Source organism: Aquimarina longa SW024 (genome assembly GCF_001401755.1).
Classification (GTDB): Bacteria; Bacteroidota; Bacteroidia; order Flavobacteriales; family Flavobacteriaceae; genus Aquimarina; species Aquimarina longa.
Genome location: NZ_KQ474101.1, coordinates 1 through 57671, shown reverse-complemented (window position 1 = coordinate 57671; position 57671 = coordinate 1). Strand labels below are relative to the sequence as shown.

The window sequence follows — 57671 nt, the reverse complement described above, 5'->3', positions numbered from 1 at the left end:
CTACATTGAATTATTCTCCAAAGGCTATAGTTATGCCTAATACTAAACAAGCACACGATTTTAGTAATCCTGTAATATATACTGTAACGGCAGAAGATAAAACTAAGCTAACTTATACGGTTATTATTAACAGAACTGAACCTTCTAGTGATAGAGAGGTTTTAATTGCTTTATTTAATGCTAATCCTGATAATACTCTGAGTTGGAATCTAAATGATGATACGATGAACTCTTGGGAGGGTGTTGTATATAAAGAAGGGCGTGTAACGAGCTTAAATTTATCAAACAAAAATATAAGTACTATACCTGCTTCTTTTGGATATCTAGAGGGGTTGACTTTTATAAACCTAAATCATAATAACCTTATAAGTATCCCAATAGAAATTGGTAAACTTACTAAGCTTACTGTTCTTAATTTATCAGAGAATGACTTAATTAACTTACCTAAGGAAATAGGTAAGTTAACAAAATTGACTGCTTTAAATCTTTATAGTAATGGGTTGACTAGTATCCCTATAGAAATAGGGAATTTAGTAAATCTAAAAATGCTGTATTTAAAGCTAAATCGCTTGACTAGTATTCCTGTAGAAATTGGGAATCTTACTCAATTAACAGCTCTAAATCTGAGTAGTACTAGCTTGACTGATATTCCTGTAGAAATAGGTAATCTGACGAATTTGACTACACTTTCTATTGGTTATAATAGAGGTTTAACGAGTATTCCTAAGGAAATAGGTAATCTTACTCAATTAATCATGATAAATGCATACGGTAGTGGTTTAACTACTATTCCTAAAGAAATTGGTGGCTTAACACATCTTACTAGTCTTTCTTTAGGTAGTAATGCCTTAACTAGTATTCCTGTAGAAATTGGTGATCTAACGAATTTAGATTATCTGGCTCTTACTGATAATAGATTGACCAATATTCCAAAATCAGTATGTAATCTCGAAACTAAGCATGGTACTACTATAGTAAAGGATAAAGGGGTAAACTGTATATGATGCCAGTCGTTTAGCTAACATACCTAGAATTGATATAGAATAGCCTCTCAATATAAAAATTTTGAGAGGCTATTTAGTAGTGTATAGATCAAAAAAGTATATCGTACTTTTTATGGTATCATACGCGATCTACAGTATTATTATTTTTGTTTTTAAAGGGTCTTACAATCAATCTTGCTGCTTTATCATAATTAATATAATTGTATACCCAATTAAAGAAGGTTACAAATCGATTTCTAAAACCTACTAGAAACCATAGGTGAATAAACATCCATATAAACCAAGCAAAGAATCCTCCAAATTTAAATTTTCCGATATCTACTACTGCTTTATTACGACCTATAGTTGCCATAGAACCTTTATCAAAATATTTAAAAGGAGTCATTGCTTTGCCTTTTAGATGTCGTTTTAGATTTTTGGCTAGATGGCTACCTTGTTGTATGGCTGGTTGTGCTACCATAGGATGCCCTTTTGGATATATTTTGGTTTCCATTACAGAAATGTCTCCAATAGCAAAAATATTCTCATATCCTTCTACCTGATTAAATTCGTTTACTTTATAACGATTGGCTCTGGGGATTAAGGCATTAGCATTGATACCCGATACAGGTGCTCCTGTTACTCCAGCAGACCATATAAATGTTGCTGTTTTAAGCGATAAGTCTGTATTGGTGGTCACAAGATTATCACTATAGTTTTTTACTTGGGTATTTGTATGAATTTGTACTCCTAAATTTTGTAAGAATTGTGTGGCTTTTTTTGAGGCATGTTCACTCATAGGAGGTAGTACACGAGAAGCACCTTCTATTAAATGAATTTCCATATCATCAAAATCCATATCCGGATAATCTCTAGGGAGTACATTTAGTTTTAACTCAGCAATTCCTCCTGCTAGTTCAACTCCTGTAGGACCAGCTCCTGCTAATACAAACCGTAGTAACTCTTTTCTTTCTTCAGGATCCGAAGTAATCACTGCTTGCTCTAGGTTTTCTAACATTAAACTACGTAGATTTAATGCCTGCGGTAAGTTTTTCATTCGCATAGCATTACTTTTTATAGAAGCATTACCAAAAAAGTTCGTTCGTGCTCCAGTAGCAATCACAAGATAGTCATAAGAAATATTACCAATAGTAGTGTGTACTTGTTTAGTATCAGGGTCTATAGATTCTACTTCTGCCATCCTAAAAAAAGTATTCTTACCTCTTTTTACTATTTTCCTGAGAGGATATGCTATAGAATCGGGTTCTAATGATGATGTAGACACTTGATAAAGAAGTGGTTGAAATGTGTGGTAGTTATGCCTGTCTAATAAGATTAATTGTACATCTTCTTTGACCATTTTTCTGGCTAATGCAACTCCTGCAAAACCCCCGCCAATTACAACTAATCTCGATAAATTAGTGTGTGGAATATTCATAAAATATGTGTTGTTTTACAAAGATAAAATGATATGATTAGATACCCTATTAAATACCTGTTTTTGTAACCTAAATTATCATAGTATTTATTTTTATTTGTAACATTAATGTTTCTTTTACTACATATATATTGTAACTACGAAAAGTGAATAAGGAATTAGAACATAGTTTTGTAACCAATCTTGAGCAAAATCAGAATATTGTGCATAAGGTGTGTAGGATTTATACCAGTGACTCCGACTCACATAATGATTTGTTTCAGGAAATAACCATACAACTCTGGAAAGCATATCCTAAGTTTAGAGGAGATGCAAAATTTAGTACATGGATGTATAGAGTAGCACTAAATACAGCAATTACTTTATATAGAAGATCTAAAAGAAGTATTAAGACTTCTGATCTTGATGCTATTAATTTTAGAATAAAAGCAGAGGAATATGATGATCAAGTAGAGCAACAATTAAAATTAATGTATGCAGCGGTAAAACAACTTAATGATATTGAAAAGGCTTTAGTGTTTCTATATCTAGAAGATAAGTCGTATAAAGAAATAGCTGATACTATGGGGATTAGTGAAGTAAATGCCCGGGTAAAGATGAATAGAGTAAAAACGAAATTGAAAAAAATATTAAATCCGTAAGACCCCATGGATGAATTAGAATTATTAAAAAAAGATTGGAAAAAGCAGGAAGATGTACTTCCTAAGCTATCCTATAATCAAATTTATCAAATGATATTAAAAAAATCTTCCTCGATAGTGAGATGGATTTTTATTATCAGTATTTTAGAATTTGTATTATGGGCATCTATAGATATCATTTTTAGATTAAATGAAATGCAAGCTGAGGTAGAGAAAATGGATATGGGAAGTTTTTCTATGATTACTTCAATAATTTCATATAGTATTTTAGTATTTTTTATTACTCGATTTTATATCAATTATAGAAAAATTAAAGCTACAGATTCTACAAAAGTTTTAATGGAAAATATTCTTAAAACCAGAAGAACAGTAAAACGATATATCTGGGCGAATATTAGTCTTTTTACATTTATAATGATCACTACAACAGGCTATCTACTGTTTTTTACAGAAGAGTACCAAAGTCGTTCTGTAGAAGATCAAGTGCCAGTATGGGTCATTGTAGTAACAACATTACTAGTTACTTCTGCTTTTATTGGATTTATTATATTATTTTATAGACTCATTTACGGAATTTTAACCCGAAGACTTAAAAAGAATTATAAAGAGCTTGAAAAATTAGAACTATAACTGGTCGATAGAAAGGAATTATATACAGTAGAGATTATGTATTTTCATTAAAGGCAGAAGGTAATAGCTTAGGAATAAACTTAACTAATAATGGTAATAAAAGACTCCCTCCCGGAAGAATAAAAATTGCTAACGATGGAATAGTTTTACAAATATCGAGCAATTGCTTTTTTACTTGTTGTTTTTCTTCTTTGGATAATTCTCGTACAGTAGATTGCCCTAGTAAAATCATTAAATCTTTACTTTCTGTAATTTCTTTAATCAATCGCTTTTTATTTCGTAATACTAATACACTAACTGTTCTAGAAGTTTGCTGATAGAAATGTAAAGCAGGGCTCGAATACTTAAAGAAAGAAATGTTTTCTTTATGATCAGCAATGAATTTTTGTACTAAATCAATAGACTCCTTTACGATAGCGTCTGATAATTTAAGTTCTGCTCCAAGAGCATACATAAAACTTTGTTGACCATTATTTAATTCTTCTGGATTCCATACAGATAAGCTAGTCAAATTAAGGATATATGTTTTTTCAATTTCATCGGTATATGGATCTAAATTTATATGATCAAAACTAGAGTTGTCTCCATCAGAAATAGTAGTATATCGTACGGAAGAAGAAAACAGCTTTACTAATAATTCATCATACTCATCTTTCTCTTCTTTAGAATTTAAAGCTAGGAAAAAAATAGTAGTAAGGGACTCTTCTAATTTTGCTGCATAATGAAAAGGATTGGTATCATGTACTAAAAAATATTCAAAAGCTAACACATCAATGAATAATAATGCATTAGTTAAAAGATGACTAAAATTTTTTCTAAATACAGATTCATTAGTCTGTATACGGGTGTGTATAATTTTTTCTAACTTTTCATTATTATTAGTAACAAGCACATTAGAAAAGGAGAAGAAAGATTTTTTTGTGTCCAAAAAATTATAAAACTGTATCAACGATTTAATGCAATCTTCTTTATTGGAGTTTTCTATAGTATCAAAATATGTAACGAGCAGAGCAGTAAATAAATTGATTTTTGTTTTTTCTTCTTCAGAATAAATAATATCAGAATTATCAGGAATAATAATATCTATAGAAGCTCCATAAATAAATCCTACACGCTTTAGATTGAAGTATAATTCATCTAGTGAGTATTTAAATAAATCAGGAGTCTTATCTATGTCCCGTAAGAATTTATCTATCCAGCCCGTAGTTGAAGGGTTCATTGATTAATAATTTAGTGCAAAGTTAATTTTATTTGAATAAAAATCTATTCATGAAAGTTATTAAAATGTATTTAAAAAAAGAATTCTATTGATTATCCTTAGCGTATTAGATATTTATTTATGTGACATGATTTAAACTTAAAACAATACTATTCAGTACATTAAAAATAAAAAAAGAGGTTGTCTAAAACAACCTCTTTTTTTATTTTGTAAGGCGTACATTTATTGTATAATCCCTCCACAAATTACTATACTCTCCGAAGTACCAAATGGTTGAGATGTATAATCATCAATACCTTGATATATAATAATAGCTTTTCCAACAATATTCTTTTTGTCATCATCACAACCAATACACCAATCATTAGTAGCAAAAGTTATATGTCCATTACCATTAGAATCTGCTTTAAAGTTTCCGATATCTCCTTTATGATATCTTTCTTTTACCTTCCATTTTGCATCAGACTCCATAGTTGGATTCCGATGACTTCCTATAAATTTACCATCAAAAGAAGTGCAATCAGATTTCTCATTAATATGAATAGCATGTACTCCTTCTGTCAGTCCTATTAAATTAGCCTCCATACTAACCATTCCTTCTTCTTCAATAAAAACTATTGTCCCAGATACATTACTTTTATTTTTAGGCGCTATATTAATTTCTATTTTGGTAATAGTATCTATTACTTTTTTATGATTAAAATCTTTAGCTTCTTTCTTTTGATTTACACATCCCAAAACACTAATCGCTATAATGACCCCAATCAACTTTATTATTTCCATACTTCAAGTACTCTGTTAGTTCGTATTTATAGAATGCAATTTAGTTAATTTTGAATACTTATTAATAATTAAGAAAAAAATAGACTTTTTACCTCATTTTTTAAAAACTTATCATAGCTTTTTATATTTGGCAGAAAACAATATTATTTTATAACATTTTGTTTTCGACTTTTTCCCAATTAATAATTGACATAATATTATTTAGATACTCTCCTCTTTTATTTTGATATTTTAGGTAATAAGCATGTTCCCACACATCAATTCCAAGAATAGGGTGCCCTTGACGATCAGCTACAGTCATTAATGGGTTATCTTGATTAGGAGTAGAGGTTATAAATAATTTTTTATCCATATCCTGACATAACCAAGCCCATCCAGAACCAAACCTCTTTTTTCCTGCGCTAGCTAACTCATTTTTAAAAGCTTCTACAGAGTTAAAATTTTCGACAATACTATTTTTAAAACGATCAGACATCTTACTTTCGTTTGGAGTTAGAATATCCCAATATAAGGAGTGATTAAAATGTCCACCTCCATTATTACGAACTCCAGTAGGTAAATTATTATTTTTAAGTAACTCTACTAAAGTTTTACCTGGTACTGGATTTTCTTTGAGTGCTTTATTTAATTTATTCACATATCCCTGATGATGTTTTGAATAATGAATTTCCATTGTCATCGCATCAATAGTATCAGTAAATGCATTATACGCATAATTTAACTTAGGTAAAGTAAATATAGTAGCGTCAATAGTATTAGATGTATTTTTTACTTCAGTATCCATTGATTTTTTCTCTTCTTTTTTATTAGAGTTACATGAAGATAAAATTACTGATGGAGCTATAGTTAATCCTGTAGTAGCAATTACAGCAGATTTTAGAAATTTACGTTTATTCATTATGTGGTAGATTTATTTTATTTAATAAGGGTTGTTTATATGGATTTAATAATATGCTCTAAAAGAGTATATCTAGTTTTTTTAACTTTTAAAAGACAAGAAAGGTTTGAGGATATTTATTTTTTAAAAACCAGAACCTTTATTTTTGATACTAAAACAAATATATTAAGAGAATTAGAGATTATACTAATTATCACTCTGTATTTATGATAATAAATAATATTTTAACAATCCTGATTAGAGTAAATAAGATTTCAAGAATATTTTGTTTATACTTTATTAAAAATGATTAATCAAAAACTTGTTTTTCTTCAAAAAAAACTAATGTTAGTTATAAAAAAACAGAATAAATTCGATGTCTTTACCGTAATTTTTAAAAGGTTAATTTTTAGTTTTTGCTTGAAGTAGTATAACACACTCAAAATTCATTTAGATATAACGACAGTATTTATAATAGCTGAGTAAGTTATTATTCAAATACATACAGTTTTAATATTTTATACATAAAAAACCCAAATAAATTATTGATTTGATAAGTATTACTTTGTTTTCTAATGAATATTATAATTTTTGTAGTTTTACAAAACACAAACTCAAATTTTATTTTTATGAAAAAAAGTTACCTGTTTGTCTTTCTATTATCAATAATAGGGCAAACAATTTCTGCACAGAATTCGAGCGCGCTTGTTCGAAATCATTTTGAAGATATTAGCAATAGTAATATCTCTAAAAGTTCTTCTTCTCTCACTGATTTTTCAGAATGGAGAATAACAGATGAAGTTCCTTCATTAAAACCCGGAATTACTCATGTATATGTTAATCAACTATATAATGGGGTTCCTATTGTAGATGGAACTTATAAGATGACGGTTAAAAATAACCAAATTACTTATGAAATTGATCAATTTATAAGAGAGGTAAAATCTAAAGTAGTTTCGGCTAAATCCTCTTCTTCAGAAATCTCTGCAATAAATGCAGTGATAAGAGCACACAATCTACCTGCTGCAAATGGCATGTCTAAAACAGTCAGTAAATCAAGTAATAGTAAATCGGTAGAATATAGAAATTCTGGTATTACAGCAGATAATGAACCGATTAAGGTTAAACAAGTTTATAAGCTGTATAATGGTAAATTACATCTTTGTTGGAACGTAAACCTTTATGAACAAGGAGGAGAAAACTGGTGGGATAGTTATGTAGATATCACTACAGGTAAAATTATATATGAAAACAACTGGGTTGTTAAATGTAATTTTGATAATTCTGATCATAAGTCGCATAACCACGAATCTGTACTTTTTGATACCAAAAAAATGGTAACAGTAGCAGAAGCACCAACAGCAGCAGTGGCTCCAGATTCTTATAATGTATATCCAATGCCAGAAGAAAGCCCAATACATGGTAGTCGTTCTATAGTTACAAATCCAGCAAACACTACAGCTTCTCCTTATGGATGGCACGATACTAATGGAAGTAACGGTGCAGAATATACAATTACCAGAGGTAATAATGTTTTAGCACAAGATGATATTAATGGTGATAATGGTAGCGGATCTTCTCCAAATGGGGGATCAAGCCTTGATTTTAATTTCCCATTAAACCTTAATCAAGATCCTAGTAATTATAGAGATGCAGCAATAACCAATTTATTTTATTGGAATAATATTATGCACGATGTATGGTATCTATATGGTTTTAATGAAGCTAGTGGTAATTTCCAACAAAATAATTATGGAAAAGGAGGACGAGGTAATGATTTTGTATATGCAGATGCACAAGATGGTGGAGGAATTAATAACGCTAATTTTGCCACTCCTACAGATGGTAGAAATCCAAGAATGCAAATGTTTCTTTGGGATAAAACAAACCCTAAAAGAGATGGTGATTTAGATAATGGAATTATAGCTCACGAATATGGGCACGGTATTTCTACACGATTAGTAGGAGGACCTTCATCTAATTCATTAGGAGGATCTGAGCAAATGGGCGAGGGTTGGTCTGACTGGTTTGGTTTAATGCTAACTATGAAAGCTGGTGATGTGGGTACAAATGGAAGAGGTATTGGTACATACGCATTAGGACAGCCAACTAGTGGAGCAGGAATTAGACCAACTAAGTACTCTACAGACAGATCGATTAATGATACAGATTATGCAGATATTAATAATCTTCGTGTACCACATGGTGTAGGATATGCTTTTGCTACTATTCTATGGGATATGACTTGGTTATTAGTAGATCAAGAAGGATTTGATCCAGATTTTTATAATGGTACTGGAGGTAATAATATTGCAATGGCTCTTGTTATCGAAGGATTAAAAAATACAGCGAATAATCCTGGATTTGTATCTGGTAGAGATGGAATTCTTCAGGCAGATAAAGATTTATATAACGAAAAATATAAGTGCTTAATATGGAAAGCATTTGCTGCTCGTGGTGTAGGAAAAGATGCTAATGAGAATACTAATGGTGGTTCTAATACTAACACAGATCAAAAAGTTTCTTTTGTAAATCCTTGTGACGGTACAAACCCTCCAGATGGAGATAAGTGTTCTGGTGATGTTACTTCATTCCCATTCTCAGAAAGTTTTGAAGCTAATTTAGGACAGTGGAAACAAGCAACTTCTGGTGATGATATCGACTGGACTAGACAATCAAATGGAACTCCTTCTAACGGAACAGGACCAGCAGGAGCAGTAGACGGTACGTATTACCTATATGTAGAAGCTTCTACACAAGGACAAGGATATCCTAGTAAAAAAGCAATTTTAAACTCTCCTTGTTTAAACTTTAGTAATGTAACCTCTCCTAGCCTAACATTCCAATATCATATGATAGGGGATTCAGTAGGAACATTAACTGTAGAAGCTAGAATGGATAATACAGGAAACTGGACTAGTGTATTTACTAAAACAGGTGCTCAGGGTACAGGATGGAATGCTGCAGATGTAGATCTGTCTGCATACGCAGGAAAAGCAAGTGTGCAATTACGATTTAATGTAGTAACAGGTACTAGCTGGCAAGGAGATATTAGTATTGATAAGGTTTCTATCCAAAACGGTACTACAACCCCTCCTAATGGTTGTACAGCATTAGATTTTAATGATTACCAAATTACCGCATTTGCAACTCAGGATCGTGCAGGTGATTTTTCAATCCAAAATGCAGGAGCTGGATTATCGTTACAAAACAATACATGGAAGTATATCAGCCTTAATTATACTGTAACTACAAATACTGTAATAGAGTTTGAGTTTAGTAGTACTTCTGAAGGTGAAATTCATGGTGTTGGTTTTGAAAATGATAATGCATTAACGTCATCTAGATATTTTAAAGTTCATGGTACTCAGAATTATGGAGTAACAAACTTTGATAACTACACTAGCGGAACTAAGAAATATGTTATCCCTGTAGGTGATTTCTATACAGGTAGTATGGATCGTCTGGTATTTATTAATGATAACGATGCAGGTAGTGGAAATACTTCTATTTTCTCTAATGTAAAAATTTATGAAGGATCTTGTAATGGAGTAGCACCTTCAGAAATAGCAGCAAGATTTGGAAAAATGACACCTACTTTAGGAAACGAAGATGAGAATGGATTATCATCAATTCGAATCTCTCCAAACCCATTAGATAAAGGAAACTTATTGAAAGTAACTATTCCTAATGGAAAATTATTAGATACTTCGTATTCCATAACTAATATTATGGGACAAGTAGTTGGAAAAGGAACATTAAATACTAATGGTAATATAGATGTTAATCGTCTTGAAACAGGTATGTATATGCTTACTATCCAAAATTCTGAAACGAAAACCGTAAAACGTTTTATTGTTAAATAATTCATCAATGTAAAAAAGATGTAATTAGAGATCTAAGAAAGACCATTTTTTCAAATGGTCTTTCTCTTTTTATATATCAAAATTGTCATGCAATATATCAATGTTAAAAAGAATATAACTCATAGTTATCTTTTGTGTACATTTTGGTGATCATATTTAATTCTTGTTTAAGATTTAGAAGAAATTAATTTATTGTTTTTTAATGCTATAACTTTATAGCTATTAACCAAATCTTACACAATCATGAAAGAATTATATATTCTTGTAGCTCTTTTTATAGGGATACAAACTCAGGCTTCTAATGATAAATATCGATTAACACTGCGTGATAACCCAGCGACTTCTATTGTCATTGGATGGAATCAAGTTTCGGGAACTAACCCAATAGTACATTATGGTACAATAGATCAAGGAAAAAATTATAAAGAGTATACCTATTCAAAATCTCCTGATCGTATCGTTTCTTATCGAGGTATGAATAATCATTTTGTACGCTTATCAGGATTAACACCAGATACAGCATACTATTTTTTGATAAAGGATAACGAAGGAGTGAGTAAGCGATTTTGGTTTAAAACAGCACCTTTAGAAAATGGTAAATTTTCTTTCATAGCAGGAGGAGATTCTAGGAATAATAGAGTTCCAAGACAAAAAGCAAATCGTTTAGTAGCCAAACTAAAACCACATGCAGTACTGTTTGGAGGAGATATGACAGCCGATGATAATGATTCTCAATGGAGAACATGGTTTGATGACTGGCAATTAACTATTGCTAAAGATGGTAGAATGTTTCCTATTCTTGCCGCTCGTGGTAATCATGAAGATAGTGATGATACTATAACAAACTTATTTGATGTACCATCTACAGAAGCATATTATGCAATCACTTTTGGGCAAGATCTTGTCAGAACATATACCTTAAACTCTCTAAAAGCTATTTCTGGAGAACAAGATGATTGGTTAAGAGGTGATCTGAATAAAAATCAAAATGTTATCTGGAAAATGGCACAATATCATTTTCCGATGTTTCCACATGTATCCTCAAAAATTGATAACTATATAGAATATGAAAATTGGGCTAAACTATTTTATGACAATGGAGTAAAACTTGTCATAGAATGTGATGCGCATACCGTAAAAAGTACTTGGCCTATCCGCCCTTTTACAGAATCAGGAAGTGAAGATGGGTTTATAAGAGATGATAAAAATGGAACAGTTTATATAGGAGAAGGAGGCTGGGGAGCACCGCTTCGGACTAATGATGCAATTAAAGGATGGACTCGAGACTCAGGAAAATTCAATCAATTTAAATGGATTTTTGTTGACAAAAACAAGATCGAAGCAAGAACCATAAAAGTAGATAATGAACCACAAGTAGGCGAGGTATCTAATGATAATGTATTTAAAACACCTACTAATCTTGATATCTGGACCCCATCAAATGGAAGTGTTATTAAAATCATCAACAAAAATTTAAGCGCTCCGCAAGTATCTTTTGAAACATTGAAAGAAGGACAACAAATTCCTGCAGGAGATACCTCTATAAAAGTAAAGGCTACAGATAGCGATGGACAAATAGAAAGAGTAGAATTTTATATCGATGGTAGTATCGCTGGTACAGATACAACCTATCCATACAGTATTATAAAAAATCTATCTAATGGGATGCATACCATAAAAATAATTGCATTTGACAACCATGATATATGTACCGAAAAAATAATAACAGTTAGTGTAGGGAACTACACAAGAAAACTCATCATTCCTGTAGCTCATGGAAACGATGATGTAGAAGAAGATTTTCTAGGAGGATTATATACTGATAGTAGTGATTTAGAATTAGTATATGATACCTCTAATATATTTAGTTTTCAAAAAGTAGGAATTCGTTTTCAGAATATAAAAATACCTCAGGGAGCAACTATTACTAGTGCACATATCCAATTTACAGCAGATGAAAGCCATCATAAACGAGCCGAATTAGAGTTCTCTCTTCATAATAGTGATAACTCACCACCATTTTCGGATGAGAATAATGTGTCTGGAAGAAATGTGGTATCTCCCAAAATCGTATGGAAACCAGAACCATGGAATGCAGGAGAAAATACCGAAAAACAAAAAACTCCTAATCTAAAAAAAATGATACAACAAATAATTAATAGAGCAGGATGGAATCTAGGCAATAGCATGAGTTTTATCATCCGTGGAAAAGGAGAAAGTCTAGAAAGGAGTAGCTATAAACGAGTAGCAGTTTCTTATGATAATAATGCGAGTAAGGCAGCCAAATTGATCGTAAGTTATACGTTAACAAAAACATTAAAAACAGGAGAGTTCGAAAAGCATAACAGTACTGATAGTTTTAAAAAAAGCGATATATATCCTAATCCTTTTGATCACGAATTAACAATAGAAATTCCGATAACAAAAGGTACTATTCATATACAGATGCACGGTATCAATGGAAATAACGTATTTTCTAAGCAGATGCAAGTCAAAAACAATACAATACGAATTCAACCAAAAAATATAGATAAAGGAGTATATATCATCACAATACTAGATCAGAATGGAGTTATTTTGACTCATAAAAAAGTAATAAAGAAATAAAAAACCTAAAAATAAATAGAGTATAAAAACCGCCTAAATGAATTAGGTGGTTTTTATACTCTATCCTTATGATCGATTTCTTATCTGTAAATAAGTAAGTATATGGACTTATACCAAAAATTCAGTGCTAAGATCTGAAGTGTATAATTACAATTTTTATTCAGTCAAGATGTAATCAACTATTAATACTCCCATTGCCTTTTTTTATTCAGCTCTTCTTCTGCTTCTAGTTCTGATTGTGGGATAACTTTAAGAAAAGAAGGATGTTGCTCAATCGCAAACTCTAATTTACTAACAATATCATCAATAGAATCATTATCATAATCGATATCTAGTGGTTTTTTTATAACCATAGATTGTAATATTCCTCGTTTTTTAATTCGGATACCTTTTTTATCAAACGATCTTCTAAAACCATCTATTACAATAGGAACTACAATAGGCTTATATTTTCTAATAATATGAGCTGTTCCCTTACGAATAGGTTTAAATGGTTTTGTAGTTCCTTGAGGAAATGTAATTACCCAACCATCTTCTAACGCTCTAGAGATATTAGTAATATCACTCATCTTTACTTGGCGATTAATATCCTGTCCTTTGTTTCTCCAAGTGCGTTCTACTGTTATAGCTCCTGCATATGCTAAGATTCTTGCCAGTAATCCAGCTCTCATTGTTTCTTTAGCAGCTACATAATATAAATTAAGTTTTGGATTCCATAGATAACCAACATTTTTAATAGAGTCTGTTCGACCACTTAAGCTCGCATTAAATACATGAAACATTGCTACTACATCTGCAAAGTATGTTTGATGATTAGATACGAATAGTACTTTATTATCAGGAAGGTTTTTAAAAATCTCACTTCCTTCTATTTGTAATTCATTAAAACCACGATAACGTCTATGTGTCATAGCCCCCAGAATACGAATGAGCCATGTTTTTAGAAATAATATATGACCAAATGGATTTTTTTTTAATAATCCCATGTAGAAAATTAATTGTATATTTAGAACGCCAAATATACAAAATCAAAAGTCTATCTCCGTCTTTAAAAGTATTTTAAGCTCGCTAAGCATCATCGCAGTTGCTCCCCAAACGACATAATCGTTTAGTTTAAAAGAAGGTACCTCTATATTTTTTGCATACGATGTGGTTAATTTTTGAGGAACAATATTGTCATCATTGAGTAATTCTACTAATGGTACTTCTATAATTTTTGCTACTTCATCTTCTTGCGGGACAAAATCAGGTCTTTTTTCTGCAAAACCTAAAAAAGGGTGTACCCAAAAGTTAGACGGAGGTATATACACTTTTGTTAATGATTTAATCACAGTAATCATAGCACTATCCACACCTACCTCTTCCTGTGTTTCTCGTAATGCAGTTGCTGTATAATTAAGATCACATGTCTCTACTTTACCTCCTGGTAGCGCTATCTGCCCCGAATGTACTCCTTCATATTCTGGTCGCAGTATCAATACTAAATGAGTGACCTCATTTTTAGGATACAAAAGCATTAGTACTGCAGCATTTCTAGCTTTTTTCTGTTCGATATTAAGGTTTTTAAGCTCACGTGCACGAATTTCGGGAATCATAATAAAATGAGAAGATTGCCCTGGTACTGACATTTTTTCTATTTTTGGTATTAAATTTTTAAAGGTTTCAAATGTCATTTATTAAATCATTTTTATACTGTAGCGTCACTATTTTCTTATTCTCTAATTGTGAAGATACACATTCTAAAAAAAATAAACAGAATATCAAAAAAAATAATGATCCCATTTCTGTAACTAAAATAGAGCTACCAGACACTACAAAACCTGATCTTCAGGAAAATAATTCTAATGACACTCCTTTTAAACTTAGTAATCAAAATTTAATAGAGTTTATGACGGCCTATGGTCGAGAAAATCCTGAAACTCTAGTGAAGATAAAAACAAAATATGGTGATATTCATATAAAATTATATAAAGAAACTCCTATCCATAGAGCGAACTTTATATATATGGTAAAACAGAACTATTTTGATGAGACTTTTTTCTATCGTGTATCTAAAGGATTTGTTATCCAAGGAGGAAATAGCGATCGTCAGGAAATGGCAGTAAAACGTTTCGAAATCGGAGAATATACCATTCCACAAGAACCTGTAAAAGGTTTAAAGCATGTAAGAGGTGCTGTCGCTTTATCAAAACAATGGGTAGATAATCCCTCTAATCGTTCTACTCCTTTTGAATTTTTTATCGTAATCGCAAAAAATGGAGCGGCTCATCTGGATGGAGAGCATACCATTTTTGGAAAAGTCGTTAAAGGAATGAATGTCGCTGATAAAATAGCTAATGTACCTGTAGATACTAGTGAGTGGCCTATAGAGAATATTTTTATAAAAGCTGAAGTGATTAAGTAAGTGGATCTCGCAGGTTTTAAAACCTGTGAAGTTATTAACAATCAGCAACTACAATTGCTGTGTATAATAATTATAATCTGCAATTACTCTATCTACAAACTGTAATGGTTTTTCTTGTGGGGTAATATCCATCAAGGAACTTACTTTATTAGAAAGTTCTACTATAATATCATGATTGGTATTTTGTCTTGCATCCATGTAAATCGTTTTAATTTTACGCATTTCTTCATCACTAAAAATAGTTACTTGTGGATATACAGCCACATAATCGTCTGGTATATCTACTAATATCGTCTGGCGTAATTGTGTTTTTTGTCGTTCGCTAATTACTGTAGTCGCAGCTGCCATATCCCCTAGCCGTTGTCCTTTTCCTCCTAATAATATAGCTACAACTGCTACTCCTCCGAATGCAAATGTAACATCTATCAAATGAAGCATCCACCTAATCAGATAATTAGAAAAGGCTGGTCTAGATCCATCTAATTGCACTACTTTTATTTTCATTGTCGCTTTACCAGGCGTTTTACCATCCCAAAATGTTTCCCATAATAAAAAATATAAGAATGCAGGTAAGCTTAAAATACCCCAAAAAGCCCACTGATCACCTAAATCTAAACCCATAACATTAATTAAGAAAAGTGCTATGATAAAATAAGCAATGATTACTAAGGCATCGATTAGATATGCCAGAATACGTTCCCCTATACCTGCAACATTTTGGTGTATACTAACATTTTGAGCGGTTTCTATTTGAAAATTATCCATTAATTATGTTTCTTTGATCCTCTTAATTATAGATTATGCGAGAGGCGGCTTTTGTGAAGCAAAATAAGGATAAATGGTTAAAATTTGAAAGTGTTCTGGTTAATAATACTCAAATAACACCTGATGAGCTTTCTAACTTATATATAGAAATAACCGATCACCTTAGTTATGCTCAGACCTTTTATCCTAATAGTCAAACATTAAGCTACTTAAATAGTTTAGCATCTCAGGCACATCAAAAAATCTATAAAACGAAGAAAGAGAAAAAAAATAGGTTCTATTCTTTTTGGGTAAAAGAATTCCCTTTAGAATTTTATACCTATCAAAAACAATTACTAATTGCTTTTTTGATTTCTGCTTTATTTACTGCTATTGGAGCATATTCTTCTGCTACAGATGGAGCTTTTGTGAGATCTATATTAGGAGATGGTTATGTAAACATGACCTTAGAAAATATCGCTAATAACGATCCCATGGCGGTATATAAAAAAATGGGAGAAACCAACATGTTTCTTGGCATTACAATCAATAATATTAGAGTTGCTCTTAATTGCTTTATACTCGGTATTATGTTTGGAATAGGAACACTATATATGCTCATGAGTAATTTTATTATGCTAGGCTCTTTTCAGTATTTTTTCTATGACAAAGGACTACTATGGGAAAGCGCACGTACCATATGGATTCATGGAACAATAGAAATTTCGGTTATTATTATTGCTGCATCCGCAGGATTAGTTGTAGGAAACTCAATTTTGTTTCCTAAAACATATACACGTCTTACCTCTTTTATACGAGGAATCAAAGCTGGATTAAAGATCGTAATTAGTACAATTCCTTTCTTTATCATAGCAGGGTTTTTAGAAGGTTTTGTAACCAGACATACCGAAATGCCTGATTGGCTAGCCATATTAATCATAGTAAGCTCATTGGCTCTAATCCTATTTTACTATGTAATTTATCCTAGAAAACTTTATAACACATCAAGAAATGAATACTAGATATATCAATTTTAAGAAAAAAAGAGAGCTCGGAGATATCATTACAGATACTTTTGCTTTTTTAAGACAAAATGGTAAAGCATTACTATCCATAGTACTAAAAACCTCTGGTATCTTTTTTATCTTACTCTTACTTGCCTCAGCCTATTACACTCATGTATACACTATCGCTTTTAATCCTGTAAACATAAGCAGTGGAGAAGTTTTTAAATCTCCAGGAAGTTTTATTATTGCAGTATTAGCACTATTTACAACACTACTTATTTTTTATGGTGTACTTTCAGGAACTGTTTTGCATTATATCAAAGCATATATTGATAATAAAGGCGTAGTAGAAAAAGAAGCCGTAGTAAAAGGAGTAAAAAAAGATTTTGGTACTATTATAGGATTAGGAGTACTCTGTGGTTTGATTGTTTTTTTTGGAACAATGCTTTGCTTCATCCCTGGGATATACTTATATGTACCGATGAGCCTAGCTTTTTCAATACTAGTATTTCGTAGTTCTAGTATTTCTGATGCCATTAGCGAAAGTTTTCAATTGATAAAAAATGAATGGTGGATCACTTTTGCAACTCTTTTTATTATTGGATTACTGATATGGCTGATTAGTCTGGTATTTTCATTGCCGGCAGTGATCTATTCTTATTCTAATTTATTAACTTCAGCTTCAGAACAAACAATGACAAATACCAATAAAGTCGATTGGATTTTTATAGCTTTAAACACCATATCATCATCAGCACAATATCTATTATATATTATAACAACTATCTCTACTGCTTTTATTTATTTTAATCTTAATGAAAGAAAACATAATACAGGTACTTTAGAAGAAATAGATTCACTATCTGGTAATCATAAAATAAATTGAAAATTCTTTATTACATACTATTTTTTATTTCTTGTTCTCTGTATTCTAAGACTCCAGATAGCACTATAGTATCTACATCTCAGGAACTTGTATATGATCTGGATTCTCCAAAAGAAATTCCGCAATTCGACACGCAGAAAATACAGGAGTTTCAGTCACAACAGGATTTTAATTATATAGTATATGAACAGCCTGATAATTGGTGGACGCAATTTAAAAAATGGATAAATCAATTATTAGGTAAACTAAAAGATTGGTTTTTTGGTGCTGATGAAATAACAGGGTTCTGGGTTGTGGTATTAAGAATTTTACCATATCTATTGATCATAGGATTGCTATTCCTATTAGGTTGGCTATTTATGAAAGTATCTCCTTCTGAGTTGCTTATGGAAAAACATACCGTTCCACAAGTACAATTTACAGAAGACGAACATATCATTAAACATCAGGATATCCAAGAATTGATCGATAAAGCATTACTTAACAAAAATTACAGATTAGCGATTCGATATTCTTATCTTTTTGCATTAAAAAAACTATCTAATGCAGCACTTATTGATTGGGAGGCTCAAAAAACCAATGCTGATTATAGTAACGAATTAGCCGATCAAACAATAAAAGATAAGTTTCAATCAATTACTAAACTATATGATTTTATATGGTATGGAAATTTTGAAGTTGATGAAGAAGCCTATAAAAAAGCAGAAAAAGATTTTACTGCTATAATCCATATAATCCAACGCTAACTTGATGACTAAAAACCTTAAAATATTCATCATTTTTATCGTAGTTGCTATCGGTATACTTATGTATCAAGAAGCAAATCAACCCGAACCTATAAACTGGTTTCCTAGCTACTCCTCTGTAGATAAAATTCCTTTAGGAACCTTTGTATCTCATTCATTGATCAAAGAATCCTTTAAGAATCATGGAGGTTTTAGAAATAGTAGTAAGCCTCCTTATGAATCTCTTACGGATAATGATACTATTACAGGAACTTATGTTTTTATTAATGGAGCTATCAATTTTGATAAAGACGAGTTAGATAAACTACTCTCTTGGGTAGCTAATGGTAATACACTATTTATCTCTGCCAATGCAATAGCAAGTCAATTATTAGACACCCTCGCTATAGAGACTAGTAGCCATATCGCTCTGGATAATATCAATACTAAACCTCTGGTTACACTAATTAATAAAAATCTTAAAACCAAAACTCCTTTTTTATATGATCGAGATATCTACAATTCATATTTTAGCAAAATAGATACTGTACATACTACGATATTAGGAGTTTCACAACTCTACAATGACACCTTAGCGATAAAAAACCCTAAAGCTAATTATATCCAACAGCAATTTGGTAGTGGTCAAATTTTACTTCATACCTTTCCAGAAGCATTCAGTAACTATTTTATGCTAAAGGATGCTAATCATCAGTATACACAAAACCTTTTAGCGTATTTAAACCCAAGACAACAGGTGATTTGGGATAGCTATTATAAGTCTGGTAAAAAATTCTATACCTCTCCCCTTTTCCTTCTACTAAGTAATCGATATCTAAAATGGTCTTATTATTTTGTTGTTATTGGTGTGATCTTATTTGTCATTTTTGAAGGAAAACGGAAACAACGAAGCATTCCGATTATAGCACCTCTAAAAAATCAAACTTTAGCATTTACCAGAACGATCAGTGGCATGTATTATGAAAAAGAAAAGCATAAAGAAATCGCTACCAAGCAACAGCTATTATTTTTAGAATATATCCGTAACACCCTTAGAATACCTACAAATACTTTAGACAAAAAAACAATGATTGATATTGCCTCTAGAAGTAATAACACTATAGAAGATACTATCGCTATATTTAACTATTTTGATATACTTTATAAAAAATCAAAAATCGAAAAAGAAGAATTAATGCATCTTTATGAATTGATAACTACATTCAAAAAGCAATCTTAATAACGATATTTTAGTATAAAAAAAGAACTATATCCATGGAAAACGAAGATACCTCTAATATAACGCCTCCTGAGCAGAACTCACAACAAGAAGCATCAGAGCAACACCTCGATTTTAAAAACAGAATTGACCTCAGCGAATTACAACAAACCGTAGAAAAGCTAAAATCTGAATTATCCAAAGTGATTATCGGTCAACATGATTTTATAGAGTTGTTAATTGTTTCATTACTCTCTAACGGTCATGTATTAATAGAAGGAGTACCTGGAATTGCAAAAACGATCACAGCTAAATTATTTGCTAAAACGTTACAAACCGGATTTAGTAGAATTCAATTTACACCAGATCTAATGCCCAGTGATGTCTTAGGAACTTCTATTCTGAATATGAAAACTAGTGATTTTGAGTTTAAAAAAGGACCTATCTTTTCTAATATGGTACTCATTGATGAGATTAATCGTGCTCCTGCAAAAACTCAGGCTGCACTATTCGAAGTAATGGAAGAAAAACAAGTGACTATAGATGGAATCCAGTATCTTATGGCACCTCCTTTTATGGTATTAGCAACTCAGAATCCTGTAGAGCAAGAAGGAACCTATGCACTACCAGAAGCACAATTGGATCGTTTTTTATTTAAGATTAAAGTAGATTACCCTACGCTACAGGAAGAAATTACAATTTTAAAAACACATCATGATCGAAAGGCTGCGCAACCGCTAGAAATGATTGAATCCGTACTAACACCTGAGAAATTATTAGAATTTAAAACCAAGACACAAGAGGTTATTATTGAAGAAAAGATCATAGGGTATATCGCCGAGATTGTTACTAAAACCAGAACACACCCACATCTATACCTCGGTGGTTCTCCTCGTGCCTCGATTGCAATTATGAATGCCTCTAAAGCATTTGCCGCAATTAATGGAAGAGATTTTGTAACACCAGAAGATATCAAAAAATCACTATCCCCTGTACTACGACACCGTCTTATCCTATCTCCAGAACGTGAAATGGAAGGAATGACCACCGAAAATGTTATAGAAATGATCTTGCAATCCGTAGAAATACCTCGCTAGTTTTGATAAAACTCATAAAATCACTATATCTAAGTCATCGCGTATTTTACATCCTCGCGCTGATATCAGTATTATTTTTACTGTCATACTGGTTTACGATAATCTATCCAATAATATGGGTACTCACATGGGGGTTTATCATCATATTTCTATGTGATCTTGTGGTTTTATATGCTACCAAAAAAGGAATTGAAGCCAGTAGAATCTTACCAGAAAAATTCTCTAATAGTGATTTTAATATAATCCCTGTACAGATAAAAAATCAATACTCCTTTACAACCACTATAGCAGTTATTGATGAAATCCCAGTGCAGTTTCAAAAACGAAATTTTCTTAAAACAGGAACCATTACGCCAAAATCTATTTTAGATTTTGAGTACTCATTACGCCCCGTACAACGCGGAGAATATAGTTTTGGAAATTTATACATCTATACCATGACCCGAATTGGATTCGTAAAACGCCGGTATAGTTTTGATAAATCCGCAATGGTAAAAGTATATCCATCTTTTATCCAAATGAAAAAGTATGATTTTCTGGCAATTGATAATAAGTTAACTCAGATAGGGCTTAAAAAAATACGTCGGATTGGTCATACTATGGAGTTCGAACAGGTAAAAGAATATGTTACAGGAGATGATATACGTACCATTAACTGGAAAGCTACTGCTAAGCATGGTAACCTAATGATCAACCAATACCAAGATGAAAAGTCACAACCTATATATTCTATAATTGATGCCAGCCGTGTTATGAAAATGCCTTTTAACGGCCTTAGTCTTCTTGATTATGCGATAAATAGTACACTTGCTTTTTCTAATATTGCTCTAAAAAAACATGATAAAGTAGGAATGCTATCATTTTCTAATACTGTAAATGATTTCTTACCCTCGAGCAGAAAAAAAACTTATATCAATACCATTTCTGAGACATTATATAATGTAAAAACTCAGTTTTTGGATGCAGATTTTGGATTATTATATGTACATACTAAACGTAAGATTACCCATCGTAGTTTACTATTATTATACACCAACTTTGAGCATCTATCGTCATTAAAGAGACAACTCCCCTACTTACAAGCATTAGCAAAAAAACATGTATTAGTAGTGATTTTTTTCCAAAACACACAACTTGATGAGTTAATAAATCAAAAAGCAGAAGATATACAAACCATATATGATCAAACTATTGCACAACAATTCGCTTATGATAAAAAGGTAATGGTAAAAGAGCTACAAAAATATGGAATACAAACGGTATTAACTACCCCAGAGAATCTTACAGTAAATACGATCAATAAATACCTAGAGATTAAAGCCAGAGGATTATTATAACTATTGGAAATTTAATACTAAAGGCTTGGAAGTCCGAAGTCCGATACTAGAGAATAAAAAATACAGTTCCCAATTCCCAGAACTGAGTAAAAACAGCTCGTCGGGAACTCCCGATTCCCAGAACTGAGTAAAAACAGCCCGTCGGGAACTCCCGATTCCCAGAACTGAGTGAAAACAGCCCGTCGGGAACTCCCGATTCCCAGAACTGAGTAAAAACAGCTCGTCGGGAACTCCCGATTGGTTAAATTGACTAAAAAATTAAAACCGGAAATTCCGGTTGGTTAAATTGACTAAAAAATACTCATCGGAGACATAAATTGATTAAAATTAACCAAAAACTACTCATGCGAAGTCCTCAATTCGTAGAACTGAATGAAAACAGCGAATCAGAAGGTTTAGAAGACAGAAGCTTTTTAACTTTTTGGTGATCGCTTCTCATACTTCATCCCTAACCTCTTATGCTTACTCTAAAAATGGGAAACATCCGCCCTCTGGCATCAAGTAGTTATACGTAGTATTGTTATTAATATTATTAACTAATTATATTCTTTGAGTATTATAACTTAGGATTTATTCTTCAATAATTTTAATTACTTTCTTAGACCAGAGCATTTTAAAATGCCCAGTTTCTTCTATTTCAATAAATTTAGCCCCCTTAATGAATGAACTTACTGATTTGGATTTTTCTATTGGGATTATCTTATCAAATTTATCATGAATGAACGTAACATCTCTCATTTCTATATTTTTAATACTATTACTAACTCTTAGTGTTACTGGGTCGTACGCTGTTGTCGTTTTTCTTATTTTATTAATCTATAATTTAGTGGTTTTCGTTGTTAAACCAAATTGAGCAACAGCTAATCCAATAAATTCTAAAAATCTACTAGAGGTTGTTAATACAATCATTTGATTTACTTTATATTTTAATGAGCTCATCGCTATAAAAGCAAGTACTGTACCCATTGAATGTGTAATGATTAAATCGTATGTATCTTTTTGTAAAAATAATTTTACTAAATCCGACATTTCAAAAAAGCTTGTTTTTCTCTTTGTACTCGTGCCATGACAGGGACTATCAAAACGTATAACTTGGGATCCATTTTTTGTTAATTCAGGGATTATTGCACCAAAACTAGAAGTTCTTCTTCCCCATCCATGTATGAGCAATGTTTTCTTACTTCCATTTTTTGTGTATTAAGTATCGTATCGTTACATCTTTGGTTTCTATTAAAGAAGTTGTAGTAGTCTTTATACATGTATCTCTTACTCCACCTGTATTAATTTCATTCCTTCATTCTTACACAATAAAAGAATGTATAATTTTTCTCCAATCGTTATTTTTTCTGCTCCTTTTATCTGTACCCCATGTACTCCAGAAAGTGTTGTATCATAATCCGATAGCCCATCTAAAGAAATTTCTTTATTTCCATAAACCACATACCCCTTATTAGCATCATAGCGTATGGTTTCTACTTCTGCTTCGTACAATGAGCCTATCCCAAAAATATCATCATTACCATCATTATTAAAATCAGAAATCACAAAATCTGTAGTCGGTCCAAACTGTGCACCTATGGGTAATGGTTGTATCATAAAATTACCTTTTCCTTTATTAACCAATAGCATTGTATTAAAGTTTGTTACGGTATAATGGGTTGCTTCTCGTAGATCCTGATCTCCATAAATATCCGATAACGATGCATCTGCAAACTCACCATAGGTTTTAAACTTATCTTTAAGCATTGGTAATTGCTCAGAAGAACACTGCTTTCCTCGTACGGGTAGTAACAATCCAGATGTAGACGCTTTACTTAATATAATATCCAAGTTACCATTTTGATCAAAATCCTTAGCATAGATATGTAACGGCTTTTCTTTTGTTGGATGAAACTTTGTATTCTGTCCTATGTTTCCTATCAAATAATCCGTATCCCTATCTTTATCAATATCTGTAGCATGTATTGTAAAATTCCATCCTAAGGTATGGGCTAACGTGCTATCTTCTTTTTTTGTAAATACTCCATTAGTATTCTCAAAAATAGTAATAGGCATCCACTCTCCTATTACAATAAGGTCTTGATCCTGATCCTGATCATAGTCTGTAAAAATAGCATCATTAACCATTCTTAGTGTATCAAATCCTGTAGTGATTTCATTAGTTACTGTTATAAATTTTCCTGATTCATTCTTCAATAAATGCGAAGGATATGCTAGTGGATATTTTTTAGGAATCACACCTCCTCCTATAAAAAGATCGAGATCACCATCTTTATCAAAATCCGATGCTGTAACCGCAGAAGACACTGATCTCATTGTAGGGAGTATATTTTTTCTGGTAAAATTACCTTGCCCATCATTGGCATAGATTCTATCCTGAAGCCATTCGCTATCCTCTTGATCCTCATAACTACCACTGGCTACATATAAATCTAGATCTTTATCATTATCCATATCAAAAAATATGGCTTTAGCATCTTCAAACAATATATCTTTTTGGAAAACCTCAGTACTCGACGTTCTAAAAGTACCATCCTCCTTCTGTATATAAACTGCAGCAGCAGCTCCCTTAGCATTTCCAACAAAAAAGTCATCTCTCCCATCATTATTGACATCACCTACCGTTAGTGCTATTCCTTTTTCACTTTGCTTTTGTGGCAATAGTAACTGATATGCATAGTCATCAAAATTCTGTTCTTTATTCTTATAATTGATCCCCAATGTGGTAGGGTCAATAGTAGTACCTATAGTTGTGGATTGTTTTTTATCTTCGTCGCTACTTTTTTTAGCATCTTTTTGAGCTATCGTAAGTATTTGATTACTTTTTACATCTCGTATAATACTATAATTCCCTAAAGGCCATTGCACCTGTATACTATCTATGATGGTCGCTTCTCCTACTCCAAAATGCAATCGTTGGCTTACTGAGGATTGAAATCCTCTAACCGTATATAATGCTCTTGATTGCTGTTGATCTTTAGTATACACCTGTACTTTTGCTCCAATACTACTAGGATTATTAGTATCTCCTAATAGTTTTATCGCAATAAAATTATTACTTTGATTATTTTTATAAATACTAGCGGTTTCCATCTGATTATTAAGGATCAAATCAAGATCTCCATCATTATCTAGATCAGCATAGGCTACTCCATTAGAATTTACCTTTTTCTGTAGCCCCCATTCTTTAGTAATGGGTAAAAATGTTAAGTCTCCATTATTAAGATACATCTTGTTACTTAACTTGGTAGAAGGCATCATACGTATTGCTTGGTCTAGTGTTACTTTCTTCCGATTTCTAATATTAGTCTTCATTCTATTTCTAAAATCCTGATTAGAAAGATCGTGTAGAATTCCATTGGTTACAAATAGATCCTTAAATCCATCATTATTAAAATCTGCTAATACCGGAGCCCAGCTCCAATCTGTTTTTGCTACTCCCGCCAATTGCCCTATCTCGCTATAAACACCTTCTCCTAGATTAAGTTGTAGCATATTAGACATATATTGATGGTGATACCCTGAGTTTACCAAAACATTAAAATGCTCTGTACTCATAGTCGCCATATTCTCCTTACTCCTTTTATGGTCTTCTGCTGCCATATCCAAAACAATTAAATCTGGTTTTAGATCATTATTAATATCTGCAAAATCAGATCCCATACTATTAGCACTGATGTGGTCTAAATTGGTAAGAATTGTATTGGTAAATGTCCCATCATGGTTATTGATATATAAAAAATCAGATTCCAGAAAATCATTTGCTACATAAACATCTGGCCAATTATCATCATTAAAATCACCTATCGAAGCACTTAAACCCCAAGCTTTATTTAGTACTCCTGCTTTTTGAGTAATGTCAATAAATTTTCCATTACGGTTTTCAAAAAACTGATCTGTACTCTCTGGATGGTATGCAGATTGGATTCTTGGGTCAATAGTTACATTATTATTAAAGTCTGGTCTGTGATTTAATAAATACATATCTAAATCTCCATCTTTATCAAAATCGATATAGTATGCCTGAGTAGAAAATGCATTAGAAGCTACTCCGTATTGATTTGCCTGCTCCACAAATGTGCCATTCTTCTGATTGATATATAGCTTATTTTTTCTGTTTTCTTGATCTTTTAGAGCTCCTGATTTACACACATACATATCCAACCATCCATCTGCATTGATATCCACCATAGAAACTCCTGTAGACCACCCTTTATCATCAGTAACTCCTGCTTTTTTTGTAATATCTTCAAAAATAAAATTACCTTTATTAAGATACAGTTTATTAGTCCCCTGATTAGATGTAAAGTATATATCTTCTAATCCATCATTATCAATATCACCTACTGCTACTCCTCCTCCATTATAGATATAAGAATAATTAAGAAAGTTAAAATACAAGGTTTCTTCTACTGTATTCTTAAAATTAACCGTACTATGGCTCTCCGGAACCATTTCGAACAGTGTTATAATTTCTTCTTTTGGTGTGACTTCACTACCTTTTTTCTTTTTCTCTTGTGTTGAACAACCAGAGATCACTAGAACTAGTAATAGCAAGGATAATATAGTACGCATGATTTTTTTCTAATTTGATATTCCCGATAGCGGGAGCTTTTGAAAATAGGGAACATTTTTTTTGATTATAAACTTATCCCCTAAACAACATTACTCTACAGATAAACAACATTAATATGTCTATAAAGATAGCTAAAGTAAAAATATCCATTCTCTTATAAAAATGAATCTGGATATGAGATAGAAATAGTACTATATAATATTGTATTTTGGTCTGATATAATATATATTTTTGATACAATGCTTACTATTTTTCGGGTTTTAAAAATTAGTTGTTTTACTTTAGTACTATTCGCATATAGCTGTAAAAATAATTCTTCACCAAACGATACTCGGCACACCAATAGTCTAATTAATGAAACCAGTCCCTACTTATTACAGCATGCTTATAATCCTGTTGACTGGAGACCATGGAGTGATGCTGTTCTTGAAGAAGCTACTAAAACCAATAAATTGATAGTAGTAAGTATTGGGTATTCTTCTTGCCATTGGTGTCATGTAATGGAGAAAGAGACTTTTACAGATAAAACTGTTGCTGCTTCTATGAATGAGCATTTTATAAATATCAAAGTAGATCGAGAAGAACGTCCTGATTTAGATCATATATACATGACTGCTGTACAACTGATGCAAGGTAATGGAGGGTGGCCTCTTAATATTATCCTTCTTCCTAACGGAAAACCTATATATGGAGGAACATATCATACCAATGAACAATGGAAAGAAGTGTTGCATAAAATCACGAATTTATATCAAACTAGTCCTGATCAATTACATGAATATGCGTCTAAAATTTCATCTGGTATACGTGCTACTAATATAATTGAGCCTTCAAAAAATATTCAGAATTTCTCTATAGCGACTCTTGATCAGAGTGTAAAAAACTGGCAAAAAAACTGGGATCTAAAATGGGGAGGTAATCTAGAAAAACAAAAATTTATCAAGCCACATAGCTTGGATTTTTTAATGGATTATGCAGTACTTACAAATGACAATAAAACCAGAAAACATGTAGAAAATACTCTAGATAAAATCGCATCAGGCGGTATCTATGATCATATCGGAGGAGGTTTTTTTAGATATAGCACTGATCCTTATTGGAAAGTCCCTCATTTCGAAAAAATGCTGTATACTAATGCTCAGTTGATTAGTTTGTATGCTAAAGCCTACAAGATGTATAAAAAACCACGATATAAAACTATTGTAATAGAAACTATCGATTTTTTAGAACGTGAAATGAAAAGTAAAAATGGAGGATATCATTCAGCTATAGATGCTGATAGCGAAGGTAAAGAAGGAGGATATTATCAGTGGAGTAAAAAAGAAATACAACTCCTATTAAAAGAGGACTATGTGCTATTCTCTAAGTATTATACTCTAGAACCTTCTGATCCTAATAAAAAAAGTACCGATTTTATACTATCTCAATCTTCTAACGATAGTATTTTTATCAGTCAAAATGATATTTCTACTCAACATCTTACAACTCTAAAAACTAAATGGCGAGAATTACTGCTCACCGAAAGACAAAAAAGAACATCTCCTGATTCTGATGATAAAATTATTACTTCATGGAATGCTTTATTAATCAATGGTTTTATCGATGCCTATAAGGCTATTGGTAACATCGAGTATCTAAACAAAGCTATTGCGCTATCTGATGCTATTCAAAAAAATAATACTAAAGATAGTTTTTTGGTGCATACTTATAAAAAAAATGATCAACAGCAAGAAGGTTTTTTAGAGGATTATGCTTTCTTAATTGATGCTTACATTACCATGTATAGCACAACTTTAGAAACTAGTTATCTAGATCATGCAAATACTTTACAGACAACTGTTACTACCCATTTCACAGATTCGGTTAGCGGCATGTATACATATACTAGAGAACAGAAACTTATTGCTACTTTAATTAAAGTCGATGATGGAGTCATCCCTTCTCCAAATGCAATCATGGGGCATAATCTAAAAAGACTTGGAATTATAAATTACAATCCCCAGTTTACAAAAAAATCTAAACTAATGCTATCTTCTATGATGAGTTATATAACAGATAGTGCTAAAGATTTTTCTAAATGGAATATGTTACAACTTCATACTGTTTATCCTTTTTATGAAATTGTAATCGTAGGAGAAAATGCAGCTACTATAGCGACTACTTTTAATTCATACTATATCCCGAATAGTATTGTCGTTGCTAGTACTCAAAAGAGCGCACTTCCAGTATTTAAAGATAAGTATATAGAAGATGAAACCTTTATTTATATCTGTCAGGAGGGCTCTTGCAAGCTTCCTGTTCAGAGTATAGAAGAAGCACTTAAACAGTTATAAAAGTATATAAAAAAAAGAGACCTTTAATAAGATCTCTTTTTTTAAGTCGGGATGACAGGATTTGAACCTGCGACCACACGACCCCCAGCCGTGTACGCTAACCGGACTGCGCCACATCCCGAAAAATTTAGAATGCAAATATAATAATCCTTAGATTAAATTCAGAAATTCAATTGGTACAATTTAGTCCGTATCTTGCTCTAAGATTTTTATCATTTTAAATGATTTTAATAAATGAAATAATCCTGGTAAGATTACTGACCCTCCAATAATCAGAGATATTCCTAAAACCTTAATAACACTATCAGGAGCAATGTTATCGAGTAAACTAATACTACCTGTTTCAGTAATCAGTATATCTGGAAAATGAGCGCCTAAAGCTGCCAATAGAATAAAAAACACCTGTAATCCTGCAAAAAACCTACTCCATATGGTATTTCCTTTTTTAATGGCATTCCATAACGGAATTAGTACTACAGCAGAAAGTGTAACACAGATCATCGCAAAAGGGTTTTTTATAAAATCCTGCACAAATACATTTTCAGAAATATAACCATACCCAAAAGTTAATACTCCTATAATAAAAACAATTATGATTGCAATAGCAGATTTTCGTATATAAATATTTTCTTTTCCTCCTTCGGATTCTCCTATCAATAAAACAGATGATAAAAATGCACATAGTGATGCAAAAAACACTCCTACTAGTACACTAAATACATTACACCAAGGTCGTATAAATGCATCATAAAATGTTAGTGTACTTACATCTTCAGTCATGTTAATTTTACCACTAATTAATCCTCCAAATATCATCCCTAGAACTATTGGAGTTATCAAACTAGAAATTTTAAACATTCCATCATATATTTTTTGAGAATCATCAATTATTGCGTCATAATGTCTAAAAACAAAAGCTACTCCTCTTAATGTTACCCCTAATAATAGTATTGTAAGTGGGATATGTAAATACACTACCATAATATTATAGTATACCGGAAATGCAATCCATAAAATTACAATCAATATAATAATCCATATATGATTAGCTTCCCATACAGGTCCCATCACTCTATAAACTGTTTTTTTAGTAATTTTCTGATTTTCTTCTGATGAAAATAATTCTACAATACCTGCTCCATAATCAGCACCTCCTAAAACAACGTAGAGGTACAAGGAAAAAACTAAAAAAAATAATACGACATATAACATACTACTTAGTGATTAGAATTATTTAAAACTTTTATTTGTCGAAGCATTAGCCATGTAACAGCAACTGATAAGGATAAGTATACTGCTATATAGGTATAGAAACTAAATACAATCCCTGGCATAGGTGTTACTGCATCTTTGGTTCTCATAATCTTATGAATGATCCACGGTTGTCGCCCTACTTCTGTAACAATCCATCCTGCTTCTAGAGCTATAAATCCCATAGGTGCTAATATTACAAATAGCAACCAATATCGATTATAATTAAACCATTTTTTCTTTTTTAAAGAAACAAAATATAATAGCCCAGCTAATACTAATAAACTTCCGATTCCTACCATAACCTGAAATGCATAGTGCACCATAGGTACATTGGGTCGTTCATCTTCAGGAAAATCATTTAGCCCTTTTACTTCTGCATCAAAATCTGCAAATGCAAGAAAGGATAGCATTCCGGGAAGTGCTATTTTATAACTTACCTCCTGTGTTTTAGCATTTACAATTCCCCCAATATATAATGGAGCTCCTTTTTCTGTATCATAATGAGCTTCCATAGCAGCCAGTTTTACAGGTTGGCGCACTGCAATATCCTTAGCAGAAATATCTCCACTAATAGGCTGTAATATTGCTGCGACAGCACCAAATGTAATTGCTATCTTAAATGCTTTTTTATGTAAATCTATTTTTCTTTTTCGATATATCTGATATGCATGGACTCCTGCTACAGCAAAACTTGTGGCCGTAAAAGCAGCCAAGGTCATATGTAATGCCTGTGTAAACCAAGCAGGGTTTAACATTGCCTGAATTGGATCTATATTTAAGAATTTTCCATCTATATAATCGAATCCACTAGGAGCATTCATCCATCCGTTTGCGGCAACTACTAATATCCCTGATGCGACACCTGATAATCCTATGATAACTCCTGTTATCCAATGAAATTTTTCGGGTAATTTATTCCAACCATATAGATAGAAACCTAATGCTATAGCTTCTACAAAAAATGCAGCTCCTTCTAATGAAAAAGGCATTCCTATAATAGGTCCGGCATGTTTCATAAATTCTGGCCAAAGCAATCCTAACTCAAAAGATAATGCTGTACCTGAAACAGCACCTGTAACAAAAAATATGGCAACTCCTTTTTGCCATGATTTGGTAAGTGTTAAATATACTTGATCTCTTGTTTTTAACCACTTATAATGAGATACCACCATAAAAAACGGCATCACCATACCAATACAAGCAAAAACAATATGAAATATAAGGGTAAACGCCATTTGAAGTCTTGCAGCATCAAGATTTTCCATAGAATATATTTTTTAAAATCTTTAACTTTACAAAGATACTTTTATGCATAATAATAGTACGTAACATTGGTTACATATGTGAGAAAAACTACATTTAATGAAGGTATCTTTTGATCCTATAAAGATACGATCTAGCGCTCATTTAACAATCACATAAAGCCTTTATTTTTTCTTAAAAAAAGAGTTGAAAAACCTTTCCTAATAAGAGTAAATTATAATAACTATTTATCTGTTATTTTATAATGGATTGTTAGTATTTTATGTTCAATTAAACGCCCCTATACAACAAGTAGTAGATTTAGTAAACTAACTCAAAACAGAGATATTATAGTGCTATCAAGACTTGTCTACTTATAGAATCTCGCATGGATATTGAAAATCAACTTATTATAAGAGTATCAAAAAGAACTTTAAATTAAAACTAAATTTTATTGTTTTATTAATCATCAAATCAAATGTTTTATATATATTTGCCCCCGCTAATGGATAACCATTTTCGGGGTGTAGCGTAGCCCGGTTATCGCGCCGCGTTTGGGACGCGGAGGTCGCAGGTTCGAATCCTGCCACCCCGACTAATTTAAAGCTCTCGTTATCAACAGATAACGGGAGCTTTTCTAGTTTAAGGGGGCAGTGGTGTCAGTAACGGTGTCAGTAAAAGAGGATCAAGACCAATTGTTATGTTTATGCAAATATTCTGGTTAATCTAAATAAGAAGAATTCTACATTTTTGACTCCTCTGAATTGTGCTCTAAATGCTTTTATCTTTGCATTAAAAGATTCTGCTAATGCAATTAGTACTTCGTTTTATAAAATAACTTAAGATAGACCTATAATTGATTGTTATCGTATTTGCGATAGTATTGAATGCTCTAAACCTTGTTTGCTCAACATCTTTATACCAGTGTGCTAGTTTAGTATATGCAGTTTGTATAGAAGTAACAGTATTAAATATATTTCTTAGCCCTTGTTACCAACCAGTAAAACGGAAAGAAATCATTTAATTATTCATGAGTTATTTCATAAAATTTAACTTCAAATAGGGTTTAAAAACCTTCAATAACTCAATAACACGTATAAAGGCAGAGTACTACTTTAATTAGAATTAGAGGTTCTATAAAAAATAATCTAACAAGAAAACTTTGTACTCGTCTTTGAGGTATAAACTTCCTAAATAAATGGATTTAGAATTTTATCAAATCAAAAATATAATATAAATCTTAGAAAATTTGTCCGACTTTTTGCCACAACCTCAATTCATTAATAATATGTTAAAATAATAGGGTGAAATGTTTTGTAACTGTTTAGAATTAATAGAAACAATCATCTATTAATTAGGAAACTAACTCTTTAAACTCCCTAAAAATGAAAAAAACATTATTGAAAAAGACTCTATTGGCTAGTATAATCTTTATACTAGGTTTTCAAGCAGAGTCATACGCACAAACGAAAAAAACAAAAGAAACACAATCTATACAAGAGATTGAAGAAGTTAATAGCGACTACAATATGGAAGCGCTTAAAGCTTTGAGAAAAGAATTAAATGACAAGGCTTTAAAAGAAAAAGAAGAAGCATTATTATTAGCAAAAAAAAATGGTTGGAAAGTTAAAATAAAAAATGCTGATGGAACTTATATGGAGCTTCAAAAAGTAGTAGATGGAAAACCTATTTATAATTCTACTAATGGCATTAAGACTGTTAAATCAACAAGAATAAACCATTTACACTCAGGCGGATCTTTAGGATTGAATCTTATGGGACAAGGAATGACAGCCTATGTTTGGGATGCTGGTGCAGTTCGTTTAACACATCAAGAATTTGATGGAGCAGGTGGCAATAATCGTTTTTCTATTATTGATGGAGTTTCCAAAAAAAATGATCACGCTCAACATGTAGCAGGGATTATTGGAGCCTCTGGATTTAAACCTAAAGCAAAAGGTGTGGCTCCCCACGCAAAAGTTAAAGTTGCTGATTGGAATAATGACCATAAAGAAGTAATAGATGAAATTATGAATGGAATGCTTATCTCTAATCACTCATATAACACTTTATTTAGAGAAAAATTAACTGGAGCTCTGCGATTATCTCCATATTATTTTGGCGGATATATTGAGGAATCTAGAGATTGGGATAGAGTTATGTTTAATGCCCAAAAATACTTAATGGTAGTTACTGCAGGTAATGAAGGTAGTGACAATACAGCAAATAAGAACTCAAATAGTGGTTTTGGGTTTGACAAATTAACAGATCATTCAACTGCTAAAAATAATTTAGTAGTTGCCAATGCTCAAGATGTACATGTTGATGAAAATGGTAATTTCATTTCTGCTATAATAAATAGTGGTAGTAGTCAAGGTCCTACAGATGATTTTAGAATTAAACCAGATATTACTGCGGTAGGTACGAATGTTTATTCAACTATTGCGAGTAGTGATACAGCGTATGAAAATAAAACAGGAACTTCAATGGCTGCACCAAATGTAACAGGGTCGTTATTATTGTTACAACAACATCATAAAAATACTCATAAAAAATATATGAAAGCTGCCACCTTAAAAGGATTAGCCTTACATACAGCTGATGACGCTGGGGTTAAGGGACCTGATGCTATTTTTGGCTGGGGGATATTAAATGCAAAAAAGGCATCACAAACCATCACTGAAAAAGGAAAACAATCAAGGATTGAAGAACTTACATTATACCCAGATCAAACTTATGAGATTACAGTTACCTCAGATGGAACCAATCCATTACTAGCTTCAATATCTTGGACAGATAGACCTGGAACTGCTACTAGAATTGTTAATTCTAAAACACCTGTTTTAGTAAATGATCTAGATTTAAGAATTTCTAAAAACGGAACTACTTATTTACCTTATAAATTAACTGGAGCAACTACAAACACAAAAGCAGATAATAATGTAGATCCTTTTGAAAGAGTCGGTGTTTCTGGTGCTTCAGGAACTTATACGATTACCGTTAGACATAAAGGAACATTAACCGGAGGAAGCCAAAATTATTCTTTAATTATTACTGGTATTACTGATACATCAGTAGTAGCTTGTAATGTAACAGTGCCAAAAGAAGTATCCACTTCTAAGGTAACTGCTTCTTCAGCTTTTGTAAACTGGAATGGGATTTCTGGAGCTACTTATGATGTTAGATATCGAGCATCTGGAAGTTCTTCTTGGATCACAAAAGCAGTTTCAACTACTTCGGTTTCTTTTAAAAATTTATCGGTTTCAACTCAATATGAAGTTCAAGTACGAAGCAAATGTTCTTCAGGCAACTCTGCATATAGCTCTTCAACTAACTTTACAACCTATTGTGAATCTAAAGCAACGAATGCAAAAGATCAGCATATTCAAAAAGTAGTATTGGGTAGTATTGACAACTCTTCTACTGACACAAAAGGATATTCAGATTATACATCAATTTCAACGAAGTTAGTAAAAGGAGCTGCTAACATAATTAACATTACTCCTAAGAGTACTACTTCTGAAGCTGGATATGGTGTTTGGATTGATTATAATAGAGATGGGGATTTTTCTGATGATGGAGAAAAAGTTTGGAACACCGATAAATCTAAAAATGCCCAGGTTAGTGGAACTTTTACAGTGCCATTATCCGCAAAAACAGGTCCTACAAAAATGCGTGTTGTTTTAAAAAAAACTGCAACACCAAAGGCTTGTGAAACTTTTGCAGAAGGAGAAGTAGAAGAATATACCGTTATTATTATTCCAAAAGATACTACACCCCCTACGGCACCTAGTAATATTAACGTATCCAATATATCATCAACAGGATTTAAAATTAATTGGGAGGCTTCATCAGATACAGAAAGAGTAGATAAGTATGAAATATTAATAAATGGAACAATAAGAATTCAAACAAACAGAAATTTTACACATGTTACTGGAGCAGACCCGAATACCATTTACTCATTCACTATAGTAGCTAAAGATGCTACAGGAAATATTTCTAAAGCTAGTAATACATTAACATTCAAAACTCTAGCTAGTGATTATTGTACTTCCAAAGGGACTAGTAAGCAAAAACTGTATATTAAAAAAGTAGAGCTAGGTTGTATTAATAGCCCTTCTATTGGTGGAGAAGGATATTCAGATCGCACTACATACAATTCAACTGATTTAATAAAAGGAATTTCTAACAAAATTACGATTACCCCTAGCAGTAATACTTCTAAAATAGGGTATGGAGTCTGGATTGATTATAACAAAGATGGAGATTTCGCTGATGATGGAGAAAAAGTTTGGGATATGGATCCATCTAAAGTAACTAAAGCTATCGGAGATTTTACAATACCGTTAACCGTAGAAAATGGTAAAACAAGAATGCGTGTTGTTTTAAAGAAAAAAGCAACACCAACAACTGCTTGTGAAACTTTTGAAGAAGGTGAAGTAGAAGATTATATTGTTAATATTATCACATCAGATACTAAATCTCCTACAGTTCCTAGTAATGTTAAAGTATCCAATATATCAAAAACAAACGCTAGGGTGTCTTGGTCAACTTCTTTAGATAATATTGGAGTAACCGAATATGAAATACTTAACGGAGAAAAAACTCTAAGTACTACAGCGAATGCCTTTTATACTATTACTGATTTAAAACCGAACACTCCTTATACATTAACTGTAAGAGCTAAAGATAAAGCAGGAAATGTTTCTGCTAAAAGTAATTCAGTAACATTTACAACCTATTGTGCTTCTAAAGCTACCAATGCAAAAAATCAATATATCCAAAAAGTAGCATTGGGTAGTATTAATAATACTTCTACCAGTGGGGATGGATATTCAGACCACACATCAATTTCAACAAACTTAGCTAAAGGGGCTACCAACACAATTGCCATTACTCCAAAAAGTATTGCTTCTGAAGTAGGATATGGTGTTTGGATTGATTATAATCAAGATGGCGATTTTTCTGATAAAGGAGAAAAAGTTTGGACTAAGACTAAATCCAAAGATGCTCAAGTTAGTGGAACTTTTAAAGTACCTTCATCGGCAAAAACTGGCTCTACAAGAATGCGTGTTATTTTAAATAATAAGAAAACACCAACTGCTTGTGAAACTTTTGAAGAAGGCGAAATAGAAGAGTATACAGTTAATATTGTTTCAAAATTTACTGAGACTGAACCTCCTACAGTTCCTGATAATCTTTCAGTATCTAATATATCACAAACAAGTGCTAAGCTTAATTGGGAGGCTTCTAAAGATAATCTTGGAATAGCTGAATATGAAATATTTCAAGATGGAAAACTCATCTATAGTACAAGAAAAACTTCTTATGCTATTACTGGTTTAACTTCTAAAACTTCTTATAGATTGGCTGTATTGGCTAAAGATGCTGCAGGAAATACTTCTCATAGAAGTAATGCAGTAACATTTAAAACACTTTGTGTTTCTAAAGCACAAAATGCAACAAATCAATATATCAAAAAAGTAGAATTAGGTACTATTGATCATTATTCTACCAGCGAAGGTGGATATTCAGACTATACTTCAATTGCAACGAAATTAGTAAAAGGAGCAACTAACACAATTGCCGTTACTCCTAAAAGTACTACCTCTGATGCATGGTATGCGGTTTGGATTGATTATAACAGAGATGGAAAATTTGAAGAAGCAGAAAAAGTTTGGACCAAAGCTAAATCAAAAGAAGCTAAAGTGAGCGGAACTTTTACAGTACCTTCAACAGCAAAATTAGGTAAAACAACAATGCGTATTGCCTTGCGGAATAATGGAACACCGACGGCTTGTGGAATTTTTGCAGAAGGTGAAGTAGAAGAGTATACCGTTACCATTGTTAAAGAAGGTACCGATGTTACACCACATACAGCTATTCGTGATCTTAAAGCATTTTATGTAACACAAACAAGTGTTAAACTTGTATGGTCAAAACCTCCTACTTCAGAAGGTTCTATAAAACGTATGAAAGCTTATCAATCAAAAAAATTTAATTATGGTAGAGCAAGATTTACTGAGCCACAGAATTCTATAATATTAACCGGTTTAGAACCAAACACTGAACATACAATAAATATTACTCTTGAGGATGAAGCAGGAAATAAATCTAAACTAAGTAATACGGTAACATATACAACGCTTTGTAAATCTGAAGCAACCAATGGAAAAAAACAATATATCAGTAAAGTAGTATTAGGTAATATCGACAATACTTCTACTGACACAGAGGGGTACTCAGATTACGCAACATCTAAAACAATTTCAACGAAGTTAGCAAAAGAAACGGCTAACACTATAACCATTACTCCTAAGAGTACTACTTCTGATGCATGGTATGCGGTTTGGATTGATTATAACAGAAATGGAAAGTTTGAAGAAACAGAAAAAGTCTGGACTAAAAATAAATCAAAAGAAGCATCAGCTAGCGGTGCTTTTACTATACCTGTAACTGTAAAAAATGGTTCTGCAACAATGCGTATTGCGATAAGTAATAAAAAAATAGACAATGCTTGTAACTCTTTTACTGAGGGAGAAGTGGAAGATTACACAATTGACATCGTTCCAAAAGGTAGTGATGTTACACCGCATAAAGCTCCTACTAATCTTACAGCGTCTAATATAACACAAACTGGTGTTAAACTTTCTTGGGATGCTTATTCAAATAGTGATCCAATACAAAGTATACAACTTGATATAGAACCAAAAGACTTTAAATTTAAACCAAATAGTATATTTCAGAATTCTGCTGTGCTAATTGATTTAAAACCAAATACTACTTATACGATCTCTTTAAGAGTTAAAGATAAAGCAAGAAACATGTCTAAAAAAAGTAATACCGTAACATTTAAAACGCTTTGTGTTTCTAAAGCAACGAATGCAAAAGATCAGTATATTCAAAAAGTAGTATTGAATACTATTAACAACCCTTCTACTGAAACAAAAGGATATTCAGACTATACATCAATTTCAACTGGGATAGCAAAAGAAGCTTCTAATACAATTACCATTACTCCTAAAAGCAATGTTTCTGATGTATGGTATGCTGTTTGGATTGATTATAACAGAGATGGCGATTTTGAAGATATAGGAGAAAAAGTCTGGACCAAGGCTAAATCTAAAGAAGCTCAGGTTAGCGGAACTTTTACAATACCTCCATCAGTAAAAATAGGTTCTGCAATAATGCGTGTTGTTTTAAACAACAAAAAAGCACCAACAACGGCTTGTGGAACTTTTGAAGAAGGAGAAGTAGAAGATTATACAATTAACATCGTTCCAAAAGGTGCAGATATTACACCTCCTACAGCCCCTGAAGATCTTAGAGCTTATAACATAACAAGAACTAGTGTTAAAATTTCTTATAAAGCCTCCGTAGATAATCGTAAATTAGATAGATATATTATATATAGAAACGGAAAATTATTAGGTCATAACTCAACAACAAATTTAGTATTTAATGATTTAAAGCCAAACACCTCTTATACATATAAAATAATTGCTAAAGATGAAGCTGGAAATAAATCTAAAGCAAGTAGTGTAACATTTAAAACGTTTTGTGTTCCTAAAGCAATGAATGCAAAAGATCAATACATTCAAAAAGTAGTACTGGGTACTATTAATAAAACTTCTACTGGCGGAGACGGATATTCAGATTATGCATCAATTTCAACTAGGATAGCAAAAGGAACTTCTAATACAATTACCATTACTCCTAAAAGCAATGCCTCTGATGTATGGTATGCTGTTTGGATTGATTATAATCAAGATGGTGATTTTTCTGATGCAGAAGAAAAAGTTTGGACAAAGACCTCTAAAGATGCTCTAGTTAACGGAACTTTTAAAGTACCGTCATCGGCTAAAACAGGTCGTACAAGAATGCGCATTGTTTTAAACAACAAAAAAGCACCAACAACGGCTTGTGAAACTTTTGCAGAAGGCGAAGTAGAGGATTATACGGTTAACATCTTTCCAGAAGGTAGTGATGTTACACCTCCTACAGCTCCTACTAATCTTATAGTAACTAATATCACACAAACAGGTGCTAGCCTTTCTTGGGATGCTTCTAAAGATAATATTGGAGTAACTGAATATGAATTATTTATTGGTGAAAGAAGAATTCTAGGTGGTAAAAATACTTTTTTGAATCTTAATTTAAGTTCTAATACTCTTTACACATTCACTATAAAAGCTAAAGATAAAGCGGGAAATATTTCTACAGCAAGTAACGCAGTAACATTAACCACATACTGTAAGTCTAAAGTAACCAATGCAAAAGATCAATACATTCAAAAAGTAGTATTGGGTACTATTAATAAAACTTCTACTGAAACAAAAGGATATTCAGACTATACATCAATTTCAACTAGGATAGCAAAAGGAGTAACCAATACAATTACCATCACTCCTAAGAACAATGCTTCTGATGTATGGTATGCGGTTTGGATTGATTATAATCAAGATGGCGATTTTTCTGATGCAGAAGAAAAAGTTTGGACAAAGACCTCTAAAGATGCTCTAGTTAACGGAACTTTTAAAGTACCGTCATCGGCTAAAACAGGTCGTACAAGAATGCGCATTGTTTTAAACAACAAAAAAGCACCAACAACGGCTTGTGAAACTTTTGCAGAAGGCGAAGTAGAGGATTATACGGTTAACATCTTTCCAGAAGGTAGTGATGTTACACCTCCTACAGCTCCTACTAACCTTATAGTAACTAATATCACACAAACAGGTGCTAGCCTTTCTTGGGATGCTTCTAAAGATAATATTGGAGTAACTGAATATGAATTATTTATTGGTGAAAGAAGAATTCTAGGTGATAAAAATACTTTTTTGAATCTTGATTTAAATCCTAATATTCTTTACACATTCACTATAAAGGCTAAAGATAAAGCAGGAAATATTTCTAAAGCAAGTAACGCAGTAACATTAACCACATACTGTAAGTCTAAAGCAACCAATGCAAAAGATCAGCATATTCAAAAAGTAGTATTGGGTACTATTAACAACCCTTCTACTGACGCAAAAGGATATTCAGACTATACATCAATTTCAACGAAGTTAGCAAAAGGAGCAACCAATACAATTACCATCACTCCTAAAAACAATACTTCTGATGTATGGTATGCGGTTTGGATTGATTATAACAGAGATGGCGATTTTGAAGATATAGGTGAAAAAGTTTGGACCAAGGCTAAATCTAAAGATGCTCAGGTTAGCGGAACTTTTAAAGTGCCTTCAACAGCAAAACTAGGTACTACAAGAATGCGTGTTGTGTTAAACAACAAGAAAGCACCAGCTAAGGCTTGTGAAACTTTTGCTGAAGGCGAAGTAGAAGATTATACAGTTACTATTTTTCCAAAAGACACTGAACTTCCTACGGCTCCTAGTAACCTTATAGTATCTGATATCACAAAAACAAGTGCTACCCTTGCTTGGAGTGCGTCCAAAGATAATATTGGAGTAGCCCAATATGAAGTATTCAAGGGAGAAACTAGTTTAGGTTCTACAACAGCTACCTCTTTTAAAGTATCTAATTTAAAAGCTAATACCGAGTATACCGTTTATGTAAAAGCTAAAGATAGATCAGGAAATGTTTCTAAAGCTGGTAAAAAAGCATTTAAAACTCAAGATATTTATTGTGTATCTAAAGCAACGAGTGGAAAAGATCAGTATATTCAAAAAGTAATATTGGGTACTATTAACAACTCTTCTACTGGCGGAAAAGGGCATTCAGATCACACAAAAACTTTAACGAAGTTAGTAAAAGGAGAAAACAACGCTATTAGTATTACTCCTAAAAGCTCTACTTCTAAGGCAGGATATGCAGTCTGGATTGATTACAACCAAGATAAAGATTTTGATGATGAAGGAGAAAAAGTTTGGGCAGGCACATCTGATGATACTGACGTTAAAGGAATTTTTGCTGTTCCTTTCACAGCTAAACTAGGTAAAACAAGGATACGTATTGTATTTAATAATAAGAAAGCACCAACTACGGCTTGTGAAACTTTTGAAGAAGGTGAAGTAGAAGATTATACAGTAACTATTGTTCCTGATACAGAACTTCCTACAGCACCTGATAACCTTACGGTATCTAACATTACAAAAGCAGGAGCTACTATTTCTTGGGATGCTTCTGAAGATAATGTTGGAATAGTCGAATACGAAGTGTTTAGAGCAGAAACAAGTTTAAGCGCTACAGCAAATACTTCTTATACTCTTACTGATTTAAAACCAAACACTACGTATACAGTAACTATCAAAGCTAAAGATAAAGCAGGAAATGTTTCTAAAGCAAGTAAAGTGCTAACCTTTAAAACTCAAGATGCTCCTTATTGTATTCCTAATGGAAATTCTTCTCTTTTTAATTCGATAAAATATGTTTCTTTTGGAGGAATGACAAATACTGAGCGTTTTGGAAATAATTTTGGTTACAGCAATTCTACGTCAAAAATTGCTACTGTAGCTAAAGGAAGTGTCAATAAAATTAGTATAAATTCTGAATCTTTTAATGTTAGTCAGAGTCCTCTTAATAAGTACTTTTTAGGAGTTTGGATTGACTTTAATCAAAATAGAATTTTTGAACCAAATGAAAAAGTAGTGAATGTTACTTCTGTCAATGGCACTATAAATTTCGAGAATGATATTACAATTCCATCAGATGCTATATTGGGTCTAACAAGAATGCGTATCTTATTTAAATCTGGAGATAAGCAAACCCCTTGTGAAACTTTTAGCCAAGGAAAAGTAGAAGATTATACAGTTAGTATTACTGATAGCCCAACTCTTACTAATCGTTCAGCTCTTTCTAATGTAAATACTCAGATTTCAGATAATAAAATAATAGTTTACCCTAACCCCGCATTAGATTATATTCAGGTTAAATTAAGAAACTCTAAAGCAGAGAACTTAACGTATAGAATTATATCTATTTTTGGACAGGTTGTTAAACGTGGGAAATTAAATGGAGGTAATATTTCTATTTATGATATCCAATCTGGAACTTATATACTAGAAGTAGATAATGGGCAAAAACTAATAAAAACTCGATTAGTTAAGAAATAACCCTTCACCTCCTTAATTAATTATATGTAACCCAAGCTTTATGCTTGGGTTTTTTATTTCTATTTATTTTGAAGGGTTTAAAACTGATTATAGTAGATAAAGTTTTAAAAAATTATAATCCAGATATTAGTGTTTTAGCTTGCGGTGCTCCTCAGTTCGATTTATTTAAACAACTTATCATTAATGTGGATGATATTCTAAAATTTGTAAAAAACACTTCGGGTAAAGTTATTGCAAACCATATGGAGTCCATAAATCATTATTAACTAGAGAAAAGTTAAAAGAAATATTAATAAATAATAAATTAATAGATAAGGTTATCATCCCCGAAGATGGAGAAGTAATAGAAATGATACTATAGGGTGTATGAATCAAAAGGAACATTTATTCTAAAGCAGTACTGTGAAGCTGTTTTAATAAACTGGTTAACTCGGCTTCGGTCTTTAAACCATCCAGTAAGCCACTTTCTAAAAATTGTTTCTTTACATCTTCCATAAGAAAACTGTGTTATTAAAATTAAACAAAAAAAATTAGGCGGGTTTTAAAACCTGCCTAATTTTTATTTACACAGTATGTTGGACACTACCAGGTTTTATCTATAGACTCCTTAATATTCTGCCGTAACATTAAAACCTACTCCTACTCCTACTTTGTTCCATGTTCCTTGACTTGTTTGTCTTTCTATTATAGAACTACCAAAAAGACCTACAGAGAACAGCAGCCCATTCTTACCTAAATCTTCTATCCACTCTAGAGAAACAAAAAAATCATCTTCTACTACAATATCATATTTGCTAAGATCAACAGTAAAGACACCTTCTTTTATAGATGTAGAGCATATAATATTCTCTTTGAGTATATTTTTATACGGCATTTTATCTTTTACGCTATAAAAATTAAGCCTAAATTTTACTTCTTCATACTCATTAGAAGCTATCGATGCATGAAAACTTTTTATACGTGTTGGGCTTTTTTTGATCTTTACAATAATTCCTACTTCATTTCCTAATTGATTAGAAGAAAACCCTCCAACCATACTTTTTGATTTCGTTTTATTTCCTAATATCTTTACTTTTTTCTTCTTATTAGATACGATTACTTCATCTAATATATTAGTTTCTTGCGTCAACCCAATGCTTTCTGATTTTGATATCTCTTTTTTAAAATCTAATACACTTCTAACATACTTCTTATAACCGATCATTGATATTTGTATAGAATCTTGATCGTACTGAGATGTCAGTTCTATCTGAAAAAAACCTTCATTGTTTGATACTGTACCTATATTCTTTTTTATAATTCCAATATTTACATACGGTAGTGTTTCTTTAGTTTCATTATCAATTATATGTCCTTTATATATTTCTTGCCCATATGATATACTGGCTATCATTATTAGGATTATACTCTTAAGATAATTATTCATCTATTTATTTTTTATTATAAAATGTGTTATTCTTATGAATCATACTATTAGTTTTACCTGTCAATTTATGTACCACTTACTATCTAATAGAAATTAATTTTCAATTGATGCTTCTTCTAATGGTTTCTTGCTTTCATCAATCTCTATTAGATCATCTTCTGATTTTGATAATTCTTCTTTTTGATTTTTCAACTCTTCGACATATAAGTTATCTAAATGAACAAATGTCTTTTTTGCTTTGTATATCAGTGATATTAATAATAGAAAAAGTCCGTATAAACCAAATACAACTGCTATTGCAGCTGTAAGATTGGTTCCTGGATAATGGGTATACATTTCGGGATAAAATTTTTCAATTCCTAATTTTACAAAATCGACTAGAGGACCTGCTAGGAAATAGGCTATTGGCGCTGCTATACCTACAAAAAATGAGACTACTCCCATTATTCTTCCTTGCTTTTCTACTGGAATCAATGCTTGTAAGAATGCCTCACTAACCACCATTTCTACAGTAAAAAGTGCCATTAATATGATTCCTCCTATTGCTAGTGAGTATTGACTGATATAAAGAAAGATTGCAAAAAATACTATACTTTTTACAAAACCTAGATTAATGATAGTACTCATTGGTCGTTTAATTCCTTTGACTACTCCTACAAGTATTCCGCCTACTAAAGCCCCCAATCCTGCACAAGACATCACAATACCTAATACATACTCATTAGAAAAATCTAAAACTAATGGTGTAAATAGTACACTTATAAAACCTATTAAAAAAGACATTAGGAAAAAGAAAAAAATGAAACTTTTAAACCCTGGTTTTTCTTTTATAAAGGACTTTACTACCTCTAAATCTGCTCGTAAATTAAATTTTTCGCTAGATCTTGCGACTACTATAAATCCTAATAAAAGAAAGGCTACTACCGAAATCAAGAAAGTTACTGCATCAATAAAAAAGATACTTTTTATACCTATAAGTTTATATAATACTGGGGCTAGTATTGGTACTCCCATCTGTACCACGCCATACATTGTACTAGACATACTATTAGCTTTAACTAACTTATCTTTGGTAACCAAAGTACTTGTCGATGCCTGAAACGCATCAAAAACAAACATACTTGCAATTGATCCAATTCCTGCTACAATCATAATATGCCAAGCTTGTAATAACGCAAAATGATGTAAGATCATAAGGGCAACACTTCCTACACCTGCTACTACCTGTCCCCATACAATCATTTGTTTTTTATTCCATCTATCTACTAAACTACCTATAAAAGGAGCAAGGACAACTCCTGGAACTGCTTCAAAAAACCATACTAAGGAATATGAACTAACACTAGATCCAGGTTGATCTAATATCCATACACTTAATGCAAAATCTGTTAAATCCGTTCCAAATAGAGATAGTATTAAAAAGGATAAATAGGTTATATATTTTTTCATCTACTCGTTTTTATGCTAATAAATATTTATGTTTAAAATCTATTTTACTAATTCATTTGATGAGATTACTTCTCTAGAGGTTAGATAATCTGTAACTTCTTTTACAAAAGGCGGCCTTAGTATCGTCTCATGATCTTCTGTAAGATGTTTTATAATTACAGGTTGTGTCGTTAATTCCTGCCATCCATAAGCCGTACTCTCTTGTTTCTTAATCTCTTCTGCATCTGATCCATCATTTGCTTTAAACAAGATAACTTTAGCATCTAATTTTTGATCTATTTCTGCTGTATATCGACACTCTTCATTAGCCATCACTACTCCTATTACTCCTTTCATTTGAGATTCTGTGATCGCTATTTCAGAAGTTCGAATTAAAGAATATAATACCTCTAACTGTTCTTCTTTTGATTTATTTTCGAACTGTGAGGAATCGGTTGCTATATCTGTATCATATTCTGTATTGATTCCTTTAATCATATGGCTTAAAAATTCCTTGAACTCTAATGTCGTCATTTCCTCTGTTTCTTCTGTCGGAGGAGGGGTATCAAAAATCAATAACTCTACTACCTCAAATCCTTTATTTCTTAATTGTAATGCCATTTCTACAGCTATATTTCCTCCAAAAGAGTATCCTGCTAAGGTATAAGGACCAATCTCATCAATTTTTTGCATCTCTTTAATATACAATACTGCCATTTCTTCTACTGTTCTAAGGATTGGTGATTCTCCGTCCATCCCAGAGGATTGAAATGCATAGAATGGTTGTTGAGATCCTAAAGATTCGCTAAGGTCTTTATATATCATTACTGTACCTCCTAATGGATGTACACAGAAAATAGGTCTTTTACTTCCTTGTGTATTAAACTCTATAAGGATTTTATTTTCTGTACCGTCACCTGAAACAATTTGCTCGCTAAATAATGCTATTGTTGGGTATTGGAATAGGTATGAAATATTCATCGCTTTAGAAAACTCTTTATTGATAATAACCATAAGTTTCATAGCTAAGATAGAATGTCCTCCTAAGTCAAAGAAGTTATCGTGTATTCCTATTTGTTCGATTCCTAGTAATTCTTGCCAGATAGTAACTACTTTTTGCTCTACATCATTGGTAGGTGCAACATACGTTTCTGTAGAAAGAGCTGATAAATCTACTTCTGGGAGTGCTTTTTTATCAATCTTACCATTGATATTCAGTGGCATTTCATCTAGCATAACCCATAATTGAGGAACCATATATTCTGGTAATTTCTCTCTGAGGAATACTCTAACAGAGTGCTTATCTATATCTTCTGAGGATGCTATATAACCAACTAATTGAGTAGTACTATTAATATCTTCTTTGCATAATACACAACAGTTTTCTACTAATGGCATACTTGATAATACTGCTTCTATCTCACCTAATTCTATACGATATCCTCTAATGTTTATTTGATCATCTTTTCGACCTATAAATTCTATAGTACCCTCTGGATTCCATCTCCCCAAATCCCCTGTTCGATATACAATTTCTCCTTCTCTAAAAGGACTCTCTATAAAACGTTCTTTGGTTAATTCTGCCTTGTTTAGATATCCTTGGGCTATACCAGATCCTCCTATAAGAATCTCTCCTGACACTCCTGTTGGTTGTAATTCTAATGATTGATTGACAATATAGATTACTCTATTAGTAATTGGTTTTCCTATCGGGATGGTAGAAGATTCTATATCTGTAATACTATGATATGTAGCACATACTGTACTTTCTGTAGGACCATATGTGTTATAAATAGGGATTTCTGAATACAAATTAGTAACATACTCTGGTTTTAATACATCTCCTCCACTGATTAGGGTACGAAGCTTAAGCTTAAAATCATCTTTAACGGTGTTTAGATATTGTACAAAATATGGACTGGTACTTAACAAGGTAATTTCTTCTTGTTCACATATCTGTAATAATGCATCAAAGTCTTTGGCTGATTTGGCTAAGTATAGTACTCCTCCACTTATTAAAATAGGAAAAATTTCTTCTACAGAAACATCAAAAGAAATACTGGCTTGCTGTAGGATCTTATCATCTGATTGAAGATTAAAATAAGAACTAAACGTTAGCGCATAGTCATATAATGAATGATGACTAATCAAAACTCCTTTGGGCTGCCCTGTAGTACCTGAGGTGTAAATTACATAAGCTATATCCTCTGGACTAGGGATTAATAAGGTTTTGGATATTCGTGTTTCGATTATTTCCCAGTCTTTATCTATACATATAAAAGTTATATCGTCTTTATCGCCTATACTTAATGATTGTTTTTGATCTGTTACAAAAACAGAAATAGCACTATCCTCTATAATATAATGGATTCTATCTTTAGGAGATTCTGGGTCTATAGGTACATATGCACTCCCTGATTTAAGAATACCCATAATCCCTATTATCATTTCTAAAGAGCGATCTAAACAAATACCGACTAAATCACCTGTTTTAACCCCTTGTTCTATCAAGTAAGCGGCTAACTGATTAGAGCGTGTATCTAATTCTGCATAGGTCATTGTTACATCTTCAAAAACAGTTGCTATAGCATGTGGAGTATGTATTACTTGGTCATTAAATACACTAAGTATTGTTGTTTTTAAAGGATAATCTACAGTAGTCGTATTAAAACCTGTAGTTAGCAAGTCATGCTCTTTTTTAGAAAATATACTAATATCCTTTATTTTACTTTCTTCTGGTAGCGTGATTAACTGATGTAAAACAACCTCAAAATGAGATGTAATCATTTCTATATAATACTCAGAAAGCAAGTCTTTAACATATTGAAAATCTATTTCTAGTTCCTTGCCTAAACTCGCTGTTATCGTAAATAGATAATTCGTTTGTTCTTTTGCTTCTATCGTTTTTATTTCTAATAAACTTTCTTCTTCAAAAAGAGTATCTGAGATAGGATAGTTTTCAAAAACTACAATACTATCGAATAGGTCTCCTTTTATTGTACTATAGCTTTGGATTGTAGATAGACTAGTGTATTGATGTTCTCGACATGCTGTGTGTCCTGATTGTAGTTCTAGTAACTGTTCTACAATCGATTTATCCTTATCTATATTTGCACATAATGGTAGTGTATTAATATATAAACCAACTTTACGCTCTGAGTCTTCCATATCCGTTGATCTACCTGATACAGTTGCTCCAAAAACTACATCCTCAGTATTCGTATATCTAGATAGTAATAATGCCCAAACTCCCTGAACTAAAGTATTAACCGTTAATCGATGTTTCTGAGCATAATCTTTTAATCGCTCTGTAAGAGCTTGATCTATAATTAATGTCTCTTTTCCTTGCTCACTGGTTTCTGTATTTCTAAGAGGTGTTGGTGCTATAAAAGGTAATAATGTAGGGGTATCTAATTTTTCTAGATAGTGTTTCCAGAACTTTTCTTCTTCATATATATCTTTACCACCTATATATTTAATATAATCTTCAAACAGATCTTCTTCTACTACTGGTAATTGCTCTCCTTTGGTAATCGCTTCATATGCATTCATAATCTCTCCCATGATAATAGAAAACGACCATCCATCCATCAGTATATGATGATTTGTAAATATCATTTTAAAAGTATTTGCTGATGTTTTAATCATGGTCACCCTCATTAATGGAGGTTTATCAAATACAAAAGGTGTGTTCTTATCTTTTTCCAAAAAGTCAGCAAATAATTCCTCTTGTTTGGATATACTATATTGAGTATAGTCTAATTCTTCAAAAGGAAGTGTTACTTTTTGATACACTCGTTGAAGTGGTATACTAAATTCTCCATAGATAAATGCACTTCTTAATATACTATGATTTTGAAGAACATAATCCCATGATGCTTTCATTACTTCTACATCAATCGTCTTAGAAAAGTTTATCACTAATTGCTCTATGTATGCATTAGAGTTCTCGGTAAAAACACCATGAAACAACATCCCTTCTTGGAGAGGACTCAATTTGTATAAAGGAGTAAGAGTTGTTTTTCCTTGATGTGTAATCTGTTCTAATGTAGCTGCATATGTATTAAAATCATGATAATCGATTTCTTTTTCTAAACCATAATCTGACGGAGTCAATTCTCTTTTTTCTTGGTCTGTACAATGGGTGATGATCTTTTTAAGATTTTCTAAATATGTTTTTGCAAGTTTTTCTATAGTATCCTGAGAGAATTTTTCTTCAGAAAAGCTCCATCCCATCGTTAACTCTCCTCCTGCTACTGAACTATTAATTGCTAAACTTTCTGGGACTGGTGTCATATCTCCAATCTCAGAACCTGGTGATTCTAAAGCTGCATCCAACCAATCACTTTTTTGTACTGTATTATCTAATTGCCCTAGATAATTAAAAACAACATCCCAAGAAGTATTAGATAACTGCTCTCTGATATCCTGAGAAGGATGCATATATCGCAAAGCACTATATCCTATTCCTTTATCTGGGATACGTCGTAATTGTTCTTTTATCGATTTAATCAACTCTCCTAAAGAAATCTTACTTGTTACTGATAACGAAACTGGATATAAATTGGTAAACCATCCAACAGTTCTACTATTATCTATGGTTTTAGATATATGTTCTCGTCCATGGCTTTCCATTCCGATAACCAATTTATCGGAGTGAGTCCATTCTGTTAGTGTTAGTGCTAAACAGCATAATAAAATATCGTCGATCTCTGTACCATACGCATGGTATACTTCTTTTAACAAAAGAGAAGTATACTCCTTATCTAATCGAATTGAGTATTCTATCAGATCTTTAAATTTAGAATCTTTATCTTCATTATCCATTGGTAATGGGATATAATCATCTGATATAGATTTCCAGTATGGTAATTGTTTTAATACTGAAGTATGAGTTGCGTATGTTCTAAACTCAGTAACCCATTCTCTAAAAGAGCTTCCTTTTACTCCAAGGTTAATTTTTTCTTCTTTTTCTAGAGTTTCTAATATGGTATTAAAATCGTCTAATATAATTCGCCATGATACGCCATCTACTACCAAGTGATGTGCTACAATGAATAAACGGTTCATTTCTTCTGTATCTGGAGTTTTAATCAAAACTACTTTAAAAATTTCTCCTGTACTAAGCTCTAATCCTTCTTGATATGAGGTGCATGTTTCTGTTATCAAATCAGAGATATCTCCATCTACGTTTTGCAAATCAACAATTTCTAATTCTCCTGTATGGTTCTTATATTTTTGAATCCATATATCTTCTTCCTGATGGTATGAAAAACGTAATGCATCATGATAGGCTATTAATGCTATAGTTGCTTGTTCTAAATATTCTTGCTCTATTGTTTTTGATACCGCTACAAAAATTGATTGGTTAAAATGTGAATCTGTAGCATATCCTTCTTCAAAATACCATTGCTGTATTGGTGATAAAGCACAATCACCTTCTAAGACTCCTTGTTCTCCTTTTATTTGATCTATCTTTTTCTCAACCACTTTGGATAAACCCGATAGCGTTTGATATTCGAATAAGTCTTTAGGTTGTAAGTGATATCCATAACGTTTAAGTCTACTCACTACCTGAATTGTAATAATTGAATCCCCTCCCAAGTCAAAGAAATTATCATGTATACCTACTTGCTCAACTCCTAATAATTCTTGCCAAACAATAGCTAAATGTTCTTCTATCTCATTTCTTGGAGCTTGATAAGTTACTGTAGAAAGTTTTGATAATTCTATATCCGGAAGTGCTTTTTTATCTATTTTTCCATTAGTAGTCAAAGGTATTTCATCTAGCATAATCCATAACTTCGGAATCATATATTCTGGTAACTTATCTCTAAGAAATTCTATGACTTGTTGTTTATCAATCTCTTCTTGTGATGCTATATAACCAACTAATTGAGTAGTACTATTAATATCTTCTTTGCATAATACACAACAGTTTTCTACTAATGGCATATTAGATAATGCTGCTTCTATCTCGCCTAGTTCTATACGATATCCTCTAATGTTTACTTGGTTATCTTTTCGACCTATAAATTCTATAGCACCTTCTGAGTTCCATCTACCCAGATCTCCTGTTCGATATACAATTTCTCCTTCTCTAAAAGGACTCTCTATAAAACGTTCTTTGGTTAATTCTTCCTTATTTAGATATCCTTGGGCTATACCAGATCCTCCTATAAGAATTTCTCCTGACACTCCTGTTGGTTGTAATTCTAATGATTGATTGACGATATAGATTACTCTATTAGTAATTGGTTTTCCTATCGGAATGGTGGAAGATTCTATATCTGTAATACTATGATATGTAGCACATACTGTACTTTCTGTAGGACCATATGTGTTATAAACAGGGATTTCTGAATATAAATTAGTAACATACTCTGGTTTTAATACATCTCCTCCACTGATTAGGGTACGAAGCTTAAGCTTAAAATTATCTTTAACAGTGTTTAGATATTGGACAAAATATGGACTGGTACTTAACAAGGTAATTTCTTCTTGTTCACATACCTGTAATAATGCATCAAAGTCTTTAGCAGATGTCGCTAAATGTAGCGCTCCTCCACTTATTAAAATAGGAAAAATCTCTTCTACAGAAACATCAAAAGAAATACTGGCTTGCTGTAGGATCTTATCATCTGATTGAAGATTAAAATAAGAACTAAACGTTAGCGCATAGTCATATAATGAATGATGACTAATCAAAACTCCTTTGGGTTGTCCCGTAGTACCTGAGGTGTAAATTACATAAGCTATGTCATTAGGAGATACCACTTCTGTTATGATTTCTGTAGATTTTTCAGAAACCTCTTCCCATTTTTCATCTAATAGGATCGAAACAATATGTTCATTTTCTTCGGTTGTATACTTGTGAGCATTTGCCGAGCTTGTTACAACTACTGATATATCTGCATCTCTTAATATGTAATCAATACGCTCTTTTGGATAAGTAGCATCTATGGGCACATAGGCTTTTCCAGATTTTAAAATAGATAGTATCCCTACAATCATTTCTGTAGAGCGCTCCATACTAATCCCTATAAATTGTTGTTTAGTTCCTGCTATTTTATGAAGATAAGATGCTAAGGAAGTTGATCTCTTATCTAATTCTTCATAACTGATACTTTTTCCTTCAAAAACTAAAGCTGTTGCTAGAGGTGATTGTAGTACTTGATTTTTAAAAAGATCTATAATTGTTCTTTCTGAAGGGTATACGACCTTAGTTTCATTAAAAATATCCTTCAATTGATCTTTCTCCTTAGTAGGTAACATTGATAAACTTCCTATTGATGTTTTAGAATCTTTAACAATGCTTCTCAATAATTCTTCAAAATGTATAAACATTTTCTGAATGGTATTTTCCTTAAATAACGCTGTACAATATTCTATATTAAAGAAAATTTCCTTACTACTAGTCATAGCTGTTAATGTAATCTCAAACTGTGCTGTATCTTCCTTAAAATTATACGAAGAGAGTTTCAATCCTTCTATAATAGAAGCTGTTGTTTCTTCTGTTTCTAATGAGTCTTGTACTGTAAACATTACCTGAAACAAAGGACTAATACTTCTATCTCTTGTTGTTACGACTTTATCTACTATTTTCTCAAAAGGCACTTGCTGATGGTCATATGCACCTAGAGTAACTTCTTTTACCTGATGTAATAATGCTGTAAATGTTGGCGATTGGCTCAGATCGCTTCTTAATGCTAAGGTATTAACAAAGAAACCTATAACATCTTCTATTTCACCCTGAGTTCTATTAGCCACTGGAGTACCTACACAGATATCTTCCTGACCACTGTAGCGATATAACAAAACTTTAAAAGCTGTAAGCAGAAGCATAAATATTGTAACATCTTCTCTCTTACTCATTGCTTTTAAAGCATCACTCAACTCCTCATCTAATGTAAACCCAATGTTTGTTCCTTCATTACTCTGGATAGAAGGACGCGTATAATCTATAGGAAGATACAACGGAGATGTTCCTCTTAATTGGTTACTCCAATATTCTAACTGTCTATCCAATACATCTCCTGACACGTATTTTCGTTGCCATAATGCATAATCAGCATATTGAATTGATAATGGAGGTAATTCAATTGTACTCGTAGTGCTTAATGCATAATATAGATGTGTAAACTCTTTGATCAAAATGTTATTAGACCAACCATCACTAGATATATGATGAAATACTCCTGCAATTACATAAGAGTTGTTTCCTAAATCATATAACCTCATTCTAAACATATAGTCTTTTGATAAATCAAATGGGGCTATTAGGTAAGTGTTTACATGGCTTTCTAAATCCTCTGGATTTTCTAGTCTAACAATCTCTATACTCCAATCATCTGAAGGTATAATTTTTTGGTAACCAACACCATCTTCTTTATATATTATCGTTCTTAGTACCTCATGACGATCAACAACAAGTTTAAAAGAGTTTTCTAGAATTTGTATATCTAATTTCCCTTCCAATTTCATTACTACAGGCAAATGGTATGCTGTACTGCCTTCTAACTCATCAATAAACCATAATCGTTCTTGGCTATAGGATAAAGGTATTTTCTCTGTTCTTTCCTGAGGTACTATTTCGGGTAGCAATACTCCTTTTGCTTGCTTTTCTATATGAACGCTTAATTCAGATATTTTAGGGTATGTAAATACATTCTTCACTGTGATCTCTATTTCCATCTCCTTACGAATTCTAGAAACTAGTCGAGTCGCTAACAAAGAGTGCCCTCCCATATCAAAAAAGTTATCTTGTATCCCTATTTGTTCTACCTCTAATAAATCTTGCCAAATAGTTACTAGTTGCTTTTCTGTTTCGCTTTTAGGTGCTACATACTCTACTTTAGATAACTGAGTCATTTCTGGATCAGGTAAAACGGATTTATCTATTTTACCATTACTGGTTAGTGGCATCGAGTCTAAAGAAACCCATAATTGAGGAATCATATACTCTGGTAAACGAGTCTTTAAAAATTCTTGAATAGTATGTTTTTTAAACTCTCCGTTGGTTACCACATAACCAATCAAACGATTCGTTCCTAAATTATCTTTACTAGCGAGTACACAACAACTTCTGACTTCTTCATTCTCTAATAAAATACTCTCTATCTCTCCTAATTCAACTCGATATCCTCTGATTTTTACTTGATCGTCTTTACGACCTATAAATTCTATCGTACCATCAGGCAACCATTTTGCTAAATCTCCTGTATGATAAATTTGTTCTCCTTTAACAAAAGGGTTAGGTACAAATACTGCCTGAGTTAAATCTTCTCTATTCAGATATCCTTTGGATACTCCTAATCCACCGATACAAATTTCTCCAATAACTCCTTTTGGCACTAAATTATAATAACTATCTATGATATATATCTGAGCTGTATTGATAGGGCTACCGATAGTTATAACTTGATCTGGATTTGTAATTTTAGATACTGTAGACCATACTGTACATTCTGTTGGACCATATTCATTATAGATAGGTATATCAGAATATGTATCAAAATGCTTAGAAACAATTGATTTACTTAATGCTTCTCCTCCTAGAATCACACCTCTAAATTCTGTAGCATCTAGTATTCCTTCATCTACTAAAAACTCGTAATATGTAGGTACACACAATATGAGATCTATCTTAGTATTCAATAGGTTTTTTATTGCTGATGGATCACTAATTGATGATTCTGTAGGGATTATTAAACGCCCTCCTGTAAGTAGTGTTCCTATGATTACTGATACTGAAGGATCAAAAACGAAAGATGGTAATAGTACCATTGACTCAATAGTGCCGTAATAAGAAAGTCTAGAATGTGCTAATGCTAATAAATTCTGGTGAGAAACTAGTACTCCTTTGGGTGTTCCTGTAGAACCTGAAGTATAAATTACATAGGCTGTATCTGTTGCCTCTATCGTATTTATATCCCTTTGCGTTACTATATCGTTAGCATAGGTTTCATTTTTATCTAGTAAAATAAAATCTATACTTTTTTGATTGATTAAACTATCTATACAATTACTATTACTAAGGATGATCCGGATTTGAGTATCCTGGAGCATATAATCAATCCGTTCTGACGGATAATCGGGTGAAATCGGAACGTAGGCTCCTCCTGATTTTAATACTCCCAGAATACCTATAATCATTTCTAAAGAACGATCAATACAGATTCCTACAAAATCGTTTTTAGAAATTCCTTTTTGTTGTAAACATAATGCTAGATCGTCTGTTATTTTATCTAATTCACTATATGTTACTGTTGTTTCTTCAAAAACTACGGCTATAGCATTTGGAACAAGAGTTACTTGTTCTTGGAATAAATCTAATACTGTCTTTTTTTCTGGTAAAGTAAATGCTTTAGGGTTAAAATCATACAACAATGTTTGTTTGTCATCTTTTGTTAATATACCCAATGCATTAATTTTAGTATCAGAATCTTTGATAATCCCTTTTAACAATTCTTCATAATGCTTCGATAGATTTATAATTGTTTCTTCTTTAAATATATCTGTACAATATTCTATATCTATTTCAAAACCAGAATCACTTTCTGATATTGATATTGTAATATCAAAACTAGATATTTTTCTTTCATAATTATAAGGTGATAATGTCAATCCATCTAATGTCATATCACCCTGATGAGCTAACTTATTCTGAAATACAAATAATACCTGAAATAATGGACTGATACTCATATCACGAGTTTCAATGACATGGTCTACCACTTTTTCAAAAGGTGCAGACTGATTTCCATATGCTTCTAAAGTAGTTTTCTTTACTTGTTGTAAGAAATTCAGAAAGGATATATTCTCTTCTAAACTATTTCGTAATACTAGAGTATTTACAAAAAAGCCTATTAAACCTTCGGCTTCTTTTTGAGTTCTATTAGCTATAGGAGTCCCTACACAGATGTCTTTTTGTCCACTATATTTATATAGTAATACATTAAAAGAAGCCAATAGCATCATAAATGTAGTTACTTTTTCTTGTTTACAAATCTTATATACCCCTTCTTGTATGCCTTTATCTAGTGAAAACGAAATACTAGTTCCGTTAGAACTTTGCACTGAAGGTCTAACATAATCTGTAGGTAATAATAAAGGAGTTGCTCCTGTTAACTTCTCTTTCCAATAGCTTAATTCTTTCTCTAAAACTTCTCCTTGTATATGTTCTCTCTGCCAAATAGCATAATCTGCATACTGTATCGATAATGGTAAGAGTGTGGGTTGTTGTTGCTGTTTAAGAGTGTTGTACAGATATACAAACTCATTAACAAAGATCCCATCTGACCAACCGTCACTAGCTATGTGATGAAATACTCCTGCTAATATATATTCTTGTTCTCCTAAACTAAATAAGCACATTCTAAACATATAATCTTCTGATAGATCAAAAGGCTGAGCGATATACTCTTCTAATTTTTCTGATATCTCTTCTGCTTTTTTAATAGAAATCTCATCCATTTTCCATTCATCAGCTGGTATTGAGTATTGGTATCCTATTCCATCATCAGATGTAATTACGGTTCTTAAAATTTCATGTCTAGATATAATTGTTCTAAAAGAATTTTCTAAAACTTCTTTATCTATATTTCCTTTTAGTTGTAATAATATAGGTATGTGATATCCTAAACTCCCTTCTAATTGATCTATAAACCATAGTCGTTCTTGACTAAAAGATAGAGGTACTTTATCTGTTTTCTGATATGATATTATTTCTGGTAATACGTTTCCTTTTGTTGCCTCCAACATATGAACGCCTAATTGTGATACTGTTGGATACATAAAAATTTCTCTAATCAAAATTTCTACTTCCATTCTTTTTCGAATCATGGATACCAAACGAGTTGCTAATATAGAATG

Annotated in this window: 31 protein-coding genes and 2 tRNA genes (1 of these 33 running past the window's edge); 16 read left to right on the top strand and 17 right to left on the bottom strand. The window is 32.1% G+C overall.

Annotation, left to right across the window (positions count from 1 at the left end; all coding sequences use genetic code 11):
• Window positions 1–1004, top strand: partial view of a leucine-rich repeat domain-containing protein gene (locus N456_RS14570; RefSeq protein WP_158447900.1) — the 3' portion only. The gene continues 274 nt to the left of window position 1, outside the view; the window shows 1004 of its 1278 coding nt (coding positions 275–1278); its start codon lies off the left edge, out of view; it ends in the stop codon at window positions 1002–1004.
• 118 nt (window positions 1005–1122) lie between these two features.
• On the opposite strand, the gene N456_RS14565 is transcribed toward N456_RS14570, so the two are convergent.
• Window positions 1123–2421, bottom strand: a complete 1299-nt coding sequence (locus tag N456_RS14565; protein ID WP_062058726.1) for an NAD(P)/FAD-dependent oxidoreductase — start codon at window positions 2419–2421, stop codon at window positions 1123–1125.
• Window positions 2422–2567: 146 nt separating this feature from the next.
• Here N456_RS14565 and N456_RS14560 point away from each other — a divergent pair, with 146 nt between their 5' ends.
• A complete protein-coding gene (locus N456_RS14560) occupies window positions 2568–3062 on the top strand; it encodes an RNA polymerase sigma factor (protein WP_062058723.1) in 495 nt (164 codons plus the stop codon).
• A gap of 6 nt (window positions 3063–3068) precedes the next feature.
• Window positions 3069–3692, top strand: coding sequence for a hypothetical protein (locus N456_RS14555; RefSeq protein WP_062058720.1), 624 nt, complete (start codon window positions 3069–3071; stop codon window positions 3690–3692).
• A 34-nt stretch (window positions 3693–3726) separates the two neighbouring features.
• Here N456_RS14555 and N456_RS14550 read toward each other — a convergent pair whose 3' ends face one another.
• The 3 genes from N456_RS14550 to N456_RS14540 all read right to left on the bottom strand — a co-directional run bounded on the left by N456_RS14550 (window position 3727) and on the right by N456_RS14540 (window position 6592).
• Window positions 3727–4911, bottom strand: a complete 1185-nt coding sequence (locus N456_RS14550) for an LETM1-related biofilm-associated protein (protein ID WP_062058717.1) — start codon at window positions 4909–4911, stop codon at window positions 3727–3729.
• Window positions 4912–5133: 222 nt separating this feature from the next.
• On the bottom strand, window positions 5134–5694 hold the full coding sequence (locus N456_RS14545) for a superoxide dismutase family protein (RefSeq protein WP_062058714.1): 561 nt from the start codon (window positions 5692–5694) through the stop codon (window positions 5134–5136).
• 148 nt (window positions 5695–5842) lie between these two features.
• Entirely contained in the window at window positions 5843–6592 is a 750-nt protein-coding gene (locus tag N456_RS14540) for a Fe-Mn family superoxide dismutase (protein ID WP_082422548.1), read from the bottom strand.
• Window positions 6593–7200: 608 nt separating this feature from the next.
• Here N456_RS14540 and N456_RS14535 point away from each other — a divergent pair.
• Window positions 7201–10437 (top strand): M36 family metallopeptidase, encoded by a 3237-nt coding sequence (locus N456_RS14535; protein ID WP_158447899.1) that lies wholly within the window; start codon window positions 7201–7203, stop codon window positions 10435–10437.
• 243 nt (window positions 10438–10680) lie between these two features.
• Window positions 10681–13044 (top strand): Ig-like domain-containing protein, encoded by a 2364-nt coding sequence (locus tag N456_RS14530; protein ID WP_062058708.1) that lies wholly within the window; start codon window positions 10681–10683, stop codon window positions 13042–13044.
• Between the two features lie 182 nt (window positions 13045–13226).
• Here the strand turns inward: N456_RS14530 and N456_RS14525 are convergent, their stop codons facing one another.
• Both N456_RS14525 and N456_RS14520 read right to left on the bottom strand, forming a co-directional pair.
• Window positions 13227–14030, bottom strand: a complete 804-nt coding sequence (locus N456_RS14525; RefSeq protein ID WP_062058705.1) for a lysophospholipid acyltransferase family protein — start codon at window positions 14028–14030, stop codon at window positions 13227–13229.
• A gap of 42 nt (window positions 14031–14072) precedes the next feature.
• On the bottom strand, window positions 14073–14717 hold the full coding sequence (locus N456_RS14520) for an NUDIX hydrolase (RefSeq protein WP_062058702.1): 645 nt from the start codon (window positions 14715–14717) through the stop codon (window positions 14073–14075).
• Here N456_RS14520 and N456_RS14515 point away from each other — a divergent pair.
• Window positions 14711–15448: a peptidylprolyl isomerase gene (locus tag N456_RS14515; protein ID WP_082422547.1), complete on the top strand. Its 738-nt coding sequence runs from the start codon at window positions 14711–14713 to the stop codon at window positions 15446–15448. The genes N456_RS14520 and N456_RS14515 overlap by 7 nt on opposite strands.
• 48 nt (window positions 15449–15496) lie before the next feature.
• Here N456_RS14515 and N456_RS14510 read toward each other — a convergent pair whose 3' ends face one another.
• Complete coding sequence (locus N456_RS14510) at window positions 15497–16213, bottom strand: RDD family protein (protein ID WP_062058696.1); 717 nt, start codon at window positions 16211–16213, stop codon at window positions 15497–15499.
• Window positions 16214–16248: 35 nt separating this feature from the next.
• Between N456_RS14510 and N456_RS14505 the strand changes: the two genes are divergently transcribed.
• From N456_RS14505 to N456_RS14480, 6 genes are read left to right on the top strand one after another with little or no spacing between them, the layout of a single operon-like run.
• Window positions 16249–17214 (top strand): stage II sporulation protein M, encoded by a 966-nt coding sequence (locus N456_RS14505; RefSeq protein WP_062058693.1) that lies wholly within the window; start codon window positions 16249–16251, stop codon window positions 17212–17214.
• Window positions 17204–18085 carry a hypothetical protein gene (locus N456_RS14500; RefSeq protein WP_062058690.1) on the top strand — a complete coding sequence of 294 codons (882 nt, stop codon included), beginning with the start codon at window positions 17204–17206 and terminating at the stop codon, window positions 18083–18085. The genes N456_RS14505 and N456_RS14500 overlap by 11 nt, the downstream gene beginning before the upstream one ends.
• Window positions 18082–18831 (top strand): DUF4129 domain-containing protein, encoded by a 750-nt coding sequence (locus N456_RS14495; RefSeq protein ID WP_082422546.1) that lies wholly within the window; start codon window positions 18082–18084, stop codon window positions 18829–18831. Before N456_RS14500 ends, N456_RS14495 begins: the two co-directional genes overlap by 4 nt.
• Before the next feature lie 4 nt (window positions 18832–18835).
• Window positions 18836–20050, top strand: a complete 1215-nt coding sequence (locus tag N456_RS14490) for a DUF4350 domain-containing protein (RefSeq protein WP_062058688.1) — start codon at window positions 18836–18838, stop codon at window positions 20048–20050.
• Window positions 20051–20085: 35 nt separating this feature from the next.
• Entirely contained in the window at window positions 20086–21126 is a 1041-nt protein-coding gene (locus N456_RS14485) for an AAA family ATPase (RefSeq protein WP_062058685.1), read from the top strand.
• A gap of 5 nt (window positions 21127–21131) precedes the next feature.
• Window positions 21132–22463 carry a DUF58 domain-containing protein gene (locus tag N456_RS14480; RefSeq protein WP_062059478.1) on the top strand — a complete coding sequence of 444 codons (1332 nt, stop codon included), beginning with the start codon at window positions 21132–21134 and terminating at the stop codon, window positions 22461–22463.
• 570 nt (window positions 22464–23033) lie between these two features.
• On the opposite strand, the gene N456_RS24520 is transcribed toward N456_RS14480, so the two are convergent.
• From N456_RS24520 to N456_RS14470, 3 genes are all read right to left on the bottom strand, one after another.
• Window positions 23034–23201: a hypothetical protein gene (locus tag N456_RS24520; protein WP_158447898.1), complete on the bottom strand. Its 168-nt coding sequence runs from the start codon at window positions 23199–23201 to the stop codon at window positions 23034–23036.
• 78 nt (window positions 23202–23279) lie between these two features.
• Entirely contained in the window at window positions 23280–23633 is a 354-nt protein-coding gene (locus N456_RS14475; RefSeq protein ID WP_062058682.1) for an alpha/beta fold hydrolase, read from the bottom strand.
• Window positions 23634–23729: 96 nt separating this feature from the next.
• On the bottom strand, window positions 23730–27038 hold the full coding sequence (locus N456_RS14470; protein ID WP_062058679.1) for a VCBS repeat-containing protein: 3309 nt from the start codon (window positions 27036–27038) through the stop codon (window positions 23730–23732).
• A gap of 240 nt (window positions 27039–27278) precedes the next feature.
• Here N456_RS14470 and N456_RS14465 point away from each other — a divergent pair, with 240 nt between their 5' ends.
• A complete protein-coding gene (locus N456_RS14465; protein WP_062058676.1) occupies window positions 27279–29372 on the top strand; it encodes a thioredoxin domain-containing protein in 2094 nt (697 codons plus the stop codon).
• 46 nt (window positions 29373–29418) lie between these two features.
• Here the strand turns inward: N456_RS14465 and N456_RS14460 are convergent.
• From N456_RS14460 to N456_RS14450, 3 genes are all read right to left on the bottom strand, one after another.
• Window positions 29419–29493: transfer RNA gene (locus N456_RS14460), tRNA-Pro, on the bottom strand.
• Window positions 29494–29555: 62 nt separating this feature from the next.
• On the bottom strand, window positions 29556–30584 hold the full coding sequence (locus N456_RS14455; protein ID WP_062058674.1) for a cytochrome d ubiquinol oxidase subunit II: 1029 nt from the start codon (window positions 30582–30584) through the stop codon (window positions 29556–29558).
• A 5-nt stretch (window positions 30585–30589) separates the two neighbouring features.
• Window positions 30590–31891, bottom strand: a complete 1302-nt coding sequence (locus N456_RS14450) for a cytochrome ubiquinol oxidase subunit I (RefSeq protein ID WP_062058672.1) — start codon at window positions 31889–31891, stop codon at window positions 30590–30592.
• Between the two features lie 497 nt (window positions 31892–32388).
• Here N456_RS14450 and N456_RS14445 point away from each other — a divergent pair.
• Window positions 32389–32463 (top strand) — tRNA-Pro (locus N456_RS14445).
• Window positions 32464–32660: 197 nt separating this feature from the next.
• Here N456_RS14445 and N456_RS25030 read toward each other — a convergent pair.
• Entirely contained in the window at window positions 32661–32822 is a 162-nt protein-coding gene (locus tag N456_RS25030; protein ID WP_240315545.1) for a transposase, read from the bottom strand.
• Between the two features lie 431 nt (window positions 32823–33253).
• On the opposite strand from N456_RS25030, the gene N456_RS14440 reads away from it, so the two are divergent.
• Entirely contained in the window at window positions 33254–42943 is a 9690-nt protein-coding gene (locus tag N456_RS14440; RefSeq protein WP_062058668.1) for a GEVED domain-containing protein, read from the top strand.
• Between the two features lie 68 nt (window positions 42944–43011).
• Window positions 43012–43209, top strand: coding sequence for a hypothetical protein (locus N456_RS14435; protein WP_148639337.1), 198 nt, complete (start codon window positions 43012–43014; stop codon window positions 43207–43209).
• Between the two features lie 341 nt (window positions 43210–43550).
• On the opposite strand, the gene N456_RS14430 is transcribed toward N456_RS14435, so the two are convergent.
• The 3 genes from N456_RS14430 to N456_RS14420 form a co-directional block, all read right to left on the bottom strand.
• Entirely contained in the window at window positions 43551–44369 is an 819-nt protein-coding gene (locus N456_RS14430) for a carboxypeptidase-like regulatory domain-containing protein (protein ID WP_082422545.1), read from the bottom strand.
• A gap of 93 nt (window positions 44370–44462) precedes the next feature.
• Window positions 44463–45818, bottom strand: coding sequence for an MFS transporter (locus N456_RS14425; RefSeq protein WP_062058659.1), 1356 nt, complete (start codon window positions 45816–45818; stop codon window positions 44463–44465).
• Between the two features lie 39 nt (window positions 45819–45857).
• Window positions 45858–57626: a non-ribosomal peptide synthetase gene (locus N456_RS14420; RefSeq protein ID WP_158447897.1), complete on the bottom strand. Its 11769-nt coding sequence runs from the start codon at window positions 57624–57626 to the stop codon at window positions 45858–45860.
• Window positions 57627–57671: the final 45 nt, after the last annotated feature.

Excerpts from the sequence above, each read along its gene's own strand:
- N456_RS14500 (WP_062058690.1), top strand. The coding sequence starts at position 17,204 with ATGAATACTAGATATATCAATTTTAAGAAAAAAAGAGAGCTCGGAGAT.
- N456_RS14515 (WP_082422547.1), top strand. The coding sequence starts at position 14,711 with ATGTCATTTATTAAATCATTTTTATACTGTAGCGTCACTATTTTCTTA.
- N456_RS14490 (WP_062058688.1), top strand. The coding sequence starts at position 18,836 with ATGACTAAAAACCTTAAAATATTCATCATTTTTATCGTAGTTGCTATC.
- N456_RS14555 (WP_062058720.1), top strand. The coding sequence starts at position 3,069 with ATGGATGAATTAGAATTATTAAAAAAAGATTGGAAAAAGCAGGAAGAT.
- N456_RS14505 (WP_062058693.1), top strand. The coding sequence starts at position 16,249 with ATGCGAGAGGCGGCTTTTGTGAAGCAAAATAAGGATAAATGGTTAAAA.
- N456_RS14440 (WP_062058668.1), top strand. The coding sequence starts at position 33,254 with ATGAAAAAAACATTATTGAAAAAGACTCTATTGGCTAGTATAATCTTT.
- N456_RS14485 (WP_062058685.1), top strand. The coding sequence starts at position 20,086 with ATGGAAAACGAAGATACCTCTAATATAACGCCTCCTGAGCAGAACTCA.
- N456_RS14545 (WP_062058714.1), bottom strand. The coding sequence starts at position 5,694 with ATGGAAATAATAAAGTTGATTGGGGTCATTATAGCGATTAGTGTTTTG.
- N456_RS14540 (WP_082422548.1), bottom strand. The coding sequence starts at position 6,592 with ATGAATAAACGTAAATTTCTAAAATCTGCTGTAATTGCTACTACAGGA.
- N456_RS14565 (WP_062058726.1), bottom strand. The coding sequence starts at position 2,421 with ATGAATATTCCACACACTAATTTATCGAGATTAGTTGTAATTGGCGGG.
- N456_RS14430 (WP_082422545.1), bottom strand. The coding sequence starts at position 44,369 with ATGAATAATTATCTTAAGAGTATAATCCTAATAATGATAGCCAGTATA.
- N456_RS14455 (WP_062058674.1), bottom strand. The coding sequence starts at position 30,584 with ATGTTATATGTCGTATTATTTTTTTTAGTTTTTTCCTTGTACCTCTAC.
- N456_RS14450 (WP_062058672.1), bottom strand. The coding sequence starts at position 31,891 with ATGGAAAATCTTGATGCTGCAAGACTTCAAATGGCGTTTACCCTTATA.
- N456_RS14420 (WP_158447897.1), bottom strand. The coding sequence starts at position 57,626 with ATGGAAGTAGAAATTTTGATTAGAGAAATTTTTATGTATCCAACAGTA.
- N456_RS14470 (WP_062058679.1), bottom strand. The coding sequence starts at position 27,038 with ATGCGTACTATATTATCCTTGCTATTACTAGTTCTAGTGATCTCTGGT.
- N456_RS14510 (WP_062058696.1), bottom strand. The coding sequence starts at position 16,213 with ATGGATAATTTTCAAATAGAAACCGCTCAAAATGTTAGTATACACCAA.
- N456_RS24520 (WP_158447898.1), bottom strand. The coding sequence starts at position 23,201 with ATGAGAGATGTTACGTTCATTCATGATAAATTTGATAAGATAATCCCA.
- N456_RS14550 (WP_062058717.1), bottom strand. The coding sequence starts at position 4,911 with ATGAACCCTTCAACTACGGGCTGGATAGATAAATTCTTACGGGACATA.
- N456_RS14425 (WP_062058659.1), bottom strand. The coding sequence starts at position 45,818 with ATGAAAAAATATATAACCTATTTATCCTTTTTAATACTATCTCTATTT.
- N456_RS14520 (WP_062058702.1), bottom strand. The coding sequence starts at position 14,717 with ATGACATTTGAAACCTTTAAAAATTTAATACCAAAAATAGAAAAAATG.
- N456_RS14535 (WP_158447899.1), top strand. The coding sequence starts at position 7,201 with ATGAAAAAAAGTTACCTGTTTGTCTTTCTATTATCAATAATAGGGCAA.
- N456_RS14530 (WP_062058708.1), top strand. The coding sequence starts at position 10,681 with ATGAAAGAATTATATATTCTTGTAGCTCTTTTTATAGGGATACAAACT.
- N456_RS14465 (WP_062058676.1), top strand. The coding sequence starts at position 27,279 with ATGCTTACTATTTTTCGGGTTTTAAAAATTAGTTGTTTTACTTTAGTA.
- N456_RS14525 (WP_062058705.1), bottom strand. The coding sequence starts at position 14,030 with ATGGGATTATTAAAAAAAAATCCATTTGGTCATATATTATTTCTAAAA.